The organism is Cyclobacterium jeungdonense, from assembly GCF_010994275.1.
In the GTDB taxonomy this organism is placed as follows: domain Bacteria; phylum Bacteroidota; class Bacteroidia; order Cytophagales; family Cyclobacteriaceae; genus Cyclobacterium; species Cyclobacterium jeungdonense.
Genome location: NZ_WMCD01000002.1, coordinates 518,560 through 576,230, shown reverse-complemented (window position 1 = coordinate 576,230; position 57,671 = coordinate 518,560). Strand labels below are relative to the sequence as shown.

The 57,671-nt window shown below is 44.0% G+C and carries 43 protein-coding genes and 2 tRNA genes (2 of these 45 only partly in view); 24 read left to right on the top strand and 21 right to left on the bottom strand.

The window, feature by feature from the left end; translation table 11 throughout:
- Together GKS34_RS07400 and GKS34_RS07395 are read right to left on the bottom strand one after the other, a co-directional pair.
- Positions 1 to 1,110 carry the 5' portion of a DUF6786 family protein gene (locus GKS34_RS07400; protein ID WP_163384159.1) on the bottom strand. Its footprint begins 129 nt before the window's first position, so only the first 1,110 of its 1,239 coding nucleotides appear in the window; it begins with the start codon at positions 1,108 to 1,110; the stop codon falls past the left edge of the window.
- Between the two features lie 232 nt (positions 1,111 to 1,342).
- Positions 1,343 to 1,942, bottom strand: coding sequence for a Uma2 family endonuclease (locus GKS34_RS07395; RefSeq protein ID WP_163384158.1), 600 nt, complete (start codon positions 1,940 to 1,942; stop codon positions 1,343 to 1,345).
- A 260-nt stretch (positions 1,943 to 2,202) separates the two neighbouring features.
- Here GKS34_RS07395 and GKS34_RS07390 point away from each other — a divergent pair, with 260 nt between their 5' ends.
- The gene (locus GKS34_RS07390; protein WP_163384157.1) at positions 2,203 to 2,760 is read left to right on the top strand and encodes a hypothetical protein; all 558 of its coding nucleotides are present in this window, start codon (positions 2,203 to 2,205) and stop codon (positions 2,758 to 2,760) included.
- Positions 2,761 to 3,498: 738 nt separating this feature from the next.
- On the opposite strand, the gene GKS34_RS07385 is transcribed toward GKS34_RS07390, so the two are convergent.
- Genes GKS34_RS07385 through GKS34_RS07375 form a run of 3 tightly spaced genes read right to left on the bottom strand, consistent with a single transcriptional unit; the run spans position 3,499 to position 9,287 of the window.
- On the bottom strand, positions 3,499 to 4,566 hold the full coding sequence (locus GKS34_RS07385; RefSeq protein WP_163384156.1) for an NHL repeat-containing protein: 1,068 nt from the start codon (positions 4,564 to 4,566) through the stop codon (positions 3,499 to 3,501).
- Positions 4,567 to 4,575: 9 nt separating this feature from the next.
- Positions 4,576 to 6,030 carry a DUF1501 domain-containing protein gene (locus GKS34_RS07380; protein WP_163384155.1) on the bottom strand — a complete coding sequence of 485 codons (1,455 nt, stop codon included), beginning with the start codon at positions 6,028 to 6,030 and terminating at the stop codon, positions 4,576 to 4,578.
- An 8-nt stretch (positions 6,031 to 6,038) separates the two neighbouring features.
- Positions 6,039 to 9,287, bottom strand: coding sequence for a DUF1553 domain-containing protein (locus tag GKS34_RS07375; protein WP_163384154.1), 3,249 nt, complete (start codon positions 9,285 to 9,287; stop codon positions 6,039 to 6,041).
- 145 nt (positions 9,288 to 9,432) lie between these two features.
- Here GKS34_RS07375 and GKS34_RS07370 point away from each other — a divergent pair, with 145 nt between their 5' ends.
- Positions 9,433 to 10,671: a hypothetical protein gene (locus GKS34_RS07370; protein ID WP_163384153.1), complete on the top strand. Its 1,239-nt coding sequence runs from the start codon at positions 9,433 to 9,435 to the stop codon at positions 10,669 to 10,671.
- 97 nt (positions 10,672 to 10,768) lie between these two features.
- Here GKS34_RS07370 and GKS34_RS07365 read toward each other — a convergent pair whose 3' ends face one another.
- From GKS34_RS07365 to GKS34_RS07350, 4 genes are all read right to left on the bottom strand, one after another.
- The gene (locus tag GKS34_RS07365; protein WP_163384152.1) at positions 10,769 to 10,918 is read right to left on the bottom strand and encodes a hypothetical protein; all 150 of its coding nucleotides are present in this window, start codon (positions 10,916 to 10,918) and stop codon (positions 10,769 to 10,771) included.
- Between the two features lie 5 nt (positions 10,919 to 10,923).
- Entirely contained in the window at positions 10,924 to 11,919 is a 996-nt protein-coding gene (locus GKS34_RS07360) for a DUF4221 family protein (RefSeq protein WP_163384151.1), read from the bottom strand.
- A gap of 71 nt (positions 11,920 to 11,990) precedes the next feature.
- The gene (locus GKS34_RS07355) at positions 11,991 to 12,770 is read right to left on the bottom strand and encodes a copper resistance protein NlpE N-terminal domain-containing protein (RefSeq protein WP_163384150.1); all 780 of its coding nucleotides are present in this window, start codon (positions 12,768 to 12,770) and stop codon (positions 11,991 to 11,993) included.
- A 215-nt stretch (positions 12,771 to 12,985) separates the two neighbouring features.
- Positions 12,986 to 13,525, bottom strand: a complete 540-nt coding sequence (locus GKS34_RS07350; RefSeq protein ID WP_163384149.1) for an RNA methyltransferase — start codon at positions 13,523 to 13,525, stop codon at positions 12,986 to 12,988.
- 132 nt (positions 13,526 to 13,657) lie between these two features.
- On the opposite strand from GKS34_RS07350, the gene mutS reads away from it, so the two are divergent.
- The 3 genes from mutS (at position 13,658) to GKS34_RS07335 (ending at position 16,640) form a co-directional block, all read left to right on the top strand.
- Positions 13,658 to 16,258 (top strand): DNA mismatch repair protein MutS, encoded by a 2,601-nt coding sequence (mutS, locus tag GKS34_RS07345; RefSeq protein ID WP_163384148.1) that lies wholly within the window; start codon positions 13,658 to 13,660, stop codon positions 16,256 to 16,258.
- Positions 16,259 to 16,396: 138 nt separating this feature from the next.
- A tRNA-Gly gene (locus GKS34_RS07340) sits at positions 16,397 to 16,472 on the top strand.
- Between the two features lie 84 nt (positions 16,473 to 16,556).
- A tRNA-Leu gene (locus GKS34_RS07335) sits at positions 16,557 to 16,640 on the top strand.
- A gap of 320 nt (positions 16,641 to 16,960) precedes the next feature.
- On the opposite strand, the gene GKS34_RS07330 is transcribed toward GKS34_RS07335, so the two are convergent.
- The 4 genes from GKS34_RS07330 to GKS34_RS07315 all read right to left on the bottom strand — a co-directional run bounded on the left by GKS34_RS07330 (position 16,961) and on the right by GKS34_RS07315 (position 23,149).
- On the bottom strand, positions 16,961 to 21,193 hold the full coding sequence (locus GKS34_RS07330; protein ID WP_163384147.1) for a malectin domain-containing carbohydrate-binding protein: 4,233 nt from the start codon (positions 21,191 to 21,193) through the stop codon (positions 16,961 to 16,963).
- Positions 21,194 to 21,597: 404 nt separating this feature from the next.
- Complete coding sequence (locus GKS34_RS07325) at positions 21,598 to 21,783, bottom strand: hypothetical protein (protein WP_163384146.1); 186 nt, start codon at positions 21,781 to 21,783, stop codon at positions 21,598 to 21,600.
- Between the two features lie 120 nt (positions 21,784 to 21,903).
- The gene (locus GKS34_RS07320; RefSeq protein WP_163384145.1) at positions 21,904 to 22,101 is read right to left on the bottom strand and encodes a hypothetical protein; all 198 of its coding nucleotides are present in this window, start codon (positions 22,099 to 22,101) and stop codon (positions 21,904 to 21,906) included.
- A 208-nt stretch (positions 22,102 to 22,309) separates the two neighbouring features.
- Positions 22,310 to 23,149, bottom strand: coding sequence for a DUF5602 domain-containing protein (locus tag GKS34_RS07315; protein WP_163384144.1), 840 nt, complete (start codon positions 23,147 to 23,149; stop codon positions 22,310 to 22,312).
- Positions 23,150 to 23,589: 440 nt separating this feature from the next.
- On the opposite strand from GKS34_RS07315, the gene GKS34_RS07310 reads away from it, so the two are divergent.
- From GKS34_RS07310 to GKS34_RS07300, 3 genes are all read left to right on the top strand, one after another.
- The gene (locus GKS34_RS07310; RefSeq protein WP_163384143.1) at positions 23,590 to 24,198 is read left to right on the top strand and encodes a c-type cytochrome; all 609 of its coding nucleotides are present in this window, start codon (positions 23,590 to 23,592) and stop codon (positions 24,196 to 24,198) included.
- Between the two features lie 20 nt (positions 24,199 to 24,218).
- Positions 24,219 to 24,911 (top strand): hypothetical protein, encoded by a 693-nt coding sequence (locus GKS34_RS07305; RefSeq protein ID WP_163384142.1) that lies wholly within the window; start codon positions 24,219 to 24,221, stop codon positions 24,909 to 24,911.
- Between the two features lie 272 nt (positions 24,912 to 25,183).
- Positions 25,184 to 25,618 carry a DUF4345 domain-containing protein gene (locus GKS34_RS07300; RefSeq protein ID WP_163384141.1) on the top strand — a complete coding sequence of 145 codons (435 nt, stop codon included), beginning with the start codon at positions 25,184 to 25,186 and terminating at the stop codon, positions 25,616 to 25,618.
- A gap of 329 nt (positions 25,619 to 25,947) precedes the next feature.
- Here GKS34_RS07300 and GKS34_RS07295 read toward each other — a convergent pair whose 3' ends face one another.
- Both GKS34_RS07295 and GKS34_RS23265 read right to left on the bottom strand, forming a co-directional pair.
- A complete protein-coding gene (locus GKS34_RS07295; RefSeq protein WP_163384140.1) occupies positions 25,948 to 27,453 on the bottom strand; it encodes a hypothetical protein in 1,506 nt (501 codons plus the stop codon).
- A 441-nt stretch (positions 27,454 to 27,894) separates the two neighbouring features.
- On the bottom strand, positions 27,895 to 28,155 hold the full coding sequence (locus GKS34_RS23265; protein WP_240459223.1) for an SDR family oxidoreductase: 261 nt from the start codon (positions 28,153 to 28,155) through the stop codon (positions 27,895 to 27,897).
- A 24-nt stretch (positions 28,156 to 28,179) separates the two neighbouring features.
- Between GKS34_RS23265 and GKS34_RS07285 the strand changes: the two genes are divergently transcribed.
- The 5 genes from GKS34_RS07285 to GKS34_RS07265 all read left to right on the top strand — a co-directional run bounded on the left by GKS34_RS07285 (position 28,180) and on the right by GKS34_RS07265 (position 34,413).
- Complete coding sequence (locus GKS34_RS07285) at positions 28,180 to 31,173, top strand: ligand-binding sensor domain-containing protein (RefSeq protein WP_163384139.1); 2,994 nt, start codon at positions 28,180 to 28,182, stop codon at positions 31,171 to 31,173.
- Positions 31,174 to 31,246: 73 nt separating this feature from the next.
- A complete protein-coding gene (locus GKS34_RS07280) occupies positions 31,247 to 31,879 on the top strand; it encodes a response regulator (protein ID WP_163384138.1) in 633 nt (210 codons plus the stop codon).
- A gap of 428 nt (positions 31,880 to 32,307) precedes the next feature.
- Entirely contained in the window at positions 32,308 to 32,889 is a 582-nt protein-coding gene (locus GKS34_RS07275) for an RNA polymerase sigma factor (protein WP_163384137.1), read from the top strand.
- 7 nt (positions 32,890 to 32,896) lie between these two features.
- Positions 32,897 to 33,766, top strand: coding sequence for a CPBP family intramembrane glutamic endopeptidase (locus GKS34_RS07270; protein WP_163384136.1), 870 nt, complete (start codon positions 32,897 to 32,899; stop codon positions 33,764 to 33,766).
- 470 nt (positions 33,767 to 34,236) lie between these two features.
- Entirely contained in the window at positions 34,237 to 34,413 is a 177-nt protein-coding gene (locus GKS34_RS07265; protein ID WP_163384135.1) for an RNA polymerase sigma factor, read from the top strand.
- Between the two features lie 114 nt (positions 34,414 to 34,527).
- Here the strand turns inward: GKS34_RS07265 and GKS34_RS07260 are convergent, their stop codons facing one another.
- The 3 genes from GKS34_RS07260 to GKS34_RS07250 form a co-directional block, all read right to left on the bottom strand.
- The gene (locus GKS34_RS07260) at positions 34,528 to 36,852 is read right to left on the bottom strand and encodes a PKD domain-containing protein (protein ID WP_163384134.1); all 2,325 of its coding nucleotides are present in this window, start codon (positions 36,850 to 36,852) and stop codon (positions 34,528 to 34,530) included.
- A gap of 470 nt (positions 36,853 to 37,322) precedes the next feature.
- Positions 37,323 to 38,351 carry a sodium:calcium antiporter gene (locus tag GKS34_RS07255; RefSeq protein WP_163384133.1) on the bottom strand — a complete coding sequence of 343 codons (1,029 nt, stop codon included), beginning with the start codon at positions 38,349 to 38,351 and terminating at the stop codon, positions 37,323 to 37,325.
- A gap of 3 nt (positions 38,352 to 38,354) precedes the next feature.
- Entirely contained in the window at positions 38,355 to 39,596 is a 1,242-nt protein-coding gene (locus GKS34_RS07250; protein WP_163384132.1) for an APC family permease, read from the bottom strand.
- A 541-nt stretch (positions 39,597 to 40,137) separates the two neighbouring features.
- Between GKS34_RS07250 and GKS34_RS23590 the strand changes: the two genes are divergently transcribed.
- The 3 genes from GKS34_RS23590 to GKS34_RS07240 all read left to right on the top strand — a co-directional run bounded on the left by GKS34_RS23590 (position 40,138) and on the right by GKS34_RS07240 (position 42,028).
- Positions 40,138 to 40,734 carry an MFS transporter gene (locus GKS34_RS23590; protein WP_317167963.1) on the top strand — a complete coding sequence of 199 codons (597 nt, stop codon included), beginning with the start codon at positions 40,138 to 40,140 and terminating at the stop codon, positions 40,732 to 40,734.
- Positions 40,626 to 41,312 (top strand): MFS transporter, encoded by a 687-nt coding sequence (locus GKS34_RS23585; protein ID WP_317167962.1) that lies wholly within the window; start codon positions 40,626 to 40,628, stop codon positions 41,310 to 41,312. The genes GKS34_RS23590 and GKS34_RS23585 overlap by 109 nt, the downstream gene beginning before the upstream one ends.
- A 482-nt stretch (positions 41,313 to 41,794) precedes the next feature.
- Positions 41,795 to 42,028, top strand: coding sequence for a hypothetical protein (locus tag GKS34_RS07240; protein ID WP_163384131.1), 234 nt, complete (start codon positions 41,795 to 41,797; stop codon positions 42,026 to 42,028).
- 42 nt (positions 42,029 to 42,070) lie between these two features.
- On the opposite strand, the gene GKS34_RS07235 is transcribed toward GKS34_RS07240, so the two are convergent.
- The 3 genes from GKS34_RS07235 to GKS34_RS07225 form a co-directional block, all read right to left on the bottom strand.
- Positions 42,071 to 47,068, bottom strand: a complete 4,998-nt coding sequence (locus GKS34_RS07235) for a hypothetical protein (RefSeq protein WP_163384130.1) — start codon at positions 47,066 to 47,068, stop codon at positions 42,071 to 42,073.
- A gap of 106 nt (positions 47,069 to 47,174) precedes the next feature.
- On the bottom strand, positions 47,175 to 47,453 hold the full coding sequence (locus GKS34_RS07230) for a hypothetical protein (RefSeq protein ID WP_163384129.1): 279 nt from the start codon (positions 47,451 to 47,453) through the stop codon (positions 47,175 to 47,177).
- Between the two features lie 1,263 nt (positions 47,454 to 48,716).
- On the bottom strand, positions 48,717 to 48,983 hold the full coding sequence (locus tag GKS34_RS07225; RefSeq protein ID WP_240459222.1) for a GIY-YIG nuclease family protein: 267 nt from the start codon (positions 48,981 to 48,983) through the stop codon (positions 48,717 to 48,719).
- 247 nt (positions 48,984 to 49,230) lie between these two features.
- Between GKS34_RS07225 and GKS34_RS07220 the strand changes: the two genes are divergently transcribed.
- The 8 genes from GKS34_RS07220 to GKS34_RS07185 form a co-directional block, all read left to right on the top strand.
- Positions 49,231 to 50,457, top strand: coding sequence for a site-specific integrase (locus GKS34_RS07220; RefSeq protein WP_163384127.1), 1,227 nt, complete (start codon positions 49,231 to 49,233; stop codon positions 50,455 to 50,457).
- 386 nt (positions 50,458 to 50,843) lie between these two features.
- On the top strand, positions 50,844 to 51,074 hold the full coding sequence (locus GKS34_RS07215) for a hypothetical protein (protein WP_163384126.1): 231 nt from the start codon (positions 50,844 to 50,846) through the stop codon (positions 51,072 to 51,074).
- Positions 51,075 to 51,112: 38 nt separating this feature from the next.
- The gene (locus GKS34_RS07210; RefSeq protein WP_163384125.1) at positions 51,113 to 51,970 is read left to right on the top strand and encodes a hypothetical protein; all 858 of its coding nucleotides are present in this window, start codon (positions 51,113 to 51,115) and stop codon (positions 51,968 to 51,970) included.
- Positions 51,971 to 52,051: 81 nt separating this feature from the next.
- Positions 52,052 to 52,390: a helix-turn-helix domain-containing protein gene (locus GKS34_RS07205; protein WP_240459221.1), complete on the top strand. Its 339-nt coding sequence runs from the start codon at positions 52,052 to 52,054 to the stop codon at positions 52,388 to 52,390.
- The gene (locus GKS34_RS07200; protein WP_163384124.1) at positions 52,390 to 53,238 is read left to right on the top strand and encodes a hypothetical protein; all 849 of its coding nucleotides are present in this window, start codon (positions 52,390 to 52,392) and stop codon (positions 53,236 to 53,238) included. The genes GKS34_RS07205 and GKS34_RS07200 overlap by 1 nt, the downstream gene beginning before the upstream one ends.
- A gap of 59 nt (positions 53,239 to 53,297) precedes the next feature.
- Complete coding sequence (locus GKS34_RS07195) at positions 53,298 to 53,750, top strand: terminase small subunit (protein WP_163384123.1); 453 nt, start codon at positions 53,298 to 53,300, stop codon at positions 53,748 to 53,750.
- Between the two features lie 166 nt (positions 53,751 to 53,916).
- Positions 53,917 to 54,222, top strand: a complete 306-nt coding sequence (locus GKS34_RS07190; RefSeq protein ID WP_163384122.1) for a helix-turn-helix domain-containing protein — start codon at positions 53,917 to 53,919, stop codon at positions 54,220 to 54,222.
- Positions 54,219 to 57,671 carry the 5' portion of a helicase-related protein gene (locus GKS34_RS07185; protein WP_163384121.1) on the top strand. 72 nt of this gene lie beyond the right edge of the window, so 3,453 of the gene's 3,525 nt are visible here — the first part of the coding sequence; the start codon lies at positions 54,219 to 54,221; the stop codon falls past the right edge of the window. Before GKS34_RS07190 ends, GKS34_RS07185 begins: the two co-directional genes overlap by 4 nt.

The window sequence follows — 57,671 nt, the reverse complement described above, 5'->3', positions numbered from 1 at the left end:
CGGAGAAAGAAAGGCAGCGGGTGAAACACTCTCTAATTCGTAAAACGGCCCCATCTGGCTACCATCTTCCAATGGTCCGTCGTTGTAGGCATTAACAGCATCCCCTTTGAAAGGATCGGCTTCGGTGTTCCATTCCTGATTGAGGTAGGGCAATTCCGACGCGATATCGAAGGTAGTAATGGTCAACACCTTGTGGAGGGGGTCGTAGCTGGCGGCCATAGGAAGGGCTCTTTCAGGCGATACGCCCACTTTTCCTCTACGTTGACCATCGGCTTTTAGAAACAAGTAGTTATCGGTGATGGCCATTCTTTCCTCCGGAATCGCTCCGAAATAGTTCGTGGTGAGTCCTTCTTTTGTTTCGTTTGGCTGGAGTGGAAGCACAATGGTGGTTTCGGCACTGGGTTTGAACATATCCAAGACCCAGATGCAGGGAGCTCCGGTTTCTCGGGTCCATGGAAAGTCTCCGGTATTTTGAATGGTATTGATGGTTTCGTAGCCTACCATCTTGATGGAGGTGACATCGGCCGTTATTCCGGTGTTTGCTAAAATTCCTTCCTGTTCCAGAAGGGTAACGGTCCGTTGTATCTTCAATGCAAACTCGGTGCCCTGATAGTTGGTAATCGATGTGGATTTGGCCATGGATACTTCCCTGGGGCCTGCCTCGATTTTTTCCCAGGCTTCGTGGTCGATGGCGGCTGGGGTATGCCAGTTTTCAAATTCCATTTTTTTCCCTGATTCGAAGAATAAAGAGAAGGTATTTCCTTCCGGTCCCAGCCATAGGCGGCTTTCGCCTCCATAGGCATTCATGTGCTTGTCCAGGGGGCCTTCAAATGCTTCGTAGTTTATCCAGCCAAAGCTTTCTCCATCGTCCCCTGCTGCGGTGGAGGTGAAAACCTTACCCTGGTATTTGGGGGATACCAGGACTTTGGCCTGTTTGTCTCCCGTACTCAGCTCTACAAGTTGCGGATCGTATTTTTCTAAAAACGTTTTATCCTGCAAGAAATGAGTCGGCCCTTCTTGCGAGCTCTGATTTTCTTTTTGGCGTTCTGAGCAAGAATGAATACCGATTAAAATGCTGATAAAGGCAAAAGCAAGGAGGGATTTGTTCATTTCGGGTGGATTTTTATTTTTTACCCTCTACTTCAATAATGATTCCGGGTGCATAAAAATCACCCGATTCAGACAGGTAAGAGATAGTTTCGTCATCTTTAGATGACAAGAATAACCAATAATTGTCAATAATTGGCGGCAATTATACTATTTAGATTACCTATCCTTAGGATCAGGGTGGTTTAGAAGTTCTCCCATTTATTATAATTGAATAAAACTGTCTAACCTGAACTTACAACTCTCCAAACACCTCATTCAGATCCAATTCAAACCCAGGAAGAGCCTGTGACCTTATCCGATCCCCAAAAGTAAACAGCCGGGAAGGGCGGTATTTCCCGGTTTCCAGGGTATAGATCAGCAAAGTACGCTCGTCGGGATGTACCACCCAGTATTCCTTCACACCGGAGGTTTCGTACACTTCGTATTTTAGTTGAATCTCTTTCTTGTTATTTCCCGGAGAGAGGATCTCCACGATCAGGTCCGGGGCACCCACGCAGCCCAGTTCATCCAGTTTCTCCGGATCACAGACCACACAGAGATCCGGCTGCACCACGGTATCGATTTTGTCAGGGTCCCTGGAGGAAACGGGTAAACGCACATCAAAAGGAGCAGAAAATACTTCGCAGCGTTTTCCCTGAAGGAAATTACAAATGGGGTTAAAAATTTTCCTGGAGATTCGTTGATGAATAAGCCTGGGCGCTGCTGCCTGTCTGAATACGTTTCCCCGAATCAGCTCCACCATCTCATCCAACTGCCAGGAAAGGTAATCGGCATAGGAATAGTGTCCATAATCGGCAATGGGTTCTTTGACCTTATCTTGGGGCTTTTCCATAGTTGCTATACCAATTAAGAACTGTTTCTAAAGATAACAAGATTTGGGCAAATCCGCCAGGGTTAAAACAAGGATAAGATATTCCGGTATAGGCATTTGGTCATGGCCTTCCCTATCCGTGTAGCGTTATTCAGGATTTTTTCGTCTTAAAAGAAGAGGAGAGAATAATAAGGATAGTAAAAATAAAAACTACATTTTTAAATGTGTTTTTAATCCTTTCTTTTTACAAGGAGGAGGTTGACAATTCAATTTTGACTATAATGAAGAGACTAGTAGTCTTTAAAAGAAAATGGATCGTTTTTTTTGTTATGGTTCATTCTACGCTAATTGTGACCGGTTGTGTTGAAGACATGACTTTACCTCCTCTTGAGGCACAATTCCAACTGCTTGACGTTACAGATAATCCCACTATTTCATTTAAAGAAGGTGAGGATATACTATTTGACTACCGAATAATCAATTCAGGAAATAAGGATGTTACATGGGAAGGTACCAATGATGGATCAATACCCCTATTTCCTGTATTTAAGATTTTAAATAGAAATGATATATCCTTAGTAGGTTCGGTTTATGATCCAAAATTAATCCGTTTTGAGTTAGACCTGGGCCGAACGCTTGCACCCGGTGAGGAGGTTGTCATTAGGGTTACATGGTTAGGAGATTTGGAAAAAACCGAAGTTAACTGGGGTGGCCTGAGCTATCCAGGGAATGTGGCATTACCTAAGGGGGAGTATCGTGTAGAATTTGAGCATATGCTTGAAACCCCAAAATTTGATAATTTCAAGGTTCATGTTTTTTTAGATTTTGAAGTTATATGAAACCAGTTTAAAAGAAGGTGTTTTATATAGAGAAGGAAAATGAAAAGAGTGGTGATTAAATTTTCCTTCTATTTTGAGAGTTGCTTACCTGTATTAAAATCATCGCACCATCATATTATCAGACAAACGGTTCGGCTCTGCTTTCCCAAATCAATTCAGCCTGGGATACTTTAGCTGATTCCGGGGATTACAAATCCCCTCTATCTGTACCACGGAATTACAAATTCCGAGGAGCTGGGCTGTCCTATATTGGTAATGTCAAACCGCAGATGTACAATGCAATCCCACTAAAGTGCTTCGTTAATACGTGCCATCTTACCATGACATGATCAGACCATGCAATAGACAGGCTCAGGTAACCAAGACAAGGTATCCAACCAACAGTGGATCTTACTTGTAAAGCGAGTTCGAATTAAAAACGTACTTAAAACCCAGCTATATCGTCACGGGGAACCCTTTTTGTAGGCTATGGTGTGGCAGTCCCGTTTTACTAAAGATTCCCACGGCTTCCTCCGCACATATCCACTCTGAGAGCCTACCGATGACGTGTTTGTTAAATAACTGAAAATCAACATGATAAAAAACCACATCGTCATCCCGATTTCTGCGTTTAGAAAAAGTTAATTCTACCGATGACGGTTTTATTAAAAAAAGAGGTCGAACTCACGTTTGTAATCAACGTTGACGCCCTGTGTAAAATACCTGAGAAAAACGTCCTACCTGCCAAAGGGTAAAAAATTAAACCCGGTGCAATTTATACGGATACACCCCATCCGCATTCCACTGGCAAACATACAGGTTTTTGTCCCGGTCAAGGCAGACATCGTGGCAATGCCGGAAGACCGGCTGTTCCTGCAATAGAAGCTGTAGTTTTCCGTCCTTATAAATCGGTTCCGTACCTCCCGGATTGGAGATTACCCGGTTTTCCTTATCCAGAATGGTCACAAAGCCCCTATTAAGTTGCATGTTATAATTGCCCTCCGTCATGCCAAAGCAGACCCCGGAATACAGGTTTTCTCCGTCCAGAACCGGTCGGCTGATAAAGGCACCCGGCAAGTAATGTTCTTCCAGATACTCTCCGGAGAGCGAAAAACGCTTGAAGGTATTTTTGATACGGGCAGAAACCAGTAGGGTAGGATCACCGGGAGCCCGGTAATCGATGGCCACCCCGTGTGCCTGTTTGAATTTATCGGGCTGCAGAAAACTGTCGCCCCCAAATTTCCGGATAAATTTTCCCCCCGCGTCGAATTGCAAAATGAATTGCGCCCCGTATCCATCCGCCACGTAGATGTCACCGTTTGGACCGATCGCCGTTTCCGTTGGCCGGTAGGGCATTTTTTCATCGTACGCACCGATTTCAGCCGGGTGTGGCAGTTGCAGTACGACCTGGCCGTCAAGAGTGCATTTGACCACCTTTCCAAGGCCCGTGTCCGTGATATACAAGAACTGTTCGCCTCCTTCATCGGAGAGGGTCAACCCATGGGCGCCCGGAAAATCCAAGGTCCAGCTATCCACCAATCTTCCAGAAGGTTCGTAGATCAGGATGTTGTTTTGGGGATGATCGGTTAGGAGGATCAATCGGTTTTTCTGATCCAGCACCATCTCGTGACAGTTTTTGACCGGAAATCGGCTGGAGTCCGCCTGGCTCCAGTTTTTTTCCACCCGATACCGGAAATCGCCATGGCCCAATACTTCCTCCTCCAGTTTGGGGCGGCTGGGAAGGATATGAAACAGGGGTAGCCCCGAAGCCATAAGCGTGGTGCTTCCTGCGATCGATTGTTGAATAAATTTTCTTCGGCTGCGCATCGTTTTAAGTTAGGCCAAAATATCGTTTACCACCTGGCCGTGAACGTCCGTCAGCCGGAAGCGCCTGCCCTGGTGTTTGAAGGTGAGTTTCTCGTGGTCGATACCCAGTAGGTGAAGCAAGGTGGCCTGAAAATCATGCACGTGAACGGGATTATGGGCTACATTATAGCTGAATTCATCCGTTTCCCCATAGACCATTCCTTTTTTTACCCCTGCTCCGGCCATCCACATGGTAAAACATCCCGGATGGTGGTCACGTCCGTAATTGTCGGCTGTCAATCTGCCTTGTGAAAAGCTGGTGCGCCCAAACTCTCCTCCCCAGACCACCAGGGTATCTTCCAGCAGCCCTCGCTGTTTCAGATCCTGGATCAGTCCGGCCGTAGCCTGATCGGTGCTAAGTGCCTGCCGTTTGATGCCTTTTGGTAAGTTGCCGTGCTGATCCCAACCCATGTGGTACAGTTGAATAAATTTTACGTCCCGTTCGGCCAGCCTCCTGGCCTGAAGGCAATTGGAGGCATAGGTGCCCGGTATTTTGGCATCTTCCCCATATAGTTCGTAGATGTAATCCGGTTCGTTGGAGGTGTCTACGGCATCTGGAACGGAATTCTGCATTTTGTAGGCCATTTCGTACTGGCTGATTTTGGATTGGATTTCCGGGTCCTGCCAGATATCAAATTGCTGCTCGTTCAACTGCCGGATATGGTCCAGGGCCCGTCGCCGGTCATGGTCCTCTACGCCGTGGGGATTGTTGAGGTACAGCACCGGGTCTTTGCCTGAGCGGAACTGTATGCCTTGATGGTGGGAAGGCAGGAATCCATTGCTCCAGGCAGTGGAATTCAGCGGTTGGGCGCCGGAACTTTTGGATAGCAATACCACAAAATTGGGCAGGTTTTCGTTATCACTGCCCAGTCCGTAGCTCAGCCAGGAACCGATGGAGGGTCGGCCACTTAGCTGAGAGCCTGTCTGCATAAACATGACGGCCGGTTCGTGGTTAATGGCTTCGGTAATCATGGATTTGACGATGCAGAGCTCGTCCACTACCTGCGAGGTGTAAGGAAACAAATCGCTTACCCAGGCGCCGGATTGTCCGTATTGCTTGAAATCATAAATGGACTTCACCAGGGGGAAGGTGGATTGATCGGCCACCATGCCCGAGTTTCGCTGGGTTCCTTGTACGGAAGGGGGGATTTCCTTTCCATGCCATTTGGCCAGGGAAGGTTTGTAGTCAAAAGTTTCCAACTGCGAGGGTCCACCCGATTGAAATAGGTAGATCACTCTTTTTGCTTTGGCGGGGAAATGGGTGCCCGTTAATATGCCCCCTGGTCCCGCATCGCCCAAGCCGCTTGCCCAGGAACCCGTTTGTCCCAGCAGGCTGGAAAGGGCGATGGATCCAAATCCCAGGGAGGCTTTTTTTAAGAATCCCCTTCTGCTTTCTCCAAATTCGTTATGGTCGTAAATGCTCATTTTTCCTGTTATCTTAGGGTGTATCCGTCCGTGGTATTCATGATGCCGTTGATTACGGTAGCCAATGCTGCCACCTCAATGGGATCCAGATTAGGGTTGGCGGGGTTGCTCCCGGTGCTTAAATAGGCCAGTGCTTCGTTTCTGTTTTCGGAAAAACGCTCGGTTTCCTCCCTATAAAATTGATGTAAAATCTCTTTTTCTTTTGGATTCGGTTTCCGGCCCGTACTCAATTGAAAAGCGTTTTCCAGTTGTTTTTCTGGCTGGTATTTTTCAATCAGGTTTTCGGCGGTTACCCTTGCTGCTTCCACAAACTGAGGGTCATTCAGCAGCACCAGGGCCTGCAGGGGAGTGCTGGTTTCGGTGCGCTGTACCGTGCATTCTGCCCGATCCCCTACATCAAATATCATCATGGAAGGAGGACCGGAAGTTCTTTTCCAAATGGTGTAAAGGCTCCTGCGGTACAGCCCTTCCCCCGGTTCCTGCAGGTAGCGGTAGCGCCATGATTTGGTGCTGATTTCGTCCCAAAGTCCTTCCGGCTGGTAGGGATAGGCACTTTCACCTCCGATTTTGGGGACCAAAAGCCCGCTTATGGCCAGGGCATTGTCCCGGATCATCTCCGCAGTCATGCGGAAACTGGGCCCCCGGGCTAGTAATAGATTTTCCGGGTCTTTTTCCTGCAATTCCGGACTGGTTTTGGAAGATTGCCTGTAGGTAGCCGACATCGCAATCAGCTTGTGCATTTTTTTGATATCCCAGCCCGATTCACGAAAGGTTACGGCCAGCCAGTCCAATAGCTCCGGATGGCTGGGCATGCTGCCCTGGTTGCCAAAATCATCGGAAGTTTTTACCAGGCCATTTCCAAAATGCATTTGCCAAAGGCGGTTGACAAAAACCCGGGCAGTTAGCGGATTCTGCGGATCCACCAGCCATTGCGCTAAACCCAGTCTGTTTTGTGGGAAATCGGAAGTTTCACTGGGTAACACCGCTTCCGGAACATTGGGATATACCTGTTCGGTTGGGGCACTGTAGGAGCCCCGGTCCAGGATGTAGGTGGGTCTGGGTTCGGGTAAATCCCCCATCACCATGATTTCGGGGATGTCGTTTGTATGTTGCGCCCTTTGTTTCCGGAATTCCAATAATGATTTTCGCAGCTTCTCTGCCTTTTCGTTTGCTGATTTAAAAACATGCTTGCTTATCAGTTCTCGCTCAGCGGCATTTTGCGGGTCTTCGGCCAGGGTTTTTGCTTTACCCGGGTCATTGGCAAATTGAACCTCCAAAGCAGTCAATTCACGGTTATAAATTTTCAACTCATCGAGTCCTCCGTTTAAGAAGGTTTTCATCTTGTCCCGAACGCCCAGAACAAAGCCTCTAAAGCCATAGGTATGGATATCCGGTTCAAATAGGATGGACTTGTAAATGTGATCTGCTTCTACGGTTACCGGCACTTTTTTTCCGTCTACATACAAGCCAATGCCTGCCGCTTTGCCCATGCCATCATAAGTAATGCTGATATCAGACCATTTTTTTACAGGGATTGGTTCCTTGCTTTTTACCTGAAGGGCATTGCTGGGCCAGCTGAATGCCATGATAAAATTCAGCTTGTTGTCTTCCAGGAACAAGGAGTAACCTTTTAATCCCAACCGGATATCCTCGCAATGGGTAAATAAAACCGCTTCCTTATACAAGGTATCCGGGTATACGGAGAGGGATACCGTAAAGGGGTCTGTCTGGTCAAACCAGCCCACTTTATCAGGAAGGGAGAGCGTGGTAAAATCGTTGATAAAGACACCTTTTCCTTGTACTCCTTCAGCGATATCGGGCTCGCGAATCAGCGCGGGGCCGGAATTTCCGGACCAGCCGGAATCTTTAAAGGACTTGCCATCTGGCTGGGGCGTTAATTTATCAAAATTGTAGTGGGCAACCAGGCCCTGGGTTTGCAGTTGCTTTAGACCCGCCTGCAGGGCTTCGGGACCAGGCCGCCTGTCCTGCGGGGCCGTTTTGGCCAATTCCTGCAGCTCGGATTCCTTGGTGCGAATTTGCTTGTCCAGGTAGTCTAAAAGTTTATCCTGCTCCTCATTGGTCAACAGCAGGGAAGGACCGGGTACCTGTCCCGGGCCATATACGGCAGTACCTATCTCATTGGTACTGTTAAAAAAGGCGGAAAATTCATAATATTCCTTCTGGCTGATGGGGTCGTATTTGTGATCGTGGCAACGGGCACACTCCATACTCAGACCCAGTATGGCTTTACCAACGGTGTTGGTTCGGTCTGCCACATATTCGGCACGGTACTCTTCGAAGACGATCCCGGCCTCTGAATTTCTTTTATGAAGTCTGTTGAAAGCTGTGGCCAGGATGCTCTCCTGACTAGGATTTTCAATCAGGTCCCCGGCCAATTGCCAGGTCACGAATTGGTCATAGGGCATGTTTTGGTTAAAAGCCTCGATCACCCAATCGCGGTAGGGGCTGAAATCCCGGTGTTTGTCATCCAGGTAGCCGTCAGAATCGGCATACCGGGCCACGTCCATCCAGTCCGCTGCCATGCGCTCGCCGTAGGCAGGGGAGGCGAGTAGCCGGTCCACCAGTTTTTCATAAGCATCTGCTGAAGTATTCGAAACGAATTGCTCAATTTCCTCCAGGCTAGGGGGAAGCCCGGTCAGGTCAAAGCTCAGGCGACGGATCAACATCTCCTTGCTGGCTATGGGGGCCGGTTGGAGTTTCGAAGCTTTAAGCTTGTCAGCTACAAAGCCATCGATCTCATTGATTTCCCAGCCGCCTGTATCGGGTTGGGAATTACTTGTTATCTCCGGGGGGATAAAGGACCAGTGAGGCTTGTATTGGGCGCCTTGCTCGATCCATTTGGTCAGGGTGGCTATTTCTTCGGTACTGAGGCTTAGGTTGGAATCTGGAGGAGGCATAACCAGTTCCTTGTCCTCCGACAAAATACGGTTTACCAGTTCACTCTTTCCCGGTTTTCCGGGAACAATGGCATGATTTCGGGAATTGCTTTTCAGTGCGGCAAAGGCAAATTCTTCCATATCCAACCGAAGGTCAGCTTCCTGATTAGCCGCATCGGGGCCATGGCAGGCAAAACACTTATCCGATAGGATGGGCTTGACATGGTAATTGAAATCAATGGCTTCGGGTAGCTCTTCGTAGACCTCTTGAATCCGTTCCGGTTTTTCCCAGGCACAGCTTACCCAGCAAAGGGATAATCCAAGGAGCGGCAAAAAGTTTTTGAAGAATGTACGATTCATAATGACTTGGTATTTGAACAAGGTTTTCTTCTTTTGGGCATTCTCCAAATATAATTGGAAAAAGCTGCAGTTTGCAAGGTAAAAAACCGTTTTGTTAACTGTTAAAGTTATTGATTATCTTTAAGAAATAAAAGAAAAGTACGGGATGGAGAAGGCTGTTTTTCTGGAACTTACCGAAAAAATTATCAGTAGCAAGGGGTTTGGGCGATCAAATACCTATGCCAACTTGTTGCGGTTTTTGGTGCGCTGTTCCCTTGACAACGATGCGCCCAAAGAGACAGTTATTGCGGCAGAGGTCTTTGGTAAACCGGATTTTGATCCTTCGGAAAGTACCCTGATTCGGGTGTATGCCTACAAACTGCGGGAAAAATTGGAAAATTATTATGCTACGGAAGGGAGCAGGGATTCTTACCGTTTGAGCATACCCAAGGGGAGTTACGGTATCGTATTTGAAAAAGCGGAGCATCATTCGGGCCTTTTGCGCCTGGTTCAAAAGAAAACCGTTCGGCTCGGCTTGATCGTTGTAGTCTTTGTAGGTGTGTTGTTGGTCGCTTGGTTTCAGCTGGGGCAGGACAAGGACAGCCCGCTACGGGAAAGCGCCTGGTCGGATTTAGTCAGCAACGGTTTTCCGACGGCGGTATTTTTAGGTGACCTTTTTATCTACCTGGAGGAGGATAGTTTGACCGGGATGAGCCGAACTATCCGAGATCCCGATATCAACGGCCTGTCCGATTTTGCCTCCTTTCGGATGGATGACCGCCGGGAGGGCGTGCAAACCACCGCCTTGTCTTATGGCCTGCTCATTCGGGGCAGCGTGCAATGGATCAAGGAACTAACCCGGATGTTTGATTCGGCTGGCCATTTCTTTTCCATTCGTACCATCTCCCGGTTCAATCCCAAGGAGTTGCAGGACCAGAATTTTGTAGTAGTGGGCATGCTGAAAACACTTGGCATGTTTAAAGATTACTTTAAATACTCGCGTTTTGCCTACGACGAAACGGAAGAGGCATTGGTACTTAGAGAGGGTGAATCAACTGAAAGGCGGGTTTTTTCTCCCACCGGCGATCCGGATGGCTACCATACCGATTATGGATTCATGGCCAAATTTCCCGGGCCAAACCAAAATACCATTTACCTATTTGGAGGTCTTTGGGATACCGGGGCCACGCAAAGTCTCAAAAATTTCACCGATGCGGCACTGCGGGAATCAATTGAAGGTGAAATCGCTGATCAACTGGGGGAAGTACCTCCCTACTTTGAGGTGCTTTTTGAAGTTTCGGGAATTGATCGCACCGAGCTCAGCACCAAATTGATCCATGTGTTTCCACTGGAGGAGCCGGCATCGTTCTGGGTAGATCCGGGTGGTGAGGTCCTAAACCGTTGAGGTCTTCGAGACCTCGACGGTTTTTTTCGTGTACGTTCTGCTGAAAGACCTTCTGGGTTGGAAAAACCCCAAAGGTCATAATCTTTGAAGTATTCCCCTACCAGGAAATATCCATCCGAACAAACCCCATCTCGTCCTCAATATTTTCAAAGAGCCACAGCTTACCGTCTTTGGCAAAATGAAAGGGAGGATAGTTGTTGATTTCAGGAAGCTCGCCTTCACTAATCGGATTGAAGTCCTTGTCCAACACCGTCAGGTAAACGTTCGCCCCACTGGTTTCCGCATCATTCTTCCCTCTGGAATGGGCTGGGAATCATCAAATTTCATACGAAAAGCCAAGCGATAATACACTTGCTTTTGCTCGTCCCAAACCGGACCGAGGTAATTGATGTCGGACTGAATTTTTTCGTGAACATTTCGCATTTCGCTCTGACTACTGACTTCCGCCGGATATTCTCCGCTCTTTTCCGGCGGCAGGAGTTCGCTGGTATAGCTTACTAATCGGAATTCTTCGGCTTCCGGATCCAATACGTACAGTTTGTGGCTGACACCTGTTCCAAAAATTATCCGCCCTGCTTCTTTTTGACCGAAGCGATGAGTGCCCAGCCCCATCATCATTTCGCCATCGTTCAACATGACTTCAAATTTGGAGGCTTTTTCGATTTCCGGAACCTCGAACTTTTTGAGTTGATTTTGTTCCCGGTTCAGAAGTACCAGTTTCGCCGTTTTTTTCTCCCAATTTGTCACCAATCCGGTAAAGCGATTCCCGTCGGTAGAAATACTCAGGGGTAGTTGCACGTAATCCCCTTCCTCCAGCTTGTCGGTATCGGTTCCAATTTTCGAGAAATCAAATTGACTTATCTTTTTCCCCTCCTGATCTACAATATTGTCCTGGCGGTAGGCACTTATCAAAAAACGATCGGCCCCAATCAGGTCTAATCCGATGAAATTGCTTCCTACCCCATTAGGCCCCTCTTTATCCAGGGTGATTTTGCTGACAAATTTCAGTTCGTCCAGATCGATTTTCTCGATGGTGTATTCCTGAAAATTAAAATTATACAAGTATTTTTTATCCGGACCCAGTTTGGCAGGCCGTAGGCCCCAATTTAAAAAAAGGATTTCTTCCCCGGGATGGACCATCACCGTGTCCATCTTCAAGGTGAATTGGTCTCCGGAATTGGATTGGTTTTCGGAGGACTGACAGGCAGCGAGGGCTATAAACAGTCCGAAAATTAAGAAGTATTTCATCGGCACCTAGATTTGAGACTAAAAAATTAGCCGATAAAATTTAAATTTCCTAAGGAATTAGGAGAATTTTTTTATTTATCCCCGGGCATCTTGGTAAAGGTAAGTACCAGTTTGTTCCCCTCATCCCGCAACTCCAGCGTATCCCCTTCTATCTGGTAGTGTCGCACCTGTTCCAGATAGGCGAAAAAGAAATTTTCTGCCTGCATTTCGTCCTGACAGTATTTTTGGGTTCTGCCTATTTTTCCAAGCTCCAGCCGGTTTCCGGTTTTTAGCTCGTATACGCCGAAAAAGTTATTGCAGCCTCCATACCCGTGCAGGCGGTTGCTTTCTTCCTCCAGAAAAACAAAGATATCACCGTGGTTCCAGTCTTCATCCGGGAATTTTTCCATATCGGTGAGTACCCATTTTGCATCAAGCAACGGATGGTCTGTTTTGGAAACGACTTTTTTCAAGACGTAGTTAGCTGCCAAATCTCCGGTGATTCGCTTTCCTTCCCTATCAAGATGAAAAAGCTGATTTTCACCGACCAGGTACTGATTCGGAACATCCTCTATTCCGCTTAACGTGATGGTATTGCCTGCTTGATTCCACTCAAAGCTTCCTTCCTGCCGATATTCTCGGTCACTTTTTCCCAGATACTGGTAGACCTTCACGAATTTTCCATTCCGAGTCAGGCTGATGGAGGTAGCGATTCCTTCGCAATCCGCGCAGGGAAGGGTGCCCTCATAAGTACCTTCCCAGTCCAGGGAGTTGGCACTGGTATCGCCGGTGACAGGGGATTGCTGGGTTTTGCAGCCCTGTACACTCCAGCCTAAACCCGCCAAAAGAAGCAAAAATAGGAGTTTTTTCATGTGTTTATAATTTTCTTTTATTGGTCAGATAGCCTGTCCCGATATTTAATCGGGAGAATCTCGCATGATTGATAATCATCCCTCCGTGAGTCGCTTGCGTCATGCTCGATTTCATGAGTTAATCTGACATAATTGACGACTGGATTTACGAATTAGTTATCAATTTAGATGTGTTTTCAGGAAAAAATGTCGGGATCCAACGGTCTGGTTTGGGGTCAACTTTCCAGTCCCTGGGTCTTGTTTACCAGGTCCCAGAGGGCAATGCCTATGGAGACGGAGATGTTTAGGGAATGCTTGGTACCCAATTGCGGGATCTCCAGTACCTGATCCGCATGTTCCAGGACTTCCTCTTCCACACCAAACACCTCATTGCCAAAAACCAGGGCATAGGCCTGATCGGGTTTGGGTTGGAAGCGATTTAGAGGGAGGCTATGGGAGGCTTGTTCCAGCACGCAAATCTGGTATCCGGATCTGCGGAGTTCCCGTACAAGATCCAGGGTGTTTTCCTGGTATTCCCAGGATACCGACTCGGTGGCGCCCAGGGCGGTTTTGTGAATTTCCCGGTGAGGAGGGGTGCCGGTAATGCCACAGAGGTAAATTTTTTCTACTAAAAAAGCATCTGCTGTTCGAAAGGCGGAGCCCACGTTATTCAGGCTGCGAACATTGTCCAGAATCAATACGATGGGGTTTTTAGCTGCTTTCTTGAATGCCTCGACGGATAGCCGGTCAAGTTCATCCATGCTTCGTTTTCTCATGTTCGGATGGTGTTTGGGCTGCAAAGATAGGGGTTATCCGAAATAGTAGAAAGTCCTAATTTCGGAGCGGTATTTTTGTTTATGGGAAGGATCAAGTAAATTCAGGGTTTATTTAAAAAAAGACAAATTCACATGGCGAAAGCAGCGGTGAAGGAAACCCCTTTAATGAAACAGTACAATGCCATCAAGGCAAAGCATCCCGGAGCGATTTTGCTTTTTCGGGTAGGGGATTTTTATGAAACCTTCGGGGAAGATGCCATCAAAGCGAGTAAGATTCTGGATATTGTGTTGACCAAACGGGCAAACGGATCTGCTTCGCATATTGAATTGGCGGGATTTCCGCACCATTCCCTGGAGGCTTATTTGCCCAAATTGGTTCGGGCTGGTAATCGCGTTGCCATTTGCGATCAGTTGGAAGACCCCAGAGAAGTAAAAGGGATTGTGAAAAGAGGGGTAACGGAGCTGGTTACTCCCGGTTTGGCATATAACGATAACGTCCTGGATAAGCGACGGAATAATTTTTTGGCCAGTATTCATTTCGCCGGCGACCAGTTGGGGATTGCCTTTCTGGACCTTTCCACGGGTGAATTCATGTGTGCCGAGGGAAAGCAATCCTACATCGAAAAGCTACTGCAAAGTTTTAACCCCTCCGAGGTGATCCATTCCAAGGCTTCCAGAAGCCTTGCCGGAGACCTCCTGAAAAACGACTTTACCACCTTCCACTGTGAGGATTGGGTGTACCAGCAGGATTACACCTACGAAAAACTCATCCGTCATTTTGGCACCAACAACCTTAAGGGCTTCGGAATCGAAAACCAGGTATTGGGCACCATCGCAGCAGGGGCGATTCTCTATTACCTGGAAGAAACCGAACACAAGGAAGTAAAACACATCGCTTCCATTTCACGCATAGCGGAGGAAAAATACGTGTGGTTGGATAAATTTACCATTCGTAACCTGGAGCTAATTTATCCTCAGCAGGACGGTGGCGTTCCCCTGATCCAGATTCTGGACAAAACCCATACCCCAATGGGCAGCCGGATGCTGAAACAATGGATGGTTTTGCCCCTGAAGGAAAAGGAGCCCATTGAAGAGAGGCAGCAGGTGGTTCGGTTTTTTTACCAGAAACCCGAGCTCAGGGAGGAATTGTTTTCCCACCTCAAACAAATCGGAGACCTGGAACGGCTCATCTCCAAGGTAGCGGTGGGCAGGATCAATCCACGGGAAATGAACCACCTGCGAAAGGCCTTGAAAAGCACCCTTCCGATCAAGGAATTGCTTTCCAGCCAGGAAAACGGGCCCTTGAAAAAACTGGCGGACCGGCTAAATACCTGTGCCTACCTGCTGGAAAAAATCGAGCGGGAGCTACTGGAGGATGCACCCATGCTGACCCACCAGGGAGGCATCATCAAAAATGGAGTTGATCCGGACCTGGACGAATACCGCAAGCTGGCTACCTCGGGCAAGGACTACCTGGTGCAGATACAGCAGCGGGAAGTCAAAAAAACCGGCATATCTTCTCTTAAGGTAGCGTTCAACAAGGTTTTTGGCTATTACCTGGAGGTAAGTAACACCCACAAGGACAAGGTGCCAGCAGAATGGATCCGTAAACAGACCCTGGTCAATGCCGAACGCTACATTACCGAAGAGCTCAAAACCTACGAAGAAAAGATCCTGCATGCGGAAGAAAGGTTGCTGGTGCTGGAGCAAAAGTATTTCCAGCTATTGGTACAGGATGCGGGGGATTACGTTGTCCAGATTCAGCAAAATGCGCGGGTGCTGGCCTCCCTGGATTGCCTGTTGAGTTTTGCAGAGGTAGCCTCCGAGAATAACTACTGTGCTCCAAAAATTGCCGATTCGGATACCATTGAGATTCGGGATGGGCGGCATCCGGTGATCGAAAAGCAACTGGGTATCGGGGAGGATTACGTGCCCAACGACACCTTTCTAGATAATTCCACGCAGCAGGTGATCATTATTACCGGCCCGAATATGGCCGGAAAATCGGCATTGCTGCGGCAGACGGCCCTGATCGTGCTGATGGCCCAGATGGGAAGCTTTGTACCGGCGACTTTTGCCCGTATAGGCATGGTGGATAAGGTCTTTACCCGGGTCGGGGCATCCGATAACCTGTCAAAGGGAGAGTCTACCTTTATGGTGGAAATGACCGAGACGGCCAGTATTCTGAATAACTTATCCGATCGAAGCCTGGTATTGATGGACGAGATTGGAAGGGGAACCTCCACCTACGACGGTATTTCCATCGCCTGGTCTATCGTCGAATACCTGCACAACCATCCCAAGTGCAGGGCGAAGACCCTTTTTGCCACCCATTACCATGAATTGAACCAGTTGGCCACGGATTTTCCGAAGGTTAAGAATTTCAATGTTTCGGTAAAAGAGGTAGGCAACAAGGTCATCTTTATGCGCAAGTTGGAAAAGGGGGGTAGCGAACACAGTTTCGGTATCCACGTGGCGCAGATGGCAGGAATGCCCAATCCGGTGGTACTGCGGGCCGCAGAAATCATGAAATACCTGGAAAAGGACAAAAAATTGCAGCAGCACCAGGACAACATCCGGGACATGCCGAAGAACAATTACCAGTTGAGTCTGTTTGAAATGGATCCGAAATTTAAGGAGGCCAAAGAGCTACTGGATGCGCTGGATATCAATACCATTTCTCCGGTGGAGGCCTTGTTGAAATTGAATGAGGTAAAGAAAATGCTGGAATAAACGTACCCGCTTTAGTTTCAGTGGAGTAGGGGGATTGGAGCAAAAATTTGTACTGGAATATTGGAGATTAGAAATTATGGCGTAAATTTGCCCTCAGATTCACGGAAAAGTTTGACTATTTTGTGAATTAGATAATCAGCGAAAGTAGCTCAGCTGGTAGAGCACGACCTTGCCAAGGTCGGGGTCGCGAGTTCGAATCTCGTCTTTCGCTCCACGTAAAGCCCTGACAAAGGGCTTTATTAGTTTGGTACCGGTAAAAAATGAGGGATTTTACTTATATTTAGGTACTGTATGCAATGCCGGGATGGTGGAATAGGTAGACACGCAAGACTTAAAATCTTGTGGCCATTAGGCCGTGCGGGTTCGATTCCCGCTCCTGGTACACTGATTATCACTTAATTTAGAGCTTCTCGATTATGAGAAGCTTTTTTTTTTTTTGGTACAACAAACTCCTAATAGTGAGTATTTTCTTATTCTTGCCACTCAATCGGAGGCTAAATAGGCTATTGTTAATAGTGTCTAGGTGATTCCCGTTAAAACCAGCCAATATTATAAGGAAAGTCATCTCTTTTGCGTAAATGAGTAACAACCGTCGTTTGGGATGGGATGAGATCAAGGACAGCTATATCTAATGCCTGCCCTTCACACACCATTTTATCAGTAAACCTTACATTTAAATCAATTGACTTACTATTTTCCCCATCAATGAATAATTACCCGAAGGACCTTAGGTTCTTCCCGTTCGCTTTCCATCCGCAGGTAATACGTTCCGGCACTAAATCGGTAAGCGGACAGGTCAAATTCCAGATGGTACCTGCCTTGTTCGAGGTTCAGCCGATCCAGGTAAGTGGATACGCCCAACGAATTGACGAGTACAAAGCGCCATACCCCGGATTCTTTCGCTTCAAATTCCAGGTTAAGGTGGTCCCTGGCGGGGTTTGGATACAGGTTGATGGCTTCAACCTCCTCTTCGCTGTTTGGGTCCCCGAATTCTTGTTGTTCGCCCATTTGGGGTTCCGTAGCCATCCGGGCGGCAGAAGCCAACGTCCCCTGCCGGTATACCACGATCCCCGATAGCTTGGCGCGGTCTTTCACCGTGATCATTTCAAGACTAAGGTATCCATCTTTTACCTGAACATCGTGAATGGTGCGTATGTAGGCATGATTAGCGCCGCCATGATCTCTGTACAGGTCGATTATATCACTTAGAGGTTCATTTTCCAGCTGGTAGCGGAAAAGCCGTGCATTTTCCCGGGTCCAGTGGATTTCTGCAAAATGCAGTTCCACCGTATAGCTTCCTATCGCGGGGACGCGAATTTCGTAAGAAAAGTCACCGTTTCTTTCGGATTGGTAAACCGTGTCCAGTTCGGTATTAGAAATGGGGGCAGTGGTGGAATAAATACTACCACTGGGATGGTGTCTATTGGCTTGCCACTGTTCGTCTCCTAATTGCAGGGAGTGCCCCCCGGCATTGATTCGTGTGAGGACAGTTAATGGATTTACGGTGACCGTGAAATCAGTGTAGCCAGCCAATCCTTGCTGGTCGGTCACTTTGAGTGCTACCTCGTACCGGCCTGCCGAAGGAAAACTTCCGCTGATAGCACCGGTATCCGGATCCAGATGTATGTCATCAGGAAGGCCTTCTGCAAAATACTGCAGCGTTTCTCCGGCCACTGGTGAGTACGCCTCCACCTGATAGGTCCAATTCTGTCCTTCATTCAGGGTCAGGTCTTCCGGTTGCGTAATTACCGGAGCCTTGGTATCCGGCTTAACCATTGCCAGGCGTAACCCAGAGAGTTTCGCTTCATTCACCCTGGGGATAAATTCCAAATCCATTGCCCCGTCCATGACTTCAAAGGTTCCACCTTGCTGCATGTACGCATGATTTGGTTCTCCGATAAGCTTAATCAAGTCCAGGTTTTCCAGTTTTGCCTGTCCGTTTTCCATCAGAACATCAAATACCCTTTCTCCTTCTTTTTCCCAAAAGATTTCTGAAAAGTAAAGCACTAGAAAATACCTTCCGGCTTTAGGAACAGGGATGCGGTAGCTGAATTCTCCATACCGCTCGGAATGGTGCAATTCATCCCTGTCAGTAGCGCTTATGGGTTTGGTATCATCAAAATGGGTTTTCCCGCCCATGTAATACCGATCAGACAACCACTCCTCTCCCAGGTAGTAAAGCGCATCGCCTCCGGCATTGATCTGGATATCTTCGGGAGTTTCCGTTTGGGTTTCTTTGAATAGGGCAACACCCGAAATTTTAGCCCGGTCCTTCTGGGTGATCAGTTCCAGGCTCAGATTGCCGTCTTTCACCTCCAGATTCTCTATACGGACAACGTTGGCCTTTTTCAAGCCTATATCCTTAACCAAATCGATATTGGTTCTAAACAGGTCATTTTCCACCATGAGGTCAAATAATCGCGCTCCGGATCGATCCCAATAAATTTCTGCGAAGTGCAGTTCCAGCGTATACTGCCCTGGCTCGGGTACCGGAATCTCATAGCTGAAATCACCGTTGCGTTCGGTTTGGTATAAGGCATCGTTTTCGGTATTGGAAATGGGGACCCTGTTAGAATAGGTATTTCCTCCTGAAAAATGGGTGTCGGCCACCCATACTTCCGAGCCAAGCCGAAGTGCTGGTCCTCCGGCATTGATTCGGAAGACATTCTCTAATGCAGCGGGCTGATCCACAATATCCGGTATTTTTGCCATTCGGTAGGCATTTACACCTTCGAATGAAGTGAACGAACCACCTGCCAAGAGATTTCCATTCGAATCAACAGTCATCGTCTGAATTTCACCATTAAAATTATAATCCAATTTGAGGGTAGGATCCACGCTCCCATCCGGCATCAATCGGGCCAATATGCTTGGTGGAGCGTATTGGCCCAGGCTGAGTAAAATCTTTCTGTCCGGTTGAAGCGTAAGGGGTCCCATACGCTCACTTGCAGCTATTCCTGCCTTAAACCCCGCGTCGAGGGAGCCATCAGGGTTGAGGCGGATCAGACGAGATTCGTTACCTGTTGGACCATCTGAACCGGCCACCAGGATTTTGCCGTCCCCTTGTACGAGAAGCTTTTCAGGTCGGATGTCCAGTTCCATGTTGACATTAAAAGAGTCATCCCGGCTGCCGTCGGGATTCAGCCGAACCAGCAGGTTTACCGGATTTCCATTAAAGGAAGTAGAATTTCCGGCTGCCAGTATTTTGTTTCCGGGGGCGGCGGCGAGGCAGGATATTGACCGATCGAATCCTGATCCGATTTCGAAAGAAATATCCTTGGAGCCATCAGGGTTCAGACGGATCAAACCAGGAAATGGTTCTCCATTGAAAAGCGTTCCGGCTACAACAATTTTTCCATCATTTTGTAGCAACGCGGGTAGGTCGGAACCAGCTTTGAATCCAGTGCCCGGTTGAAAACTCGTGTCCTGGCGGCCATCTGGGAGTAGCCGGACAATTCCTCCGGCAGGGATGTCGTTATAAGCAATAAAGTTTCCGATAAGCAGAATTCGGTTATCGGGCTGCATCAAAATAGATAGCTGCGGGTTGTAAAAAGAATGATCCAGGCCTGTTCCCGCTTCAAAGGTCTCATCCAGGGTACCATCGGAATGAACGCGGGCCAGACCGTTAACGACCTTACCGTTATATCCGGTGAATTTACCTGCGGCCAGTATTTTTCCGTCAGGCTGTAGAGTCAGGCTGTTGACTTCCTGGTTAAATTCAGGTGTAGGATTGTAGCTAAGGTCCCGTGATCCGTCACTATTGATCCGGAAGAGCCCGTCAATTTTTCCAGTACTACCGCTTACCAGGAATTTGCCGTTTTGCAGGGCCTCCAAAAAACCACCCGATAAATACACCTCTTCATCGTTTAAATCTTCCTGTGGAGGAAAGGTTTTATCCAGGGTTCCGTCTGGGAGCAGGCGCTGAATGGAGCGGTCAAAACCGATCTGGCCTAAACCAACGGTGAACAATTCCCCATCTTGGTTTTTGGCCAGATTGCCTACTAGTTCGAAGCCTATTTCCTCTTCATAAAATTGGAATGACTCGTCAAGGGATCCATCAGGATTTAGGCGCAAAAAAGCAACGGAACTCCTCAGGCTCCTTCGCATATCTCCACGAAGCAGAATTTTGCCATCTTGTTCCATGAAAACGGAAAGGACATGGAAAGTATTAGTATATGTCCCGTAATCGGGATCATTAAATGTATTACCAAAGGGGTCAGCTAGTTGAAAGGTGTTATCTGTGGTGCCATCTGGGTGCAACCGGATGAAATTATCGCCGGCATTCACCAATATTTTTCCGTCTTCCTGAAGTGCAACTTCTCTTACGATACTTACAGCTATTTCCCCGGGGTTAAAAGAAGTATCCCGGGAGCCATCGGGATTAATCCGAATCAGGGAGGGTACGGTTTCTCCGTTATAGGATGTAAACATTCGTCCTCCAACAAGCATTTTTCCATCCGGCTGTAGTTTTATTACCAATACCTCTTGATCAAATCCCGAACCGGTGTGAAAGGAGGGATCCCTGCTGCCATCCGGATTTAAGCGTATCAACCTGTTGGCCTCGCTGTCTTTATAAGCAATAAAACCTCCACCCACCAACAATTTTCCATCTGGTTGGACCTGAATGGTATTTACTGCATAATCACCACTACTCTGAGTTTGAAAACCCGTACCAATAGAAAAGGAGGGGTCTGCTTGGCCATCCGGAAGTAAACGGACCAGTCCATTAGCAGATTGGCCGTTGTAGCTTGTAAATCGGCCTCCTACCAGGTGCTTGCCGTTTTCCTGGATTAGCAAATCGACCATGGTGCCATCAAATCCAATTCCTGCACCCCTGTCTAACTGATGGAAGGTAGGATCAAGAGGTATCTCCTGAGCAAGGAGCGGAACGCAGGCGAAAAAAAGAAAGGTGAGCGAGAGTAATGCGGGTTTCATAACGAGTAGGGTAAATGAGAGTGGAATAAAAGAAGCGGTTTATTCCTGTAAAAAGGGGAAGATCAAATTTTTTCAGGTTTTCCCATTACTCCCAACCCTTCCGTATAGTTGTTCCTTTCCAACTACCAATTCCATTGGATTTGCGAGACAAATCACGATTCAATGGAAGTACTGGTTTTTTCTGACAAAATGTGGATCAAACCTGATTTTTCAGGTCTAAACTTCTTCTTGTACTTATTAAAACTAAGAAATAAAAACCAGATAAAAAAGATGATTCTTGTCAGGAGTTGATACCGATTATTGGTTATAAAAATATCATATTCAATTATTTAGGAGCAATAAGAGGAAATAAAGACCAGTAGCAAACTTCAAGAAGCAAAAAGTACTATTCCACAATTGAAAGGCTATTTTTTCTTTTCAAAAATGCCCGGTAGGGAGTTTTTTCCATCAAAGTCCGAGCCGTCCACCCCGCTGTGCGGGCGTGTGTGCTCTTCCATGGGAGAGGGGTTTTGTGCCATCATGCTGTTTTTATCGGCGGCTTTACAGGAAAGGCAGAGCACAAGCGCAGAGAGCAATAACATTCGAAGCATGGTGTTTTCAGAAAATTTCCCGGAAAAATAGCTAAAAAACCCGGCGGGTGTTCAAAATCTGGCGGGTTTTTCATTCCGGGGATTTACTTTATTTTACCCCTATAATCGTTTTGGTATTTCTCAGAAAACCACCCATCTAATTGCAATAAAGGAACGGGTAAAGGCATCCTGCCCGGTAGGGGAAGGCTTAAAAACTTCCAGGATGATATGTCCCTTTGTAAAACTGTTGGTTACTACTATCTCCATCGCAATCAGAAAGGAAAAATGCAGCCAATTTTCTTGAAGTCCCTTTCTTCCAACCCAAGTACTGGCGTTCAAAAAGAACTCGGAGTTTGTCAATTGGACCCTGGCTGGGTAATTTGGATTGCAATCAGCAAAAGGTAATTTTAGCATTCAATACCCCGCCAATATTTTCATTTTCTCTTTTGAATTTCACATAGTTTATAACGAATAGGGCCTGTTTCAACCTGATAAAAAAGTCCCTGGAATTTCCGGGGACTTTTTTATATTTAATTAAAAACAAACTTTACTGATCAGCCATTTTTAAATTGAAATCGCTGAACATGATCAGATATTCTTTTCTGACCGAATTATATTTCACCTCATACTTGGAAGGATAAAAACCGTTTACCTGATAATGGGTAGGAAGTTTCAGATCATTTACAGCTGTTGGTTTGCTTTTGATATAATCCAAAGTGATCATTGGTTCCATGAAGATTACTTTTTCCTTGAAAGACCCATAGATAAAAGTCCTTGTAAACGTTTCACCCCCAAGCTCCGGGCTTGTTGGATCTGCCCAATGCACTCCCATATTTGGTACACGTCCAGGTAATTGAATGTAAGGTGCAGGCATGTATTTGGCCTGAGGGATTTCAGGATCCATGCCATCGAAGGGAGTGATCGTTAATCTTTCTTCATTGGAAATCATGTAAAAATGAAAATCAAAATGCGGCAGATTATAGATTCCTTCAGGTTCATGGCCCTCTGGTGCCCAATCTATGGTCATGAATTTATAAGGCGTGATTTCGGCTTGTTTAGGAAACTGCAAAATAGACTCAAATGAACGAGCATGGCTGACTCCGGGATGTGTGCCTTCATCACCAGACGGTAAATTTTCCAAGGCTTTTTCATTTAATGCAACCCCCATAGCGGTGGGGCTTCCTCCCTTATTGATGGTAATAAACGTTTGGGCTTTACCATTACCCATAGCTACTGCAGGTCCGTAATAGGTAGTTTCTGCTGTTTTTTTGTTTTTTACAATCAAGGGATCATCCTCTGTTAAAAGTTCGCACGAACTTGCGACCATCATAATAATCAATGATTTGATTACAGTTTGTAATAAGGTTGTTTTTTCAAATGTTTTCATAGTAGAAAGAGTATTTGTGATTAATAATTTTTTTTGACAACAACAGGATGGAAAACATAAAGGATGGGTTGCATGGATAGAAAGTTTTATTGAAAAAACAGGATTACCAGCTACTTTGTCAGAGGCGTTGTATAGAAGCAATATTTGTTGCTTTTCTCCGAGGTGTTTTCGGTTGAGTTTGGAGAAAAACTTGTCCGACTAGTTTTGAAAATTCCTTAAAGAGATCACCCCATTTTATTCTCAGGTGCAATTGTGGCCATTCACATGAAATCGAGCATGACGAGATCGACACACAGAGGGATGATTATCAAGCATGCGAGATTCCATCTGACCGTTGAAAAAAAAATATAAACAGATGAAATAATTCATACAAATAATTTTGCCAATGCAACTCTTCATATCTTTTTCCCATCTATTGGAAAAATCAAATCCAAATTCAAATGAAAAATCAAATAATTTCTATTACCGTCGCAGCATTGGTTGCTGCCCATCTATTTTCCTGTCAATCTAGTGCGGAGAATAAACTTACTTCAGCTGAGGATCAATCGAGTGCTCTAGTGGATCTGGAGGCAAAGGTCGCCTTAGGGAAGCACTTAGTAGTCATTGCTGGCTGTCACGATTGCCATACTCCCAAAAAAATGGGTCCCCTGGGGCCTGAAATGGACATGGAGCGTGCGCTCTCCGGACATCCCGCTCAGCAGCCTATTCCAGATATGGATCGAAATGAGCTGGAATCAAAAGGAGTAGCAGCTACCCAAAGTCTCACTGCATGGATCGGTCCCTGGGGGGTATCTTTTTCCTCGAATCTCACTTCGGATGCTACAGGAATAGGCAATTGGACCGAGGAGCAGTTTTTTACAGCCCTTCGTGAAGGCAAGTCTAAAGGCATCTCCACAAATCGACAGATACTCCCTCCCATGCCTTATGAAATGATTGGTCAGATGACAGATGGGGAGATCAGCGCTGTTTTTGCCTATCTCAAAAGTACCAAACCTGTGGATAATGTAGTTCCCGACCCGATGCCACCTTTGAGCGCAATGAAACCTTAAACCACGTATTTCTATCCATTATGAAAACGTTATCCAGCTGCATTCTTCTCTTCTTATTGCTGATCGGCAATCTTGAAGCCCAGCAACTTCTACAACCTCTGGAGTCCATACCATTATCCAATAAAGGGTATGTACTCCTCAAAACAGGCGAAATCGTAGAAGGTAAAATCCGGTCAACTAACAGCGGCCGTGGAATCAATCAGGTGAAAATCGAAGATTCCGAAGGCCAAGTGCATACGCTGAAAGCTGCAGAAATCGAGGAATTTGCCATCGCAATGAATGGGGCGGTAAGACTGCAATACGCATCGGAAAGAGGCTCTTCCGTTAAAAAGTTACTTTCTCGGGATCAGCCTACGGCAAAGCCCAAGGATTTCATCCTGTTTCGAAGTACTAGTATCAACGGGAAAAAGGAACTGCTTCTTCAACTTCTGAATCCTGATTTTGATGAAATATTTGAAGTGTTTTATGATCCCTTTGCCAGAAAGACAACTACTATGGAGAGTAAGCATATTGTCTGGACCGGAGATAAGCATCGCGCTTACTTTATCTCCAAAAATCTGGAACCTGTAGTGAAAATAAAAAAAGGGAATTATAGGAGGGTATATGCTTCACTTTTTGGGGATTGTGAACAGATGAGAGCAGGCAGAAAACCGAAATTGGATGATCTGGCCAGTCATATCTTGTTGTACCAAAACCACTGTCTCTTTAATTAAACTGATTAGAAATCAATGAGGATTGAGTCGTTACGCAGGTAGAGATTATCAATCAGGGAGATTCCTCTTTGAAATTATCGTACTGGCAAAAAAGATGAAATCGAGCATGACGAAAACGTCACACAGTGGGATGATTATTATGGCGAGATTCCATCTGGCCGCGGAAAAAAAATATAAACAGATGAAATCGAGCATGACTAGACCGTCACATACTGGGATGATTATAACGCACGCGAGATTCCGTGTGACCATTAAGAAACAATTATAAACAGATGAAAAAATTTAATAAGTGGCTGTTCTATACCCGGATCTACCTTGGGTTTTCCTTGCTTTCCCTTCTGGCCGTAAGTGTGATGGCACTTGTAAATCCGCAAACCATTATGGACATGGTGGGGGTTCAGCTCGGGAATACCGATGCACTCAGTTCGATTCGTGGGGTGTATGGAGGCGTAGGGATCACAATTTGTATGAGCATTTTTTACCTGATGATCAGGCATCCGGAAAAAGGCGCGGCTTTTTTGAGTATATTTTGGGGAGCCTATGCCTTCTCCCGGCTGATTACACTGATTTCAGATGGGCCTTTAGGACAATTTGGAAGTCAATGGCTGCTAATAGAATCAGTAATGGCACTGATCGGTTTTGGATTTTGGATGGTCCTTAATTTCCGAAGAAGACAGCAGAAATTCATTTTGAATGAGGGTTTGTAAGAGACATACCCAGTCTTCACTAACCGCTTTGTTACTAATTTACAAAGCGGTTTTTTTTCGTCTTATAAATTGGAAAAAAATCAATCGGACCGAGTCGATTTGGATATACGCCAAAGATTTTATCGATTTGCTTCGGTCTAATTTCCAGGAATGAATCAAATTAGTTCCCAAGGAGGAATTTAAAGAGGATTCAACTTTTTACCCAGTTAATCCAGGAATATTTCTGTTAAAAAGATAGTTGTTTAAATCAACGGATAAGCTCTGGTTTTTGAATTACAGATTTAAATGAGCCTTTTGTTGCAATAGATTTTAGTGTCGCAAAAGTCAAATCATTTAAGGAATTGATGGGTGTAAGAAAATTTAGAAAATGACTCCAAGACTTGTTCATTTTTTAAGGTTCTGGCGGAAGTCAAGGGTTTAGATTTGGAGTGAAACCTGCTGGATTTAAGGAAATAATCCTTGTTTTTTCCCTGGGAAAAATCGGCGATAAAATCAGAATAATTCTCCAGCAAGTCGCTCTCTTCCAAGGCTACTGACCTCAAGGAAACGTCCTTAAGATTGATTCTTTCGGAGGAGATTAGTGGGGCCTGGAGGCGGGTTTGATCAGGTCCTTGTACGCGGAAAATGAGCCAATCCGTTCCATTTGAATCCATTCCTGACCAGGTAGAAAACACCAGATCCACAGTCCCTTTGATGGTTAGCTTATCTTCATTTTGGATGGAAAAATCTGCATCAAAAATTTGCACCGAAGTAGGAAATCGGGCTGCTCTATGTCTGGAAAAACTCTGAAAACCTTCCTCGGCAAAGTTGAGCTGAAATTCTACTTTGGGGTAAAGGGTACCGTAATTCACTATATCGAGCTGTTGCAAATCATTTAGCGAACCCAATTCCAAAGGAATCTGGGTTTGGAGATCAATGGCAGACTCAAATCCATATACGGAGTAAGATCCGGAAATCGCTTTGGAAAAGTTGATGGTGTGAGGAGTCATCAAATCCATTGCTCCCAGATTTAAGTTCACTTGTGCCCCTGAAAAGGTGGCCTCCTCTGCAAAAAAACTTGCATATGTTTTTTGCCCGTGTTTGACCCGAACAAAAAACCGTGTAGGAATCACATCCAGAAACAGTGGTAAAGTACTGGACAAAGTCTGTCCATGAGAAAAGCTTCCGCGACTTCCGATCCAGTATTCCTGATGAGCGGGAATCTGCTGGAACTTTAGCGTAGCAGTACCGAAAGGAGGCAAGTCTTTTTTTTCCACATTTAGGGGAAAATAATTACCAAGAGGAACTTGATCAAAGACCTGTCCCAATCCCTGAGAAAAATCCTCGAATTCGGTAAATATTCCCATGGAAAAATGATCAGATTCATAGCTGCCTAATGCCACCCGATAATTTCCAGCCTGGGTCAGTTCTTCAACCCATACTGTTTGGCCAGCCTCATTCCAAACTATCAAATGATGCCTTACTCCATCTTCCATCAGGCTTGGGTCTACGGCCAGTTCAAGTAAAAAACCTGCTTTCTCGAAGTTGCTGATTTTACTATTTTTAGGATTGGACTTTTGCATTACTTTGAGCTGATGAGTGCCCGCTGGATATCCCTCTAAATGCAGAACCCATTCTCCGTATTCCGTTTTCTCAGGGAAAACTTCAAGATTTCCAATGAAAAAAGTCAGGTCGGATTTGGGGATATCGGGATCAGACAAAACCTCAAACCGAAGAAAGTTTCCAAAAACTTGGCGGTTCATTTTGATTTCAAAAATCCGGAACGGCAGCTCAATTTCTTCTTTGCATCCGATAAAAAGGGAAGAGAGTAAGAAGTAAATCCAAACAGTTTTCATGGTAGCAGGCATAAAGGTTAAGTAAGACCAGAGAAATTGAATCTTCCGGCCTTGAAAGGATCGTATTTCCCTTAGACTGGTTGCATGGAAATCTGAAAAATCAACTCACATAAAAGAGTGATCAAAACTCTTTTAGTTCTCTGAAACCACAATTGGAAAAAATGAAATGGCTGTCTCAAAAGGTGTTCCGGTGTCAGCCTGAATTTTAATTATTCCATGAATTTACATAATGGAAATGACGGTAATTAGACTTTGCAGTTGGATTATGAGCAGTCTGAGCAGCCTGTCCAGATGAGTTTCGGGAGAGTCGAAGAGTAATCGAGCCTCCGACTCCCGCCCGTCGGATACTCGGACCGACAGCTATTATGTTTCCCAAAATCTATCCCTTAATATGACAATCGGCTGTTATGAGAAAGCTACTTAGTATTTATTTTCAAATTCTTATTCGGGTCGAGCTTCCGATCCAGCCAAAATCCCTCCGTCCACATTCAATTCAATTCCGGTCATATCCCCGAATCGATCCGATGCCAAATAAAGGGCGGCATAGGCCACATCTTCCAGGCTGCCGAAGTGGCCTGGAGGAATACCCGCTTCTAAATTTTTGATGATTTTTTTAGATGCTATAATCGGATTTTGCGTTGCTTTCCTATTAACCACATAATCATGTGATTTGGTGTAAAAGTAAGCGCGATATTTTTCCAAAAACACTTATATTTAGTTGTCCGTATGAAAAAATCGTTTTTCATTCTTCTCCTTTTATTCAACTGCTTGAATATTCAGGCAGAGGCCAAACGATTTTTTATCAATCGGTTTGGGTTGGCCGAGGGGCTTTCCGCTAATCAGGTGTTGACGATTCATCAGGACCGCGACCGGTTTCTTTGGATAGGTACGCCTAATGGTTTGCAGCGGTTTGATGGACGTAAATTCATGACCTACGAGGTAAAAATAAATGGCGTCAAGCAACCTAGTCTTCCGGTCTATGAAATTCAGCAGGATCGATCCGGGAAGATGTGGCTCAAAGTGGGGGAACAATATGGCGTCTACATTCCCGAATTGGAGCAGTTTACACCATTCCCTTTTGAGAAACCACAGGTGAATGTCCGGGGAGAATCCTTTTGGATGGACAGAAAGGGGCAGGTATTCGTTATTTTTAAGGAGGACAAGATCCTCAGGGTTGATCTGGAAAAAGGGCACATTACCGATAAAAACGTTCCAATCAAGCTTCCCGAAGGCTGGAGACCAAGATCGGTTTTTGAGGATCGCCTAGGAAGGTATTGGCTTAGTTGCATAGAGGGAATAGCTGTCTATGACCCTGCAAATGGGGAGGTGTTTACACCCACCTATAACCCCGAAAATCTTCCGGTTTTACAACGTCCAGGTATTAAGCAGGTGATCAATCTGTATGAAGACCAGCAGGGAATCTTCTGGATAAATTATTGGGATGTGGATGAAATTTTGCTTTCCTATGATCCTAAAACCAGACGTTGGAAAGACCACATGCAGGAGTTGCGTCCTGGGAACAATAATTATCAGGAGGCTTTCGGCTTATTGGAATTGCCCGACGGACAGCTTTGGCGATATGGAATTCAGACCCTGGCAGATTTTGATCGAAAAAATCACCGATTTACCAGGTTGGTGCAGAATGATATGCTATTTGACATCATAAGTAAAGCTATTTGGGATCCGTCCAAGGGTATTTGGTTGGGGACCGATCAAGGTCTGTATTTTCTACACCTTGAGACCCCGAATATTTTTTTTAGGAAATTTGATACCCAAGAAGGTAACCATGAGCTACAATCCGTCAAAGAGATCATTCATCGCGGAGATACCTCTGTCTGGTTGGGTAGTTGGGGAAAGGGAATCAAAATCTTTAAACCTCAAGGGGAACAGGATTCGGATTGGACCCGGAAAAACCTTCCAGCCGAGGTGACGTTTAGGCAAGTCTGGGATTTATTTCATGACCGAAAACGAGAGGTGGTCTGGGTAGCCTTGCAGCAAGGAAACCTTCAAATAATAGATCTAAATACCCAAAAATCAGTTTTTCTCAGTCCAGAGGCGTTTGAGGGCTCTACCATCCGAACCATAGCGCAGGATGCCAAGGGTGACCTTTTTTTTGGAACCCAACGCGGAGCAATTATACACTATTCGGGAGGAGCGATTCAGAAGGAGGGATTCAGGCTATTTCGCAAAGTAGGAGGGACTATTCCCAAACTGTTGGTTAGTAACGATCAAAAAATTTGGGCGGCAACGCTCAATGAAGGTGTCTATGTTTTCGACCCTGAAAACGGACAAATCATTCAGCACTTGGATGAGCGGATACTCAGCTCCAATAAAATCGGGAAAATACATCAGCTTAATGACAGTATTTTTCTTATGGGTTATGAGCTACTCAATAAATACAATGTGTTGACGGGGAAAAACCAGGTCTTTTCCTATTCCGATGGTATGGTGAGCAATGTCATTTCTCACATCGAGTCTGACGAAACTGGTTTGGTATGGATCAACACCCCAAACGGTATGACACGTTTTGACGCCTTGAACAATACATTTTCTTCCTTTGGGAAGAATCACTTTTTATCCCAGCTTCCTACCGATGGGTATTCTGGGACGAGATTGATAGGTGGAGAATTAGCATTTGTGAGTAATAATTCCCTCCTATTATTTGACCCGATGCAGTTTGAGCGGAACCTCGCTCCTCCCCGACCCGTCATTACCGGTGTGAGCCTTTTCGGAGTCTATGTGGGTGACGGGACGGTAGAAAACCCACAACGGGTTTTTTCTTCCCATCAAAACAACCTGACCTTTGATTTCAATTTGCTGAATTTCCCAATTCAGGATCGCTTTGCGTATTACTACCGCCTGGTGGGCGCTGACCCGGAATGGGTAAAGGCCAAAGGGGATTTTCAGGCGGTCTATTCCCTTTTGCCGCCGGGAGCTTATCGGTTTGAAGTGAAGACCGCCAATGAACTTGGCGTTTTTTCGGAACCCTCTGTTTATTCGTTTGAAATCAAGCCCAGTCTGGTACAGACCTGGTGGTTCAAGGCATTATTGGGAATGCTTTTCCTGGGAATCGTGGTACTGATCTACCGAATGAACGTCAACCGAATTTTGGCTGTGGTCAAACTTCGCAGCCAATTGGCGAGAGATCTGCATGATGATATGGGGTCTACACTCAGTACAATAAATATCCTGAGCTCCATGGCAAAAACCAAATTGGGAACCGATCCCGCCAAAACCAGCGAATACATTTCCAAAATCTCTGAGAACAGTCAGCGCATGATGGAATCCATGGATGACATCGTGTGGAGCATCAAGCCCCAAAATGACTCCATGGAAAAGCTCATCGCCCGCATGAGGGAATTTGCCAATCAAGTGCTTGAGAGTAAGGATATCGCATTTTCCATGGAAGTAGATGAATGCATTCTGGGAATGAAATTAAGCATGGATGCACGAAGGGATCTGTTTTTAATTTTCAAAGAAGGGATCAACAATGCCGCTAAGTACTCCGGAGCAGAGCGGGTTTTCATTTCCTTTGGCCTGGACAAAGATTTATTTACCATGCGGATTGAGGATTATGGAAAAGGCTTTGACCTTGAGAATTTGGATGAAGGTAACGGACTTGGAAACATGAAAAAACGGTCGGCTAATCTTGGAGGAAATTTAGAAATCAAGACCAATCCCGGGAATGGAACCGTATTGGAGCTCAAGGTACACCTATGAAAAAACCACTTCTTTATGTGATTGACAGGCCTTGTGCTTTGTTTTAACTTTGATTCGTTAAATTCCTGACACCATGATCAAGCTCCTGATATACGAAGACAATCCCCAACTACGCGAAGGGCTCACCATGCTGATCGATGGGAGCGAGGGATTCAGTGTGTTGGCCTCTTTTAAAAACTGCTCCAACGTGGCGCATGAGATCAAGATTTTTCGGCCGGACGTGGTCCTGATGGATATCGATATGCCGGGGGTCAATGGACTGGAAGGTTTGAAAATAATCCGTCAATCCGATGATCAGGTTAAGGTCCTGATGCTGACCGTATTTGACGATAACCAGAATATATTCGACGCACTGAAAAGTGGCGCCAATGGCTATATTCTGAAAAAGACCCCGCCTGCCAAACTCTTAGAATACATTCAAGAGGCCTCCACGGGTGGGGCACCGATGACTTCCTCGGTAGCTGCCCAGGTCTTGAAGATGTTTTCCCAGCTGCAACCGACAGTCGAAAATGACTATAACCTCACTGACCGGGAAAAGGAAGTGCTCCAGTGGTTGGTCAAAGGGTATTCGTATAAAATGATCGCGTCTGAGATGTTTATCGCCATGGACACCGTTCGCTCCCACATCAAAAAAATCTACGAAAAGCTACACGTCAATTCCAAAAGTGAGGCCGTCGCCAAGGCATTTCGGGATAACATTGTCTAGGTAACTGGCAACGTATGCTCCTGCCTTCCCTCCACGTTTGTCGCAAACCTGGAGGTTTTTTTTGTCCAAATAAAACTCACATCTTTTTGATTTTTTAGCGTTTTTAAACCCCACTTTCCACCCATTTATGTGATTTATTGGTGTTGAATTTTGAATCAATTTTGTCATGTACTTATTGATAATCAGGACTATGAATAATTTTTGGAAAATCACGCTTCTGCTTTGGTCCCTTACAATTTGTCCCGGGACTGAGCAGACAAACACATCATCGCACACGGGTTTTTCCCGAGAAACGCAGGTAAAAAAAACACTACGTCACACGATGGGCCGGCCACCTCTTTTGCCAAAAAAGTCTCGTGGCGAGTCATCAAGCAATGTTGCTTTTCAGCAAATGAATCCAACGGTTCAATAGTAATCAAATGGCTGTTATGAAAACCAAATCGATTAACCAAGCCCCTCGGCCCGCTTCTTGCCAAGTTCCGATTGAGAAATTGTTTATTGGCTGTTTGGCCCAGAACCCGCGTACACAGCGGGAGTTATTTGACCGACTTTATCCGAAAATGATGGTGATAGCGATGCGATATATAAAGGACTTGGCCGCCGCAGAGGATGTAGTGCTCGCTGCTTTCCTAAAGGTATTTGACCGGATTAGCCAGTTTAGACAGAACGGAAGCTTTGAAGGCTGGATTCGGCGTATCGTGATCAATGAGTGCCTCATGCATCTGGAAAAGGAATCCCATTTGCGAAGAAATACTGATTTGGAGAAAATTCATGTATCGGCAAACCAAGACAACCCTGATTCCTCGCTTCACTGGGAGGATTTGGTCAAAACGATGGAGCGATTGCCAGACGGCTATCGGAAAGTTTTTGAACTTTTTGTTTTGGAGGGACTAAGTCACGAAGAAATCGGCAAAAGGCTCCATATTTCTGAAGGGACCTCGAAATCCCAGCTTTGCCGTGCCAGAACTCAAATACAACGAATGCTTCATCTTTATTCATTTCCGAACTAATACGCTTATGGAAAGTCCAAAAAACCGAGTGGTCGGTTTCGTTTTGATCACCACTTTCTTGACACTGATTTTATTTTTTTCCAAAATTCAGTTTCCGTCCGTAAGCTTATTCTCAATTCTATTGATGTGGACACCGGCACTCGCAGCTTTTATCATGAGTGTGCTTGGGAACCGGCCATTAAAAGAGATTGGCTGGAAAGTTGAATTCAAATGGATTGGGATTGCCTGGTGCCTTCCTGTGATTTATGCGTTGTTTGCCTATGGACTACTTTGGGCAGTAGGTAGTATCTCGTTTCCCAACCCCACCTTTCTGGAGCGTGCCCAATTGACCATGGGAATAGAGATGCAGAGTACCTGGAAGCTAATAGTGTTGGCTTTTTTTTTCATAACCATTGTTAATTTGGTGCCCGCATCTGTTTTTGCACTCGGGGAAGAAATTGGTTGGAGAGGCTTTATGGTACCTGAAATGTTAAAATGGATGGGTTTTTTCAAAACTGCTTTTTTTTCTGGATTATTATGGTCGTTTTGGCACTTGCCCGGAATCCTATCGGGAGAATACGGGGAATCCAGTACCTCATTGGCCTTTCGGCTGGTCTGCTTTTTTTTGTTGGTGCTCAGTGGGTCGCTAATGCTTACATGGTTACGAGTCGGATCATCCAGTATTTGGCCTGCAGCCATTTTTCATGCGACCCACAATGGTGTGATTCAAACCTTTTTTGAAAGGCTTCATTTACCTACCGAATCTTCTGTCTATTGGACCGGGGAATTTGGGCTTGGCTTGGCCTTGACTGCTACACTGCTGGCAGCTGGCGTCGCTATACTTGTTTTAGGTAAGAAAGGTCAGGGTAGACGTGTCTCTACAACTGATTATACCTAATGCATTTGCAGGATACCTTCCCTGGAAAGATCCATTCCCCTGTAGACGATTGCCCTGGGCTACAATACGTAATTGTTTTCAACGTATACCGTGCATTTTTTTGTTCGTTGTTAAGAAGCAGTAATGATCGTTTAACCAAGTTTTTGTGGCTTAGTCAGTAAAAAAATTGTAGACCGATAAAATACGACAAATGAAAATAACAATAACTCCCGGACGACAGGGAAAATGGACCACTATGATTTTGGACAATTGCTATTGAAAACCATTATGAAAGTAACGCCTGAGAAAGTTGTCCTTCTTTGTGCTCCGTTTACACCCGGCTGTTTTTTTCTGCTGTCAAACGCCTAAATGCGATCCCTTTCTATGGGAAAAAGCCAGGAAGAAATGAGTTTGTATGACCATTTTGGGCTATGGGGGATAATTTAGAGAAAGTGGAGGCTTGACTCGCCTCGACTGATTTTGTTCGCCTCATGGAGCTGTTACCGGCCGGGTATCGAAAAGTTTTTGAGCTTTTTGTTTTTGAAGGTTTGAGTCATGAGGAAATTGGTAAGGAACTCTCTATTTCTCAAAACACTTCCAAATCACAGCTGAGCCGTGCGAGTATCCATCTGCAGCGGCTCTTACAAATTGATCCTAGGAATAATTGAGATTCCTTAAATCCGCTCTGTGGTTTTGTAGGAGAATTTGGGATTTTAGGTGCCATGAAAAAAATCCCCCGCCAAATACCGGCAGGGGATTCTTAAATTTAAAAAACCAAGAAATTACTCCCAGGCAGAAATATCACTGCCTGGTATTCCTTCGAAAGTTAAATCGGAAGTGCGCAAAAAGTCTGAAAACTGCTTAGCTATTGCAATTCCGTGTTGCCCTGAGTAAGCGATTCTTGAGTTTTGTATCAGCAAGGATCCTTGTGGGACATTGTCCACGGTGATCGCAGCAGAGAAATTATTAGCCATCGGTCTTCCAGCATGCAAGATTTCAGCATGTTGGATGTGATTTTGTGCGTGGTTAGTTGAATAAGTAATACCGTACCATGAACCAGCCTCCTCACCAACACCGCGGATGATCACTGGATTTCCTTCAATTCCTTCCATTCTTAGATAGCCCAGTCTTCCGTTTGCATCCTGTACGTCAATGCGTGAGTTTGGCTGCATTTTGATAATTACTCCCTCTTTGAGTCGCATTCCTGATTGGACGACCAGGTCTTTGCTCAATCCCTTGATTACATATGGGATGCGCTGCTCAAATCCTTTCCAGACAATTTCTCCTCCATCTTTCGCCAGGGCGTGAAAGCCGTCTACAAGTACTTCATTTTCCCCATTGTTTTCCATCCGATTGAAATAATCCAGGTGTTCTACAACCTGGGCAGAAACAGAAAGTGGGTTTTTCAGGTGGTTCTTTATAGTGTTTTGACTTAACTCCAAATTAAGACTGGTAGCGGAAGCCTCCAATCCATGGCCTTTGCCTTCATCAAGGGTGGTTTTGAACATTTTTAGTCCTGCCCCATTGCCCAGTTTGATGGTTGCCGGATCCTGACCTGCATAGGAATTTCCGCCTGCATGGCTAATCGTAGCAAACAGGATACTGCTTACCGCCCCCTGCGAGTCATTGATGTAGATTCCTCTCCAGGCACCTTTGGCTTTGGTTTTTCCTTCGATGATTACTGGAGCAAACTCATTTCCCAGGATCCGGAGTTTTCCACCTGAAATCACCCGGATCCCCTGATCATTGCCCATATTGAGGTGAGCGCCATTTGAAAGCACCAAAGTGGAACCGTTGTAAATGACCAATTCATCCAGCACGTCATATTCCACCTGAAAGGTTGGCCAATAATTGTCTACTCCGCTTAGGATTTTGCCTTCTATGATCTGTATGGCTCCATCCTGAAACTGATTGTCAACAGATACCTGGGGCATCAATCCAGCAGGGATCTGCAGTGGAGCGCTGGTGTTTTCTTTGATCCTGTTATTCTTGAATTCCGCTATCTGTGAGCTGATTTGGAAAACAAGGCCTATTCCATCATTAAGGTGAATGGTGGAGTTTGAAAGGAATAATTTTGCTCCGGGACCTACTTGCATGCCGTATCCCAGCTTTCCTGCATCCCTCACTTCCAGACCCGCCAGATATTCAGCTGGATTTTGAGAAAGGATGTTGATCCCATCCCAATATCCTTTTTGGGCTTCTTTACCCTGAAAAATAATCGGTAAAGTCTCCGTCAGCATGGTATAGGCCTTTAGGGATGCATTTTCTGCGATCACCAATCCGGTCCCCTCTTCAAAACCAATTCGTACCCCGGGCTCGATGGTCAATGTTCCTCCCCTTACTGCCACATCATTAGTGACCAAATAATCCAATTTGTCAGGATCAGAAACAAATACATTGGTCAGGGTACGGTCCTCAATGATATCAGCATTGATAATGATCGGCCCTTGGTTGGAGGTGCTCTCTAGAACGGTAATTTTCACCATATCCTGGGATTTTAGCTCCCCAGATGTCAGGGTAAGCTTAAAGGCATATTCACCTGCTATATTTGGACTAAAAGTAGTTTCAAGGTAAGTAGGGTTTTGTATAGTGACTGTGCTGTTTTCGGGCTTGGATACGTTTTCCCAAAGGATTTGAAAACCCTCTCCTCCCAAAATAGAAGCAGATCCGTTAAGGGCCAGGGCTTCAGCGATTTCCTGTATCCTGTCTTCACCTGCCACTGCCAAAAGGCTTGGTTCAGGATCATCGCTCAAGGTTACGGTCACATGATCTGTATCCTGCCAATTCAAATAAGAAATGGTGAGTTTGACCTGGTACTCTCCGGGAATACTCCCATAAAACCTGGCCAAAACTTCATCTGGGTCTTCAATGCTGATTTCAGAACCTGTAGGTTTGGAACTTACTTCCCAGTTATAAGTGAAAGGCTTTCCGGCAGTATTGGTTGATTGGCTGCCGTCAAGTAAAGTCGAGTGCCCCACAAAACCGGATGCCGGCTCACCTGCCTCAGCATTTAGTGGATTGGTGGGGTTAAAGTCTTCCTCTTCGCAACCTGCAATAGCGAATAGAGCGATTAGCAGAAATGCTATGTGAATTGCTGACGATTTCATTGTTTGCGTTTTATAAGTAAATGAATTATGTATATCGCCAATAGGATGGGAAAATTAAAGTGCGAGTTGCATGTAGGGTATAGATTTTATTTTTGATGATAAAAATGCCTTTTTCTTGATTTGGTAGTTAAGCATCCTGCTTCCCTCCGGCTGAAAACGAACTGTTCTCCTGGCTTCGCTGCCAGCTTTTTAAAGGCAGCAAGGTCCTTATCGTCTATTTGCCCTCCCCTTGCCATGGGGGTTTGGGCGGGAACATAACTGGCGTGGAGTCCATCCAACAACAAGACACCGTCAATGAGCTAATAATTCCTGGTTTTCAGTATGGTACGAACGGCTCCATATCCTGCACTGAAACCGGATAGGTATATTTTCCCGATGGGTTTTGTTATTTACGGCCAGCAGGAGGGAATTAAAGGCTTCGGGACTTGCAAATGCCCGTTTCAGGTTTAAAAGTAATCCGGGAACAAGGCTCAATCCGGCACCCAGTTGATCACATTGAAGTTTTCCAGAGCCATCCAGAGGATAAAGAAGGCATAAAGCAGCAACAACATCCAGCTTTCCCATTTTTTGAGATAGAGGCCCGTCCGTAAAAAAGCAAACAGCACGATGGTACCCAGAGTGAGAAAAAGCATCATAGGGACAGCTACCGAAAAATTCACAACCGAAGATCCCGCAATAAGAATGCCTGCCGGAATGGCAATCAGTAAATCAAAAATATTACTACCCAGTACATTCCCAATACTCACATTACCCTTTTCGGCCTTGGCCACCCTAACACTTAGAAAAGCATCTGGTATGCTGGTAGCAGCAGCCACAACTGTCACTCCCCAGAAAAAATTGGGTGTCTGAAAATAGTCGCCGAAAAAAATAGCCGATCGCAGCAATCCTTCTACCCCCGCAACAATCAATACCAAACTGACCAGCAATTTCATCCATTCTTTCCGTATACCTTTTTCTTCAACTGGTTTTCGGGAGTTTTCCTTTATTTCCTTTTGAAATTCTTTGGTGTCTTGTTGCTGTAAAAACAGGTATAAAAAATACAAAGCTATTGGGATAAGTGCTATACCCCGGGTGATTTCTCCTTCAATTTGATTTGATGCTACCGGATAGTAAATTACGGCGATAGAAAACGTCAATAATAGAACGGCTACGGAGGTGATATAAAACTGCGCATCCTTATAGACCAAAATGCTATCAATTGAAATTTTGCCTGCCAAAGCACCTGACAGGCCGGGTATAAACAGAATATTGAAAATAGCGGAGCCAACTATGGCAGCAACACCCAGATCAAATTCTCCGTGGATAAGGGTGGCAACTACCGTGGTGGAAAGCTCTGGAAAACTGGAACCCACCGCAGTGATGATGGTACCCTGAACCAGGGGCGGTAATTGGTAGTATTTGGATAATGACTGGGCCGATTTTTCCAAAAGTCCGCTGGCCTTCCATACCACAGCGGAAGCAACTATTACGATTCCTATATATAATAAAAGACTTTCCAAATTTCAGGCACTTGAAATCGATGACCAGGCTTGAAAAATCAATATTCCAAAACTGAAAATAGCACCCAAAACGGGAATAGCCATTGGGAAGGTTTTGATTCCTTCCGGATGGGGTACTTTTCTTTTGATGGCTATCAGGGCCAGGTTGATCAAAATAAAAACCAGGATCAAAATGTAGTTGGTAGCAATTGCTAGATTTTTAAGATCAAAAGACAGGGCGAGGATCAGGATAAATAACGTGGCAAAAACAGTTGACCAAATGGGTGTACTGGTTTTGGAATTGACTTTGCCAAAAATTTCAGGAGCCATTTTTTTCTCAGCCATGCCGTACATGACGCGGGCACTCATCACAATTTGTACCAGTACACCGTTGACGATGGCAATTAATCCAATGGCACTGATGATTTTGGGATAATTTTCGCCTTCTTTGGCCAGGATATCAGCCAAAGGAGCCTCACTTTGATTCAATTCCTCAGGGGATAATCCAAGACCTGCTATTACAGCGACCAGTATATAGAGCACTGTTAAAATAACAAGTGAAACCATGATCGCAATGGGCATGTGCTTCTCTGGGTTTTTGGTTTCTTCAGCCACATTTACCATATCCTGAAAGCCAATAAAGGTAAAAAAAGCCAGAAAGGCACCCAATAGGATCTTTTCCCAATCTGCACTGTTTGCTCCTGGAATAAATTCATTCCAGCGGGCGGAAAAGGAAGCCAGGTTATCACCGGCAATAAAAATTACCAGGAAAAGACCGGATATCTCGATAATGGTAATCACGGTAATCAAAATTGCGGATTCTGAAATTCCCTTTGCACCCACAGCACCCAGCAGGAGGGTAATGCTGACAATGACCAGCCAATCAGGGATGTCTACAAATACATGCACATAACCCACATAGCCATTCACCACAGTAGCTGTAGAAACTATGGCCGACAAAACAATCAACCAACCCATGGCCATGGAGAGGTGTTTTTTTCCAAAGGCTTCATCTATATAATTGACCTCTCCGGCACTTTTAGGAATACGGGAAGACAATTCCCCGTAAGACAAGCCTGTGAAACCGGCCAGTACTGCTGCAAATAAAAAGGCAAAGGGAGCCAGCATTCCGGCTTCCCCACCTACCTTCCCCAGAAGCACATAGATACCTAAACCAAGAATCGTCCCTACCCCATAAAAAATCAGTAGGGGTAAATTGAGTGTTTTCTTGAGCGTTCCGGTATTTTTAGCTTTGGAATTTGACATTTTAAGTGGTATGGTGAGTAGCCTCAAATAAAATACCAAAGTTGTAGAGCGGAAAAAATGTGATTATGCATTTGATACACAGGGCAAGGCCTGAGCCCGCTTAATGCATTAGGTTTAAATCCTTAGGGAAAAGTTTGAAGATATAAAAAAGATGAGTTTACGATTAAAAAATCTTGATTGACCTTATTGCGGATCACTTTTTGGCCAGAGAGCAATTGAAGCCGCTGGAAGGTATCCGATTCTTGGACCACAATTGAAATTTCACAAATCCCCGGAGTCTGACTTTCGGTGAATTTTTTATTTTTTTTGCCCCTTCCTAAAGTTAAATGGAACTGTAATAAGTCATCTCGATTTAACCTTATCCCTGGCAGCTTTCCGGCCAATTTAAATTAAAAATTAGCTAAAGATTTCGGTAATTCCCTATATTCAGCCGGGATTCCTTATTAGGTCATAATTGAAATAACAGCAAGGGTTCCGGTTAACCAGTAGTTGGCAAGAATTTGCAAAATTCATGTAGATCAAAAAAGCAGAAGTCAATACTATGAAGAAAAGGCTGTTATTGATAGTAATTTATATGGCATTCATAAGCCTCGGGTTACCAGACTCCCTGCTTGGTGCGGCCTGGCCTTCAATGTTCAAAACCTTAAACGTACCTATACATTTTGCTGGTATTATATCCATGATAGTCGCTTCGGGGACGGTTATATCCAGTTTATTTAGTGCCAGGTTAATACAGCGTTTCGGTGTCGCAACTATAACAACCATTAGTGTTTTTCTGACCGCACTTGCCCTTTTGGGCTTTGCACATTCGGAAAATTTTATTTTCATCTGCTTTCTAGCCATTCCTCTAGGTTTGGGGGCCGGATGTGTGGACGTAGCATTGAATAATTATGTGGCACTCCATTTTAGGGCGATTCACATGAACTGGTTGCACTGTTTTTGGGGAGTCGGGGCGGCTATTGGCCCAATCCTAATGGCACGGTATTTAGCCATGGGGCAAGCATGGACACAAGGATATAGTATGGTAGGATGGTTCAAATGGGCCTGGTCCTTATATTGCTATTGTCACTTCCATTATGGGTCAGAAAACAGAAAAATCAAAATGACTACGACGATTCAAAATCTAAGTTATCTTTAATACAACTACTTTCGATACCGGGAATCAAATCAGCTTTGACAGTTTTCTTTTGCTATTGCACGATTGAAGCAACCTTTGGTCTATGGGGTGCAAGTTACCTTGTTTTGGTAAGGGATTTTAAGGCTGAAGACGCCGCTAAATTTGTGGCTATATACTATGCAGGAATTACAATTGGGAGGTTCATTTCTGGTTTCGTTTCATTAAAGATGGACAATCAAACTTTGGTTAAATTAGGCCAGGGATTAATCTTAATAGGGATATTGACACTAACTTTGCCATTCCAGGCCACCATCTTACCGGGCTTTTTTCTAATAGGTTTTGGTTGTGCGCCTATATTTCCCAGCCTATTGCACAATACGCCGTACAATTTTGGAGAAACAAATTCGGAATCCATTATGGGTTTGCAAATGGCTTCCGCCTACATTGGCATTACAATAATGCCATTTGTCTTTGGAAAACTTGCTTCCTATATCGGATTTTCTTCTTTAATTTGGTTTTTGATTATCATTTTAGCCATAAAAATTTACATGAATAGGGACCTGAATAAAAGAATTTTGACTAAAAACGCCCGCCAATAAATAAGCTTTCTGATGGTGGTTAGGGAAAAGCTATAGAAATTTTCACCACCCATGCATGGAATACCGCATTGCGTCAAGATGTCGATCTTTTCAGGATCATTGAGGAATCTAATTCTCATACCCCAGTATTCCGTTTGAACAACGTAATGCTAGTCGATGGTTTCAGAATAAAGGGTATATACATAATACTGATCCATAAATCATACAAAAAAAACCTGCCATTGGCAGGTTTTGGCTCCTCTCTTGGGCTCGAACCAGGGACTCTCTGATTAACAACTCAAGGAACTCAAGTCGCTCCAAGAGGAGAACCGCCGTTTAAAACAGATGTATGCCGATCTGAGCCTTGACCACAGGATCCTTAAGGATATCATCGAAAAAAAGCTCTGAGGCCTTGCGGGCGCAGGGAACTGGCGGATGGGGTCGTAAAAGAGCAGGGTCTGGGCATAGCAAGGGTCTGCAAGATCGTATGCCTCTGCCGTTCGATGTGCTACTACAGTAGGCGGCTCGACGATACCGAAGTGATCGACAAGCTTACGGAACTGGCCCAGTCCAAGCCCAACAGGGGCTTCGACTGGCTCCATAACCGCATCCGCATGCAAGGCCATAAGTGGAACCGCAAACGGATACTGAGGGTCTACCGCCTCAATCACCACCGAACCAATTCATTTGGGCAGGCGAGAATTCTATTGGGGTTGCGCCATCAAATCCATTGGTAGCAAGAAGATTTCTGATTGCTTGCCACACTTCGCCATATTCGATCATTTAACGCCTGTAGACAAATAGGTGACAGTAAAAGATAAGTTATTAATTTTAGTGATACGCTCTGGCTGCCATTGCTTGTCACTCGAATTTATACTGATTGTGATATCACCGAAAAGTGAAGGATAGTATTCCAGGTAGTCTATTTTTGTTGTTCCTCCGGCGGCCTTTAGAAAATTATTAAGCAGTTCAGAATCATCACCTTTTTCATCTTTGGTAACCTTATTGTCTTCAGAAGGGTTATAGGTGAAACCCCAAGAGATAGGTTCATCGGTACCTGAATCAAACCAATAGTACTGCTCATCTTTGAGGATAACAGATGATCCCGAGTGTTTAAAATGAATTATAAGACCATTAGAACCTTTCGGAAGATCAAGATCGATGTTTTTGTCGGTTACGTCCAGGTCCATAATTCGTGCTTCCCGATATTTCCAGCTAAAAACATCAAAATCACGTACCAAATTGAAGGTGATAGTTCCGTTTCGACGCAGTGATTCACATTGAGTCTCGTTAAAGCGGAACACAAGACTGTTTTTTTTCGCCTTTCCTTTGTGCTGAAGCTCGTTGATGCATTGTTGAAATAGTTTCAGAAACTCATTGTTCATTACGACATTTTCAACTTCATGGAATTTTTCATAATCGAGTTCCCATATATTTTTGTCATCTCCCTTTACTTTGCGTAAGGCCGTAACCATGGTGTCGAGGTTATACAGCGTGTCATTTACGTCAGACAGTTTTTCATAACGGTAGGCCATTACGAAATTATAAATGGCCCACCGCAGGCCATCACGGGCTCGCTCCTGCATGTCTTTCAGGTAACGCTTGACCCGAACATCCAGGCTTGCATCCATTGACTGCCTGGTTTGGCTAAGGCCGTTGAGTTGCGTAAGCGACTCTGTAATGCCGGCAACGTTCGTACTGATAGTATGTTGAACCGACTCCAGCCGGGTCAATGCAGCCTTTTGCTTCGCTGATTCTAACTGAAATTCATGAATCAGTTTTTCGTAATCCTCCTTTTTTTCCGAGGTCAATATGGACTTAGCCAAGTCAACGACTTCAGGGTCACCGACCGTGGTTGGCGTCATTAAACCGGCCACTGCCTGGGTAATTTTGGGTATGCCCTCGGCGATTCTTTGCAAGCGATCGACGGTTTTTCCCATTTCTGTTTCCTTGCGTTGCTTTTCCTGCTCAGTTGCCTCCTGTTTGGCGGTCACAGCTTTTACGCTTTTATCTAGACTTTCCACGGTTGTTCTGTGCTTTTTAAGCGCATCGAACTTCTTCTGCAGCTCACCTGTCTTTTCTTCGTTCGCATTTTTTTCGAGGACTTCGATAGTTTTCGCTAGCCCATTTTGATAGGCAACAATAGCTTTGATGTCGCCCTGCTCAGACCAGTCCTTTAGGCGTTGTAGGTCTGCCGCCTGTTTCGCTTTTTCCGCGTCGGACAACATAAAGAAATCCTTTTCCTTACTGAGGTACTCTTTAAGTTCTTCGAGGTTTTTTTTATTTTCGTCAATCTCCTCTTTATTGCTGGCCTTCCAAGTGTCCTTTATTTTTTGGATTTCCTCCTCCTTGATCGTTATGCTGCCCTTCGCCTTTTGAATACGTTCTTCCAAGGTTTCCTTGTCCCCTTCCTGAGTCTTTAAGTCTTTCTGAAGTCCCTTTACGCGATCAGCGATAATTAAGTCTTTATTGTCCTTTAAAAAGGATGAGGTCGTTGCGCTAATTCCGTTTATAGTACCTATAATTTGGTCAGGAATTTCATTCGGTTTGGTCCAACTAAAATCGCCTATTTGGGAAGTTATGCCTCCGGCGAGACCCAGATAAGGCTGCCCAACGGGAATAGCGCTCATCAAGCCCCCTATAAGTTTCATTACACCTCTAAAAATCCGCTGTTCTTGAACGCGTTGCTGTGCATCTTGCAAGGCCCAGTTTTTGAGATATTCTATTTCCGTGCTTTTTTCTTTCACGAATTCCGAGACTTTTTCTAAGTCCTGAATGGCAATGGCAAGCTCGGTAAAAGCATCCTTTAAACGCCCTTCGGAAATTTTAATCTCCTCTTCCAGCACTTTTTGGGTTTGAAGGGCCAGTTCACCTCTATTTTCAAGCGTTTCATACTTATCATTCATATTAAGCGAATAATACAACAGCTTTGAAGATATTTTACGCACCGATTGGAAAATTTCGAAATTACTCAAGACTTTTAAGCGCGGCAACCAACCGGGAGGATTACCATAATAATCCAGATTGTTCAGAAGCCGAATCCTTAATCCCTCAAGTACGGGAAGCCTGTTGGCCAGCTCCGCTATCCGTATTTTTTCTTTAGAGGTCAAGCGTTCTGGATGTTGCTTATCCAATTGGGAAGATACGTGCTTCAGTTCGGCATAATAGGGATCAAGTAAGGCTGCTGCAAATTCCCTATGCCCATTGCGATAGGCATCTTTGGCACAGGCAAGCACCGCGTCAAAGGTGTTGGGGTGCATCCAGCCGTATGTATTTTCTCGCGTCACGATTTCGCCTGCTAATCCTGGAGCGGCTAACTTTTCCGGCGCATCCTTTCCATCCTTCGCAGTGACATTGGTTAGCCTTAGGTACGGTTTCCTATCTGCAGCTATTGCGTCATCGTAATTCACGATGACCATCTCTACGGAATAGGCGGGCACAGGGGATCCTTTGGTTCCTCCCTTGACTGGCTGGGTCGGTAAACCGGCTTCGCCTCCAGCACAATCGCTAATATCAAGTAGCCGTTCAGGATCAAAGGTGGAATGGATTTTTCCTCCTTGTCCACCATCGCCAGGCTGACCACCTGGATATGCGTCCTCTCCATCCCCTGGTCGTCTGGGGGTTGACGGGCCTTTTTCAACGGTCTCCAATTCTTTTCCAATAGGAGAATGAGGGCCCAAACGGTTATGGGTCTCCCCATCAGGGAGCCATAGCACCTGTTCGTTCCACAAAAAAGGCTTCTCAATGAATGTGACCAGCTTTAAATATGTAATATTCCCTCCTTCGTCAGGAAAGAGTTGTTTTCCTTTTTCTTGAATTTCATTTGGGTGCCTGACCTCACCTGGCCATCTATAATTTTTTTGCACATCATAATATTGTATCTTTTTAAAATGCTCAAGGATTAGAGGAGATGTGACCGTGGTAGTTAAATTTTTCGCCTGGTCCGTGGCGGGTTGATCGGGACTACCCTGCCTATAGGCCTGTAGCCCCCCTGCCTCTGCTTGTTGGCCTTGCGTTCCACGCGTTATCAGACGTTTTTTTTCGTCGGGAAGTTTAATATGTTTAACGTACAGGTGAATATCTCCACCAGACTCCCCGTGCAATCCATCGGCCGCCCTGTAAGTCGGGTTATTATTTTTATCTGCGGGTTTACCCTCTTTTGTTTTATATTGGGAACTAGCTTGTGCTTTATACGCCATCGGGGTGGTGTCGATCTTTCCTTCCCCTTCGAATTTCAATTCACGGGCAAAAATTCTGACCTCGGTTCCGGGAAACCTAAGCGGTGAACTTATAACGACCCGATCGGCAAATATCTCCAAGCTTTCAATATCCGTAACATGCTCCCCTTGATAATTCATTAAACCGGACTCATTATTTAAAAGGTCCCAGATTAACTCCACACCAGAGATTTTGATCGTTCTAGTAGGAAGGTTTTTTAGTGTATTGAACTGCCTTCTGGCATGATTTTCCTTTACGGATATCAATATGTAATTCTTGGCCCTGGGGTTGGGTTTTTCCCGGTCGGATGCTATTACAGTCAGCGTCGGAATTTCCGGAACCGGTGAAGGTAGCGGAAACTCTTTTCCCCTTTCCTCCTTAAAATTAGCGTCTATGACCAGTGGGGAATTTATGTCACTATTGATCAGAAAAACGCTAAGTAATTCACCGGTAAACGAGCCTCGTACCGTATAGAGTTCGCCAACAAGACTCACGACGGAATAGACTTCATTAGGAGCGAGTGGTGCGGTGACGGGTATTTCATTCCCTTGTGCACCTTTCCGATATAGAATTACATAGCGCCTGGCCTTATTCACAAAACTCACTTGCAGCGAAAGGGCGATGGGCATCGCAATATCAAAAGCGGGTGACTCATCTTGCGAAGTTGTAGGCTCGATGGTGAAAAGCGCTTCATTGTTTATTCCGGAAACCGTGAATTTCTTTTCGCCATATTTACGTGTTTCTGCCCGATATGTCTCTCCGACACGAGAGACTTCGGAGAACGTGTTTTGTGTACGAAAACCTGGTATAGTTGTAACATGTTCGTTTTGGCGATCGCGATAAAGTTGAACAAAATTTGGTGTGTTATTTACCACTTTCAATTCCCTACTGGGATGAAATGGTGAGAATTTTTTAAATCCCGATGGATAGGTGTCTTCCAAAAGCATCCGGTTAAGTAAGACCAAATTAATCCCCTCGGGTTTTCTTGACAACGCCAATTTTGTGTCCTCCCGTAATCGAATGTTACTCTTGCTAAAACGCTCATGGTCGAAAAGTAGCGGACCATGCAAAAGCCTATTGAGGTCGTCTAAAAAATGCTGCTTATTAGTACTACTGTTCGGTCCGGCGAATCCAGAACCATCTTTCCCCAAATTTGATTGTACTTGAGGAGACAATTGATTAAAAAGCCAAATGCCGAACGGAGTATCTTTTCTAAAAGTAGTGGTAAAAGAATTCCGTATGTCATAAAGTGACAAAAGGTCTACCGGATAAAAGAGTAGGTCTTTCTCTTGAAATCGATAGGAATGTAAACAGTTTGAGTCAATGATTACCAGCGGTCGAGCAGGATGAAATTTAATTAGACCTATCTCAAATTGGGGCAATTTATTGTAAATATGTGCCGTTACCTTTGATTCATTTGACTGTAGAAGCCCATCTGGCAAGTCCAGGACTTCTGTATTGAAAGGCTTAAGATCAATTTTTAGCGCATTTGAAATAGTCCCATAGCTTAACCTCACGGTTAATTCCATGGGGGTGACATTCTTCAGTTTCGGTTGCATAGTTTGTTATTTTGGTTTTGTATCGAAGAATGCCAAATGTTAGGGGTTATCCCCCTTTATGTTTGTAAGGTCTAATTCTCCTACTTGCGGTAGCTATGAACATCTATTAATCACCCGATTTATGGGCGGATGATTTGAAAGTCAATTTTCCGTCCTCTACACCATCAAGTACCATGCTTATACTTCTAGGGAAGCTAGGCGCATCTGTGGCGTACCCGGACAATTCAAGTTCCTTTCCGATAAAACGCGTCAACTCAAGGGTATTGAAGTTCCCTTCAAGGCTGGCCCTATTTGGATTTTCAAAGCTGTCAACATTGCCATTTAGCTTGGTTGCCAGCTCTTCATAAGTGGCACGGGTTACTTTTACTCTTGTAAAATCTGGCATTGGTTTATATGGATTGGATGTTTGGTCGGTTGATACTTTATTTATGGGATACGGCAGAATTTAAGGCCCTTGGATGTTACCTTTTCCAACCTCATGACGATGGTTATCGGCTGTCTTTGTTCCAAGTGATACCCTACAAGTTTCAAATCTTGGTTTAGATATCGCTGCAATCGACCTTCATTGAACGCTCCCAAAAAAAAGGCATATTCTGGGTCTTGGAGGGAGGTCACATTGCCGCTCAATTTCTCCGCCAATTTTATATCGGTATTGTTGCTGGTTAACACGGTGACATTATGGAACGGGTCAGCCATAGTCATAAAAGAAGGATTAAAGTTTAATAAGAATTGAATATACCAATAAATAGTAAGTATTTATGACATTTAAGCTTACACTTATAAGAATTTAACGAAGTAGCTTCGAATATCTTAGAAAAAGAAAATTAAAGATTCCATATGTTGAAGGTTTCCTGTCACATTTATTTTTTCATGCTGGTACAGCAACCTTAAAAACCCCGGATGATCCCGGGGCCAGGGGGTTAGAAAATGGCGGCAGGGTTATATGCGAGCCGCCTGCGAGTCCGAATGGAGCCGTTCATGAAGAGCATGTAATGCGACTGAACGTGCGGAATGAGGGGTGCAGGCGAGCCAAACACGGGCTGAGGGATTTTATTTCTCCCACCTGCCGGAGGCATTAAACACTAAAATAAAATTAGGAACAGCCGAAGCGAGGATCGGAGGAATGAAGAACAGTCCGAGAGCAGGGGATTCTCTGATAAACCAAAATCCATTTAGGGGGGTCAATATGGTCCGGATTGTCGACCTTGAGGGGTCAGTATGCTCCGGATTATTCAAAACAAGGGGTCAGCATCTGCCGGATTGACAGTTACTTTTTCGCTTTTTTTAGTCTCCGGATTGGGGGGTCAGCTTAGTCCGGTATATCCACGGGGCGGAGCTTTGCCTCCTGCTTCCTTCAGATTCCACCTCACGGTGGACACCCTTGCTCTCGGCTAGTGGTTGGCGATTACAAACCCCCACAGTGGACTTACACCACCTAGTGGATTGCCATGCACGGCACACAACAAAAAAAAGCTACAGAATTTAATCCGTAGCTCTTTAGCTTTTAAAATGATGGCAGATGATAAAAGAATCAAGCATTTATCCGTACAACATTTTGCGAAAAATGTTTCTTTATAGTAGTTGATTGTCCCAGTCTTAGGCCCTAACTAAAGCCCCTTCAAGACTGAGGAGAATCAGATGCTCCCCCTCATTTTTTCCATCCGTTCAGAATGATTTCTCGGATAAATTTTCGGGATTTTTGACTTTTAATGAATCTTTCCGCTTTGATTGCTTCGGTGCGTGAGGGAAAGGCTATTGAAATTTTCAACACCCATGGAATACCGCGTTGCGTCCAGATGTTGTTCTTTTCGGGATCATTGTGGAAACTGAGTCGCTTTTCCGTGTCTTCCGTTTGACCAACGTAATACTTGTCGATGGTTTCAGAATAAAGGATATATACATAATGCTGATCCATGCATAAATATATAAAAAAACCTGCCATTGGCAGGTTTTTGCTCCTCCTCTTGGGCTCGAACCAAGGACCCTCTGATTAACAGTCATAAATCAAACACAAACTAAGAATATAGAAAATATTAATAAGTATCACTCAAACCCCTCAAAACCTTTATTTTATCCCTTTTATTTTACTTAATACTTGTTGTTTACTTTGTGTTATTATGCTAAGTTTGTGTTACAAACGTGTTACATTTTAAATCAAGGTTATGAAAACAGCCGATGCAAGTATTTATTTGGATGAACTGAGACCAAAGAAAAACGGCAAATGTTCCGTTAAAATTAAAATTACCTTCAACCGGAAACGCAAATACTTTTCAACCGGGATTGATTTAACGCCTGATGAATTTCAAAAGGTGATGCAAAACAAAAGAAGAAATGAAGAGCAAAAAGAAATCCATTTAAAACTAAACTATTTTTATACCAAGGCTGTAAATACCATAAAAACCCTCAACGTATTTACTTTCGGTGCATTTGAAGAACAGTTTTTTGAACAGCGAAACACGCAAAATAGTGTTTCCTTTGCATTTGAAAAGTATATAGCCCAATTGAAAGCCGAAAAAAGGTTAGGGACTGCTGTAAGCTATGAATGTGCAAAAAATAGCCTGGTGAGTTACAAAAAGGATCTGACTTTTGCAGAGGTAACGCCCAGCCTCTTAAAAAAATATGAGAGTTGGATGCTTGAAAGTAACAAAAGTGTTTCTACTGTTGGCATATACCTCAGAAGTTTAAGAGCCATTTACAACATTCAAAATATTGATAAAAGCATTTATCCGTTTGGCGAAGGGAAAAATAAATATTCTATTCCAACAGGTAGGAATATTAAAAAAGCATTGACGGTTGAAGAAATAGCCAAAATTTACAACTATGAAGCCAAACCGGGAACTACGAAAGAAATGGCAAAAGATTATTGGCTTTTTCTTTATTTGTGCAATGGCATGAATGTGAAAGATTTTTGTCTGCTTAAATGGGAAAACATTGACGGTGATATGCTGACTTATAGAAGGGCGAAAACCGTAAGAAGCAAAAAGCAAAGTAAATCGATTTCGGTGGCGTTAAAACCGGAAACCTTAGAAATCATTAAAAAATGGGGGGTACCCTCCCTTTCAAATGATGCCTATATTTTTCCGCACCTTCAACCCGGAATGAATGCAGAGAAAGAAAGAGGAACGTACCAGCAATTAACTAAAATCATAAATAAGTACATCAAACAAATAGTTTCTGAATTAGGAATAAAAAAGAACGTAACAACTTACTTTGCAAGGCATAGTTTTGCCACGGTTTTAAAGCGTTCAGGAGCTAAAATTGAAATGATTAGCGAGCTATTGGGCCACAGCTCTGTTGATGTGACAGAAAGTTATTTGGATAGCTTTGAAAAGGAACAAATTCAAAAGGAAACAGATGTTCTCACATTCGGTTTTAGGAAGGCAAACTAAGGTTAAAAAGGCGGTTTATGCTTTTGGACCAGGTAAATGGATTGGGCTTACTGGTGGTGAAAAGGAAAGTAAATATTTATACACAACTGATTAATCAAATGTTGTAAAATATTGACATTTAAAATCTAGAATCTTTATGCCAAACAGAATGAGTTTTGAAAAACATTTCACTTTTATTGTTAGAAAAAATAATTCGAAAATTTGTTATGTCAAGTTATGAATGAGGGAGATTAGAATATAAATATTTCGAGAAATGAATGATTTACCATTATTTGTTTCTCTTTTTGTATAATTTATAGAGATTTAGTATGGGGAGTATTTTTGATTCTGCTTCTTCAAAAGAAATTTTATTTGGGTGTTTTTTGAGTTAATCCAAAAATTAAACGATGAAGTTCGAAAAAATAAGTATCCAAAAATTTTACCGAATTGGCGAAAATTATTTAGAATTAATCTTAATTAAGTATTTTTTCAAAAAAATAAAAAAAGCTCCATTAAAAGGAGGAAAAAAATGTCAAAAAATAGTAATTTATGTAGTAAGTATATTTAGTGGTCGGGGAGAAGCCTACAAAAAATTAGGTATAAAAATAACCCAGGTCCACGCTAAAATTGTGGACTAAACCAATGGGAATGCCTGCAATAAAATCTAAATAGGTCTATGAGCGAAAAACTTGAATTCGAAGAACTTCTATTTAAATATGTAGATTTTTACGAGCAAGAACAGAAGGATGTAGTTAAAGAGGATAAAGATAGATTAGAGAATTCGCCAGATATTATTTCTGATTTCATAGAAATGTTTAATGAATCCATGTCTTTAAGGCAAGACTCAAGATTTTTTTGGCTAATAATTAGGTATGGGGCACCCAATAATTTCAAATTACTTCTTGAATGGTTAAACCATGAATTGGCTACCAATAAATCCGTTGAAAAACAAGATAATTTAGGGCAGAGCCAGGAAAATATAATTTACTTTTTATTTGAAAAAGGTGCCTTGAAAATTCAACACATTCAAGAGATGATAACCGTTCTGCAACGAAGGGAGATTAGTGGTTTCTCAGATCGTCCTCGAAAGCTGCTAGAATTTCATTTGAAAAGGATTCAAACAGATGAAATTATTGATATTGACACGTCTGAAGAAGAATCTGAAATTAAGGAAAAAGTTGAAGAAGCCTTCAGATTTATGTTAAAAACAGATCCCAGGACCAATGAGCAGATATTATCTGTTCTGGACTATGAAAAATTAATCGCATGGGTGACCTTCTATTTTACCAATGACTTTTCAATACCAAAGATTTTAAAGCCTATTAAATCCGTCAATACGCCAAAGGGTAATGTCATTTATACTTTTCTGCTTTTCTTTAAAATAGAGTATCCCGGACACCGTCGACCAGATAGCCTCTTTGATCTCATAAAAGCCTGTTTTTACCCATATAGAGATGACAATGCTGTAAACATGCGAAAAACCAGTAAGCCTCAATACTATGGAACAATAAATAAATACGGAAAAAATCAGTAGTGCCGTAAAATCGTAAGAAAAGCGGAAGAAAAGCGGAAACCCGTATCCTAACTCGCAAAGTATAACCAAACATACTTTGCAGTGAAGAAAATATCATTTGAAGAACTACCAGAGGCCGTTGGCCGAATGCTTGACAAGCTGGATCATCTTGAGAAAATTATTAGGTCCGCTAACCAACCCATTAAAAATCAAGAAGAAAAACTTCTTTCCATTGACGAGGCAGCCGAATTCCTTAACCTAAAGGTACCTACCATTTATTCTAAAGTTAGCCGGGGTGAATTGCCAGTGATGAAAAGATCCAAACGACTCTATTTCTCTAGAAATGAGTTGATGGGTTACTTGAAGAAGGGGGCCAGAAAATCATATTCAGATATAGAAAAAGAGGCTGAAACCTACCTCAATAAAAAAGGTAGATGCTGATGATTTGCGGAATTAAGGTGAAATTGGACTCAAGAGTCATTTCTCAGCTTTTGCAAAACTCTGCCCTTGAATTTCAATCCATACTAAACTGCAGTACCGGGGAAGTTGATACAAAAAAGTTTCTGGATGAGGAGGGGATTTTTATCTCAGTTAAAAATGCAGGATACGGCTACATAAAAGGAAGCCTCCACAAATACAAAAACAAGGGACATCATAACCATGATGACTTTTCCTGGCCGGAAGTTTCTGAAACAAATCAGCGACTTTCAGATCGGTTAATGGTTGATGTGAGAAAATTGCCGCTCATTAATCTCGAATGGGGCTTGAATATACCGATGGATGCTGATCCCAACATGCTTCTATCAGGACTTGTTCGACATAATGGAAGCCCATTTAAAAATATGTATGTTTTTCCGGGAAAGCATTACGTCGCAAACCACAGGGATTATGAAGTAAAAATTTACAACAAATCAGCGCAATACAGGCTTTCTTCCCATCTATTGAGATACGAGCTCTCTTCCAAAAAAGCCCGATTCTTTAATCGTTTAGGGATTGGTTGCCTGGGAGACCTGGAGAAGAACGACAACCAGAGTCAACTCTTTCATTCTCTACTCAGTGAATGGGACAATATCTTGCTGATTGATCCACTGATTTACACCAATGCGGAAAATTCTAGGAAAGATGAGATAAGGTTGGCAAACTGGAAAAACCCTTCTTTCTGGAATAAATCAAACAGAAGGGTTAGGTCTTACCAACTAGAACAATACGAAAAATACTTACTGCAGCACCATATGCGGACCAAAGAGAAGTTCGGTGAACTTTTAAGGAGAAAATTCATTCAATTGTAACGATTTCACCCCTAGCATGTAGTGTGAATTCGTTACAAGGGATAAGAGAAAATTGCGCTATGAAAACAGAGATCGACCTTGGCCAGGATAAAATCTATTTAACCACCAAAGAACTCCACTTTGCTGAGCACTATCTTGGGGAAGCAAAAATGAATGCTACAGAAGCGGCAAAACTTGCAGGGTACAGTGAACATTCTGCAAGGCAACAAGGGCATGAAAACCTTACAAAACCTTACATTAAAAAATACATTCAGGCAAAGGGATCGAAAATTCTTCAAAATATTGGGGTAACACAGGAGAAGGTATTGACAGAAATCGCAAATATTGCCTTTTCCAACATCACTGAATTTTTTAATGATGACTGGTCTTTAAAGTCACTCAGTCAGGTAGATCCAAATACAACAAGTTCCATCAAGTCCTTAAAAAAAACGGAATCCGGTTTTGCTATCCACTCACATGATAAACTGAAAGCCTTGATGATGCTATGGGAATTAGTGAAAAATGATCAATAATATATAAAGTTACTTATTCGCATAAGGCTAATCGACAAATGAACAACACTTATCAGATAAATTTTTACCCCCCAATTTCTTAAAATCAGTTTCTCACTACCTTTTGCTTTTACTTTCATTTTCTTTGTCTACTTTAGTCAAAATTTGACAAGTCAATTATAAGGCAATGAACTATCTGGGCAATAAGCTCCGCGAGCTACGCGCATCCAAAGGGTTGCTTCTGAGACAAGTGGCAGCTTATATTGAGGTTGATACGGCATTGGTAAGCAAATTGGAAAGAGGTGAAAGAAAAGCCAAACGTGGCCATGTAGAAGCCCTGGCCAAGATTTTCAAAGTGAATGAGAAAGAACTCATTACTCTTTGGTTGGCAGACCAGGTATTTGACTTAGTAAAAGACGAAGAAGTTGCAAATGATGTATTGAAAGTTGCCGAATCAGAACTCAAATACGTTAAATCATCTGCTAAGGAATGACAAAACTTGAAAACATAACTAAAGGCACCCACTTAAAGGGAATTGTCACCAATAACTCGGTTGAAGTGATTGACGTGGCTTGGCACGGTACAGATGTAATTGAAATTACTTTCAAGGAGCCAAATGGAAATGTCAATAATGAAGTTCTATACCGTGATAGTGAACCTGATTTAGAAATAGCAATAGAGTCAGCTCCCTACAGTTTTAATGCTGATTCGAGCATGTTTAAATTGGTCTCAGAAGCCTATCGTATTCGCCTCGCTTACATATTTGATCCAATGATGGCCATTCATACTTCTATGATTGAGCCACTGCCACATCAGATAACAGCAGTTTATGATAGCATGCTTCCACGCCAACCGCTACGCTTTCTATTGGCTGATGATCCAGGAGCAGGTAAAACCATTATGGCGGGTCTGTTGATTAAGGAACTTGTTATCCGTGGCGATGTAAAGCGCTGCATGATTGTCTGCCCAGGTGTACTCGCTGAACAGTGGCAAGATGAGTTATACCAAAAATTTCAACTACCGTTTGAGATATTGACAAATGACAAAATCAATGCTTCCAAAACAGGCAATTGGTTCACAGAAGAAAACTTAGTTATTTCTCGCATAGATAAATTGGCAAGAGATGAAGATTTAAAGGATAAGCTGAATGTCACCGATTGGGACTTGATAATAGTCGATGAAGCGCACAAAATGTCCGCTTCTTTTTTTGGCGGTGAAGTCAAGTATACCAAGAGATTCCGTTTAGGCCAATTGCTTTCTCGAAAGACCAGGCATTTCTTGCTAATGACAGCTACACCCCACAACGGTAAGGAAGAAGATTTCCAATTGTTCCTTTCATTGCTTGATGGCGACAGATTTGAAGGTAGATTCAGAGATGGCGTTCATACAGTTGAAGTTTCTGATATTATGCGGAGACTTCTCAAAGAAGAACTTGTAAAATTTGATGGTAAACCACTTTTTCCTGAGAGAATTGCTCTTACTGTACCTTATCAGCTTTCTGCTTTAGAAGAACAACTTTATACGGAAGTATCAACTTATGTACGAGAACAATTCAACAGGGCTGACAGACTTGAATCAGGCAGACGTGGTACAGTTGGCTTTGCATTAACCATTCTGCAAAGGAGATTAGCATCTTCCCCGGAAGCCATCTACCAATCTATCCGCAGAAGAAAAGAACGCCTTGAAAGCCGTTTGGAAGAAGAAAGAATGTTTCAACGTGTGGAACTCTCCTCGGAACAAATGCCTGAGTTTGAATCAGAAGATGAGCTTGAAGATTATGTTGATGAATTTGAAAATGAAGATGAAGAAAGCGATGGAAAAGACTTTGTAGATAGAGCTACGACTGCTCAAACCATTCAAGAACTACAAGCTGAAATCAACACCCTTAAATCTTTAGAAGAGCTTGCCCTATCAGTTAAGCGATCAGGAAATGACAAAAAATGGGAAGAACTATCAAATATCCTTACAGAAAGTAAATGGATGTTTGATGAAGGTGGCAACCGGAGAAAACTCGTAATCTTCACTGAGCATAGGGACACCCTCACTTACTTAGCCACCCGCATTAGGGCTTTATTGGGTAGTCAAGATACAGTGGTCACCATTCAAGGTGGAATGAACCGTGAAGATCGCAGAAAAGCCCAAGAACAATTCACTCAAGACATTCATGTATCTGTACTTATTGCCACAGATGCCGCAGGTGAAGGTATTAATCTGCAAAGGGCGCATCTTATGGTCAATTACGACTTACCGTGGAACCCAAATCGTTTGGAACAGCGTTTTGGTAGAATACACCGTATTGGCCAAACGGAAGTCTGCCGTTTGTGGAACCTCATTGCGCACCAAACCAGAGAAGGTGAAGTTTGGCAGCGCCTATTTGAAAAGTTAGAAGTTGAAAGAGCTTCTTTAGGCGGGCAAGTATTTGATGTTTTGGGCGAAATGACCTTTGAAAACAAGAGTCTTAGAGACTTACTCATTGAAGCCATACGATACGGAAACGACCCTGAGCGCAAAGCCTACTTAGACAGAGTATTAAATGACTCACTAGACCACGAGAAGATCCAAAAAATTCTTCAAGAACGCTCCCTCCATTCTATCACAATGACCCGCTCTAATGTTAAAGAGATCAGGGAAGAAATGGATAGAGCCGCTGCAAGAAAACTACAGCCCCACTTCATCGCAGATTTCTTTCTTTCTGCCTTCAAATCACTTGGTGGTTCAATATCGGAGAAAGAGAAAGGCAGATACCAAGTCATGCATGTACCTGCAGCAATTCGTAATCGAGACAGTGTCATTGGTACACGTGAGCCAATCCTTAAAAACTATGAACGCATTACCTTCCACAAGGAATTAATATCGGTACAAGGAAAGCCATTAGCCGCATTTGTTTGTCCAGGGCATCCATTGCTTGATGCTACCATTGATTTATTGCTTGAATCTCGTTTTAGTTTGTTAAAGCAAGGTTCAATACTCATTGATGAACTTAATCCATCATCAAAGCCCCGAGTGTTATTTTATTTAGAGAACAGTGTACAAGATGCAAAGCATTTGGATAGTGGCGGCAGAAGAACCATTTCTAAAGAAGTTCATTTCGTTGAGCTTTGGGAAGACGGCAACATAACCCAAGCGGGTTACGCTCCTTACCTCGACTACAAAAACGCAACAGACCAAGAGCTAAATGAGCTTATACCAAAAGCAGAATCATTAGGATGGCTCAAGGATTCTATGGCGGACAAAATCAAATCTTTTGCCATTACATCTATTGCTCGCGACCATTTAAAGCGAATAAAAACCAATCGAGAATACCTGATTGAGAAAACCCGTGATGCAGTTGAAGAACGGCTAACCAATGAAATTCGCTATTGGGATCATAGAGCCAGGGACTTGCGCCATCAAGAAGAAGCGGGAAAAGCAAATGCCAAGCTCAACTCTAATGAAGCAAGGAAACGAGCTGATGAATTGCAGGCACGACTACAAAAGCGATTGGAAGAACTCGACCAGGAATGCAAAATCTCAAGTAAGCCCCCCGTTATCATAGGAGCTTCATTAGTGCTCCCTGCATCTTGGATTACAGGGGCTAAAGATGAAACCTACAAAGAACAAGGCTTTGCTTCACCCGAAGAAAAAGCCAAAATTGAAGCAGCGGGAATGCAAGCTGTTTTTCAGATTGAAGCAGCACTTGGTAATAAAGCCAAAGATAGAAGCCATGAGAAAATTGGCTATGATATAGAAAGTATTGATGGAAAAGACGGTAATCTCAGATTTATTGAGGTGAAAGGCAGAAGATACGATGCTCCCACTGTCACAATAACTAAAAATGAGATAATTCATGGGCTCAACTTGCCCGAGCAGTTCATACTCGCAATCTGCCTCATCAATGGCAAAAAGGCTGATGTGCACTTCATCAAAGATGCATTCACCTTTGAACCTGATTTCGGAGTAACC

Coding starts and splice junctions, on each gene's coding strand:
- GKS34_RS07395 (WP_163384158.1), bottom strand. CDS start 1,942: ATGGAAAAGCCCCAAGATAAGGTCAAAGAACCCATTGCCGATTATGGA.
- GKS34_RS07390 (WP_163384157.1), top strand. CDS start 2,203: ATGAAGAGACTAGTAGTCTTTAAAAGAAAATGGATCGTTTTTTTTGTT.
- GKS34_RS07385 (WP_163384156.1), bottom strand. CDS start 4,566: ATGCGCAGCCGAAGAAAATTTATTCAACAATCGATCGCAGGAAGCACC.
- GKS34_RS07380 (WP_163384155.1), bottom strand. CDS start 6,030: ATGAGCATTTACGACCATAACGAATTTGGAGAAAGCAGAAGGGGATTC.
- GKS34_RS07375 (WP_163384154.1), bottom strand. CDS start 9,287: ATGAATCGTACATTCTTCAAAAACTTTTTGCCGCTCCTTGGATTATCC.
- GKS34_RS07370 (WP_163384153.1), top strand. CDS start 9,433: ATGGAGAAGGCTGTTTTTCTGGAACTTACCGAAAAAATTATCAGTAGC.
- GKS34_RS07360 (WP_163384151.1), bottom strand. CDS start 11,919: ATGAAATACTTCTTAATTTTCGGACTGTTTATAGCCCTCGCTGCCTGT.
- GKS34_RS07355 (WP_163384150.1), bottom strand. CDS start 12,770: ATGAAAAAACTCCTATTTTTGCTTCTTTTGGCGGGTTTAGGCTGGAGT.
- GKS34_RS07350 (WP_163384149.1), bottom strand. CDS start 13,525: ATGAGAAAACGAAGCATGGATGAACTTGACCGGCTATCCGTCGAGGCA.
- mutS (WP_163384148.1), top strand. CDS start 13,658: ATGGCGAAAGCAGCGGTGAAGGAAACCCCTTTAATGAAACAGTACAAT.
- GKS34_RS07330 (WP_163384147.1), bottom strand. CDS start 21,193: ATGAAACCCGCATTACTCTCGCTCACCTTTCTTTTTTTCGCCTGCGTT.
- GKS34_RS07325 (WP_163384146.1), bottom strand. CDS start 21,783: ATGCTTCGAATGTTATTGCTCTCTGCGCTTGTGCTCTGCCTTTCCTGT.
- GKS34_RS07315 (WP_163384144.1), bottom strand. CDS start 23,149: ATGAAAACATTTGAAAAAACAACCTTATTACAAACTGTAATCAAATCA.
- GKS34_RS07310 (WP_163384143.1), top strand. CDS start 23,590: ATGAAAAATCAAATAATTTCTATTACCGTCGCAGCATTGGTTGCTGCC.
- GKS34_RS07305 (WP_163384142.1), top strand. CDS start 24,219: ATGAAAACGTTATCCAGCTGCATTCTTCTCTTCTTATTGCTGATCGGC.
- GKS34_RS07300 (WP_163384141.1), top strand. CDS start 25,184: ATGAAAAAATTTAATAAGTGGCTGTTCTATACCCGGATCTACCTTGGG.
- GKS34_RS07295 (WP_163384140.1), bottom strand. CDS start 27,453: ATGAAAACTGTTTGGATTTACTTCTTACTCTCTTCCCTTTTTATCGGA.
- GKS34_RS07285 (WP_163384139.1), top strand. CDS start 28,180: ATGAAAAAATCGTTTTTCATTCTTCTCCTTTTATTCAACTGCTTGAAT.
- GKS34_RS07280 (WP_163384138.1), top strand. CDS start 31,247: ATGATCAAGCTCCTGATATACGAAGACAATCCCCAACTACGCGAAGGG.
- GKS34_RS07275 (WP_163384137.1), top strand. CDS start 32,308: ATGAAAACCAAATCGATTAACCAAGCCCCTCGGCCCGCTTCTTGCCAA.
- GKS34_RS07270 (WP_163384136.1), top strand. CDS start 32,897: ATGGAAAGTCCAAAAAACCGAGTGGTCGGTTTCGTTTTGATCACCACT.
- GKS34_RS07265 (WP_163384135.1), top strand. CDS start 34,237: ATGGAGCTGTTACCGGCCGGGTATCGAAAAGTTTTTGAGCTTTTTGTT.
- GKS34_RS07260 (WP_163384134.1), bottom strand. CDS start 36,852: ATGAAATCGTCAGCAATTCACATAGCATTTCTGCTAATCGCTCTATTC.
- GKS34_RS07250 (WP_163384132.1), bottom strand. CDS start 39,596: ATGTCAAATTCCAAAGCTAAAAATACCGGAACGCTCAAGAAAACACTC.
- GKS34_RS23590 (WP_317167963.1), top strand. CDS start 40,138: ATGAAGAAAAGGCTGTTATTGATAGTAATTTATATGGCATTCATAAGC.
- GKS34_RS23585 (WP_317167962.1), top strand. CDS start 40,626: ATGGTTCAAATGGGCCTGGTCCTTATATTGCTATTGTCACTTCCATTA.
- GKS34_RS07240 (WP_163384131.1), top strand. CDS start 41,795: ATGTGCTACTACAGTAGGCGGCTCGACGATACCGAAGTGATCGACAAG.
- GKS34_RS07235 (WP_163384130.1), bottom strand. CDS start 47,068: ATGCAACCGAAACTGAAGAATGTCACCCCCATGGAATTAACCGTGAGG.
- GKS34_RS07230 (WP_163384129.1), bottom strand. CDS start 47,453: ATGCCAGATTTTACAAGAGTAAAAGTAACCCGTGCCACTTATGAAGAG.
- GKS34_RS07225 (WP_240459222.1), bottom strand. CDS start 48,983: ATGGATCAGCATTATGTATATATCCTTTATTCTGAAACCATCGACAAG.
- GKS34_RS07220 (WP_163384127.1), top strand. CDS start 49,231: ATGAAAACAGCCGATGCAAGTATTTATTTGGATGAACTGAGACCAAAG.
- GKS34_RS07215 (WP_163384126.1), top strand. CDS start 50,844: ATGAAGTTCGAAAAAATAAGTATCCAAAAATTTTACCGAATTGGCGAA.
- GKS34_RS07210 (WP_163384125.1), top strand. CDS start 51,113: ATGAGCGAAAAACTTGAATTCGAAGAACTTCTATTTAAATATGTAGAT.
- GKS34_RS07200 (WP_163384124.1), top strand. CDS start 52,390: ATGATTTGCGGAATTAAGGTGAAATTGGACTCAAGAGTCATTTCTCAG.
- GKS34_RS07195 (WP_163384123.1), top strand. CDS start 53,298: ATGAAAACAGAGATCGACCTTGGCCAGGATAAAATCTATTTAACCACC.
- GKS34_RS07190 (WP_163384122.1), top strand. CDS start 53,917: ATGAACTATCTGGGCAATAAGCTCCGCGAGCTACGCGCATCCAAAGGG.